Raw genomic sequence first — 57,671 nt, forward strand, 5'->3', positions numbered from 1 at the left:
CTCTTTCTAGATACTTTTCATTTTTTAATCAGTTCGATTGTTTTTACTTGACAAAGGGCTTTACATATCAGTCATTTGAATTAACTTTGATACATCGTCACTTTCGGCTTGCCGTACTCTAGTACAGCCTGCACCTCAGTTCCTTGTCTGAAAGCTAATTCATTCGACTATAATATCTAAAAATGCGAAAGTAGAAGGGTTCTATCTACATCTGACTCTCCTAGTCTGATTTTGATTTTCATTGAGTACTACTTGCTCGTCAATGTTCGCTTTATGAAAAAATTTGCTAGATAGGCTATAATATGTCTAGTAGTTAGGAGCAGAAAGGAGTGTCCATGTTAATATTTCCCCTAATCAATGATTTATCCAGAAAAATTATTCATGTAGATATGGATGCTTTTTTTGCTGCCATTGAGGTCAGGGATAATCCTACTTTGAAGGGCAAACCTGTTATCATTGGGGCTGACCCAAGACTATCTGGCGGTAGAGGAGTGGTGTCTACCTGTAATTATGAGGCGCGTGCCTTTGGGATTCACTCGGCTATGTCCTCAAAAGAGGCCTATGAGCGTTGTCCTCAGGCGATTTTCATTTCTGGCAATTATGAAAAATATCAGGAAGTTGGGCGACAGGTTCGAGAAATTTTCCATCGCTATACTGATTTGGTGGAGCCCATGTCTATTGATGAGGCTTACTTGGATGTAACAGAAAATAAGCTTGGAATTGGCTCAGCGGTCAAAATCGCTAAACTCATTCAATACGACATCTGGAATGAACTCCATTTGACAGCTTCCGCAGGTGTTTCCTACAATAAATTTTTGGCAAAAATTGCCTCTGATATGGAAAAACCGCACGGTTTGACCTTGATTCTACCTGAAGATGCTGTTGGTATTCTCGCCTCCCTGCCTGTTGAAAAATTTCACGGTGTGGGGAAGAAGACGGTGGAACGCCTCCATGAGATGGGAGTTTTTACAGGGAAGGATTTGTTGGATGTACCAGAGATGACCTTGATTGATAAATTTGGTCGTTTTGGCTTCGAACTTTATCGGAAAGCGAGGGGGATTTCTAATTCGCCCGTTAAAGTGGACCGTGTTCGTAAGTCAATTGGAAAGGAAAGAACCTATCGCAAACTTCTTTATCGGGAGGAGGATGTCCTGAAAGAGCTAATCAGTCTCTGCCAACGAGTAGCAGCTAGTTTAGAAAGAAATGAGAAAAAAGGACGAACCATTGTGTTGAAGGTTCGTTATGGTGACTTTTCAACCTTGACAAAGCGGCATAGTTTGGAAGAAGCGACCAATCAAGCTCAAGTAATAGAGAAAGAAATCCGTCAGCTTTTTGAAGAAGTTGGACGGGCTGAGAAAGGTGTTCGCTTGCTAGGAGTGACCGTTACCAATTTTATGGAAGGAGAAAGTAGAATTGCAAATTTCGAGTAGATTTACCATTGCTAGTCATATATTGGTCTTGCTAGCCTTGGAGGGAGAAAAGGAAAAACAGACCAGTACCAGCATTGCTGGCAGTGTCGGAGTCAATCCTGTCATTATCCGAAATATTTTAGCTCAGCTCAAAGAGGCAGGTCTGGTTCAGGTGGCGCGTGGTGTCGGAGGCGCTCGCTTGGCAAAGGCTCCAGACCAGATGACACTCTTACAGGTTTATCAGGCTGTGGAGTTGTTTGGAGAAAAAGGGCAACTCTTTGGCTTTCATGAGCAACCTAATCCAAACTGTCAGGTAGGTCGCAATATTCATCCTTTACTGGATCATCGTTTAGAGAGTGCTCAGTCGGCTCTGGAAAAAGAGTTGGGACAAACAACCATTGCTGATTTATTGGCAGAATTATAGGTATTCAATCATCCTTGTGATGATTTTTTTAAACTTTCGAGTTGTAATACTTGACATTACAACGAACGTGGTATAAACTAAGCATTGTAAACAAAAACATTACAAGAAAACAAGTGAGGTAAACAATATGAAAATCGCCATTATCGCAGCAAACGGTCAAGCAGGTCAAACTATTGCAAAGGAAGCAGTAGAACGTGGTCATCAGGTGACTGCTATTGTCCGTTCTGAAAACAAGAGCGTAGCCCAAGAAGTAATCCAGAAGGATGCTTTTGACCTTACCAAAGAAGATTTGGCAGGCTTTGATGTAGTAGTCAATGCTTTTGGTGCTTGGACACCAGAAACCTTGCCGGATCACGCTCGTCTTGCTGAGCATCTAGCGACCATCCTTGCTGGTAGTCCAACTCGTCTTTTAGTAGTTGGTGGTGCAGGCAGTCTCTATCTAGATGAGAGCCAAACAGCTATGCTCAAGGATGCACCAAATTTCCCAGCGGACTACCTACCAGTGGCAGAAGCTATGGGCGCAGGTCTTGACATCTACCGTCAGGCGACAGCGGTTAACTGGACCTATATCAGCCCAGCAGCCGATTTTGATGCAGAAGGACAAAAAGCAGGTGCCTACACTTTGGCTGGCGAGGTTTTCCAAGTCAATGCCCAAGGTGAAAGCTATATTAGTTATGTAGACTATGCAGTAGCCTTAGTAGATATTGCCGAAAAAGGTGGCTACCAGCAAGAACGCATTTCGGTTTTTGCATCATAAAATAGTAGAAAAGATAGTTCCCCTCGTGGAATTATCTTTTTTATTTTTTGTTTTATATAGTATAATAATATGTATAAAACAAAAAAGGAGTTCCCTATGATTCACTTGATTTGTCCCAATCCAGCCCTAGACCGCACGCTTCTTGTGGAAAAGATTGAAAAGAATATTCCCCTGAGACCGACGGAAGTGAGGGATTATCCTGGTGGAAAAAGTTTCAACGTAGCCTATGCACTTCGAGAAAATGGTGTGACAGACTACACGATTCATACCATTTTAGGTGGGCAGATTGGTCGCTATATTCAGGAGCTTAATGCTGATGGTGGAAATGCCCTGCGCGTGGTTGAAAATAGCCAGAATACTCGGACATGTAATATCTATGTTGAAACCAGTACAGGCGATGTCGTTCTTTTCTATGAAAAAGGCTTTGAACTGACAGAAGATTTGCTCAATCAATTCACTCAGCAGATTGAAAATAGCCTGCAAGCTGGTGACATCCTAGTCTTTTCAGGTAGTCTGATGAAGGGGATGCCGGATGATTATATTCAGCGGTTTATTGAAAAATACCCAGAGGTTCTGACCATAGTGGACACCAGTGGACCAGCTTTACGTGCGGCTTATCAAGCTAGGCCGGCCCTTATCAAAATCAATAATGAAGAGCTGAAAGATATTTATCCAGAGCTGGATGAAGAAAGTCCTGAAGCTATTTTAGGTATCCTGAAAGAAGTGACTCCTCATGAGAATATCATCATTACCATGGGAGGCAAGGGGAGTCTAGCTAAGATTGGTCAGCGCTTCTTCCGTATCCAATCTCCAAAGAAAGAAACGCGTAATCCGATTGCCGCAGGGGATTTCTACCTGGGCTTGCTAGTCAAGGGAATCAGTCAAGGTCAAGCCCCAGAAATCTTTTTGAAAGAAGCGGTAGCCTTTGCAACGGCCAATTGTTTGAATTATTTTCCAGAGGTTGAAGTAGAGCAGTTTGAAGCGATTGTAGATACAATATTACTAGAGGAACTGTAGTATTGTATCCCTTTACTCATCGTGCTATAATGGCAAGGAGAAACAAGGTGATATGGGGGATAGTAGTGGAACAGTTGACGGTTCTTTACCAAAATTTAAAACAGCGATATGGTGAATTTCACTGGTGGAATGATGAAAATCCCATAAAGGATTTGGTATCAATGATTCTTATTCAGCAAACAACGGAAGCAAATGCCAAGCGTGCTTTAGAACAGTTGGAGGGACGGTTAACAATTCATTCGCTTTTAGAGATGCCTGTGGAGGATTTACAAGAATGCATTCGCCCAGCAGGATTCTTCAAGCAAAAATCACTCTACATTCGGTCAGTGGTTGAGTGGGCCAATCAGTTCGATGGAGATTTTTCTCGCCTAGATCGTGTTGAGACAGCAGTACTCCGAAAAGAGCTGCTGAGCTTGAAGGGGGTTGGCAATGAAACTGCGGATGTTATTTTGCTCTATTTGTGTCGAAGAAGTGTTTTTGTGGCGGATCAATATGCTCTTCGGCTATTTAATCGGTTAGGACTTAGCCAGTCTCAGGATTATTTGAGTTTGAGACAGGAATTTACAGAGCAGATAAAAGATTGGTCAGTAAAAGATGCTCAGGAGCTTCATGCACTGATTGATGAACATGGCAAGCAGTTCAGATTAACAAAGGGGCAGCTTGATGAATCATGGTTGATGATATAGTCATACTCTTCGAAAATCAAAATCAGACGTTGTTGACTTGATTTGATGAACCTCAGTTCTATCTGCATCTGCGTCGCCTAGCTTGATTTTGATTTTCATTGAGTCTCAATTAGTGTATTTTTTATTACTACGAAGGGCGAGGAAGCCTCATTTCCTTATTTCCGAGTTTAAACACTCCACTGGACAGTTGAAGTAGTCTGCATATCGTTGCCTTGTACTAAAAGCAAACGAAACGACTATAAAAGAGTAAAACCAGCAAATCTACTGACTTGCTGGTTTTTATGCTTTAAAAAATTCTTCAATATCTGCCTGTTCTATGCCAATCATAGGGTCGATAGTTAGCAGGTTGTCTACAGTCAAAATGTATTCTGTGGGTTGGGGACTTGTTTTTTCTGGCTGGTCTTGATCAAGAAGGGAGAGTTGTTGGTTGTTTTCATTGACTACTTTAACCAGTTCTTTTCTGTCTGGCTGTGTAGGGGGCTGGGTTTGCGTGGTTGTAGCTGTTTTGCTTTCGGCTTTTTCAGATAAAGCATCCTTGCTATCCTGCTCTGCCATTTCCCCTTGGAAACGTGGGACCAGATAGGTTTTGCGGACGGTGCCGGCGTTTTTGACGGCGTAGTCGAAGGCGGAGATTTCGCCTAGGAGGATGAGCTTGCTCTTGGAGCGGGTGATGGCGGTGTAGACCAGATTGCGCTGGAGCATACGGTGGCTGGTGCGAGTGATAGGAAGGATAACGACCTGGAACTCGCTGCCTTGGGACTTGTGGATGGACATGGCATAGGCCAGTGTGATTTTGTACCATTCGTTTTGGGGATAAGTGACCTCGCTACCGTCGAAGTTGATGGTAATCTCGTCCTGCTTGGAGTCGGTGTACTTGGCAGGCAGGAGGTCGGTAATATAGCCCAAGTCGCCATTGAAGACATTGGCTTCGGCGTCGTTGACTAGATGAATGACTCGGTCGCCTTGGCGGAAGGCTTGCTCGTTGTGGAGGAATTCTAACTCTCCTTCTTCCAGTGGATTGAGCAGGGCCTGGGTCATGGTGTTGAGTTGGTCAATACCTGCAGCACCACGGTACATGGGAGCGAGGATTTGTACTTCGTTTGCAGGAATACCTGACTTGATAGCTGCACCGACAATACGCTCAATCAGAGCTGGAATTTGTTCGTTTTGCGCTTCAAAATAGGAGCGGTCAGCCTTTTTCTCACGGAAATCGCTCGGCAGGGCACCTTGGCGAATCTGGCTGGCTAGGGTAACAATGGTCGAATCATCGGATTGACGATAGATACGTTCTAGAGTGATGCTGGGTAGCTTGTCAATTTTCAGGAGGTCAGCAAGGACCTGACCGGGACTGACGGAAGGTAATTGCTCCGCATCGCCGACAATCAGAACTTGGGTCTGGGAGGAGATGTTCTGGAAGAGCTGGTTTGCCAACCAAGTATCTACCATAGAAAATTCATCCACGATGATAAAGTCGGCTTCGAGGTAATCATCTCGGTAGGATTCCTCCTGTCCTTCTACCAGACCGAGATGGCGGTGGATGGTAGCGGAAGGCAGACCTGTCAATTCATTCATCCGTCTGGCTGCTCGTCCGGTTGGAGCGGCAAGGAGGACAGGGCATTCTTCTCGATTGCGTGTCAGGTCAATCTTATGCAAGATGGCATAGACCGCGATAATACCGTTGATAACCGTTGTCTTTCCAGTCCCTGGTCCGCCTGTCAGAATGAAAAGCGGATTGGTAATGGCTTGGACAATGGCTTCTTTTTGAATGTCATCGTAGGTGAGAGAAGACATGCTTTCCAGCTCTGCTATGGCAGCCTCAACGTCTGTGCGTGGGAAGGGTTTGAAACCATTTTTTCCCATCAGGCGGGTCAGGTTTTTATGGATACCATGTTCGGCAAAGTAGAGGCTGTTATCAAAAATCTTTGTGCCTTCTTGCTGTACCTTGTCGTCTGCAATCAGTCCTGTCAACTCGTGGGCAACTGCGGCAGGATCCAGCTCAGTATGGCGGGATTTTTCCAGCAGTTCAAGGGTTGCTTCCAGCAAGTCTCTGGCCTCCACATAGGTATCGCCTGTTTCCATGGAGCGATGGATGAGGCTAAAGAGCATGCCTGCCCGAAAACGTTGGGGTGAATCACTGGCAATTCCCAGGTTTTCCGCAATCCTATCGGCAATGGTAAAGCCGAGCCCCTGGACATCTTCGACCAGTTGATAGGGATTTTCTTCAATAATCTGAAGTGTTTTTTCTTTATACTGGTCTTGGATTTGAAAGGCCAATTTATTGGGAATACCATACTCAGCTAGTTTTGCCAAGATCAGCTCGGTTCCATAATTGAGGCGGAGTTTTTCGACAAATGCCTGCATGTTCTTGCGGGATAGACCTGTGATTTGGGTTAGTTTTTCAGGTTCAGCTAAAATCTTATCAATGGTATCTTCGCCATAGAGTTCAACAATTTTTTCGGCCGTTTTGCGTCCAATTCCCTTGAAATGCTCGCTGGAGAAATACTTGACCAGACCAGCTGAGGTAGGCTTGCTGCGTTCGTAACGTGTGATTTGCAACTGCTGACCATACTTGGGATGGGTGACCAGATTGCCATAGAAACGATAGTCTTCTCCTTCAATGACATCGGCAATCGTTCCGGTCACAATAATTTCGTAGTCATCATAGTCTGCGTCTGTCTCCTCAATTTCAAGGAGAAGGATTTTATAAAAATTACTAGGATTTTCAAAAATAATCCGGTCAATGGTGCCGGTAAAATACACTTCGTTCATAGAGTTTATTTCCAATAATAATGAGAAGGGAGTGGGAAAGAACTCGCATAGACCAAAAAGAGTTCCCCTCACTTCCAAATTTGCAGGTTCGGGCTAAAATAGTCCACTGGACTATTTTACTCCCAACCCGCACAGCTCCAACAGTCAGAGTAGTGACTGTTGGAGGTTGGAAATGAAGCGAACCCGTTCGCATCAGCCATATAGGTCAGATTTTGAGTGTAAAACACGAATTGCTGAGATTTGCTTCGCAAATCTTATCTCCAACCTTTAACAGTCCACTGGACTGTTAAACCCAATCAACCACTGCGCTGGGATGTTGACACGAACTCTGAGAAGTGGTGCTGTGCTTTTTGCTCCAAACTTGTTTGTATTAATCAACAGTCCCAATACGGTTGAGAGGCCACATGCGAAAGACAACTTCTCCTTTGATGTTTTCACGGGAAAATGTTCCTACACTACGACTATCTAGTGAGACAAGGCGGTCATCTCCCATCAGGTAGTATTGTCCTTCTGGGACTGTCACGGTAAAGTCTACGTAACCATTGGCATCTTGTGTGAAAGCTTCAGCAGATTGGGCCACAGCTTGGAATTGTTTGTTGTAAGAATAGACTTCTTGAAGTTTATCTTTCTGGAATGCAGCTAGATATTCATCTAAGTAAGGCTCGTCCACTTTTTGGTCGTTAACATAGAGGACATCGTTTTCGTAGCGAATGGTGTCACCTGGCATACCAATCACACGTTTGACAATCAGTTTTTCCTTGCCGTCGCTGTCTGTCTCACTGGCTACAACAATATCAAAGCGGTCGATAGAGGTTGTTTTTAGCATGATGAGTTTTTCTTGGTGTTGAAGCGTTGGGTCCATGGAATGGCCATCGACAGAGACAGGATTCCAGATAAAGTAACGACTGGCAAAAAAAGCTGCCATAAATAGTAAAAAGATGCCCCATTCAGCTAAGAAGGCGACTAGTGGTGAGCGTTTTGTTTTTTGGATTGCTCCCATATTTTTTTCCTCATTTCAATAATTTTTGTGCTTTTTGCGTATTAGCAAAGTGAAGTTTTGCAGTCTCATTGAGACCAGCCATGCCATAGTCTTTTAAGATGCTTGCTGCGACTTGGTCGGACTTACTGCCAGCTCCTGAAGGCAGGCTTCTGCCTACCAATTGACCAAGCTGGACAAGATTTTCTAAAAACATAGCTCTAGCAATAATAGAAGATACTGCCACAGCCAGGTACTTGCCCTCAGCCTTTTCTTCCAGAGTGACGGAGTTGGCAAATTGGTTGGCTTCCTTTTTCAAGTATTTTTGATAATTTTGACTGGAAGTGAAGGCGTCAATGACAATCTTCTCAGGATGGACACCCTTTTGCAAGAGTAGGAAAATAGCCTGATTGTGTAGGGCGACCTTGACAGATACCGCATTGTAGCCTTGCTCGATGACTTCGTTGTATTTTTTCGGTGACAATAGCAGAGCTTGGTGGGGGATTTTCTCTTTTAAGAGAGGGGCGATTTGGCAGATTTTTTGGTCTGTCATTTTCTTGGAATCATCCACACCAAGCGACTTGAGAAAGGCGTGGTCTTCTGGGCGGACAAAACTAGCAACGACTGCCAAACCTCCAAAATAAGACCCGTTTCCAACCTCATCGGTACCAATCATGGGCAGGTTTTGACCAGGTACAGTCGTCTGTCCAGAGCTTTCTGGCTCATAGCCCCAGAGCCCTGCTTCCTGCTCTGCCATTTCCCCCTGAAAAACGACTTTTCCAGAAGTGTAGATGGACAGGCTGGCACCGGTCAGTTTGAAAAATGCTTCTATGTAAGGATTTTTGCTGGTCTGCCGATAGCGGTTATAGTGAGCCATCATGGCCTGTTTTTGCTGGGCAGATGCCTTTAGTACAACGGTATTCATGTTCTTATTGTAACACAAATGCTAGTTAGAGTGTGCAGAAAAGGGTGGAATTTACTATAATGGTAGAAGAAAGTGAGGTACACTATGGAAGTGCAAATGAAGTATAAATGGGCGACTCTGGGAACAGGTGTCATCGCCAATGAATTGGTTCAGGCCTTGCAGGCTATGGGAGGAAATCTTTATTCGGTGGCTAACCGTACCTATGACAAGGGTGTGGAATTTGCGCAAAAATATGGCATCGAGAAAGTTTATGAAGAGATTGATGAGGTCTTTGAGGATCCTGAAGTAGACATTATCTATATTTCTACACCTCACAATACCCATATCAATTATTTGAGAAAGGCCTTGAAGGCTGGAAAGCATGTCCTCTGTGAAAAGTCTATTACGCTTAATTCAGAAGAATTAGCAGAAGCCATTCAACTGGCAGAAGAAAATCAGGTTATCCTGGCAGAAGCCATGACCATTTTCCACATGCCAATCTATCGTCAGTTGAGCCAAGTGGTTGCCAGTGGCAAACTGGGTGCATTGAAGATGATTCAGATGAACTTTGGCAGCTACAAGGAATACGACATGACCAACCGCTTTTTCAATAAAAACTTGGCAGGCGGTGTCCTTTTGGATATTGGTGTCTACGCTCTGTCCTTTGTACGTTGGTTTATGACGGAAAAGCCAAATCAGGTCTTGTCCCAGGTCAAATTAGCTCCCACAGGTGTGGACGAGCAGGTAGGGATTTTGCTCAGCAATAATGCAGGAGAAATGGCGACCATTGCCCTGACCCTCCATGCCAAACAGCCAAAACGGGGAACGATTGCCTACGATAAAGGCTACATCGAGCTTTACGAGTATCCTCGTGGTCAGAAGGCAGTCATTACCTATACTGAAGACGGCAGTCAAGAGGTAATCGAAGCGGGCGAGACAGCCAAGGCCCTTTCTTACGAAGTGGCGGATATGGAAAAAGCTGTCGCAGGCATCGAAAACACTATGCACCTAGCATTTACCCAAGATGTCATGGAGATTATGACCCAACTCCGTAAAGAATGGGGCTTGGTTTATCCAGAAGAAATGTAGGGTTTTGACTAATCCGAAAATAGAAATGAGAGTGAGTTAGTAGCCAATTGTTGGATTACTGCCTTACTCTTATTTTTTACTTATACTCTTCGAAAATCCAGACGTTGTTGACTTGATTTGGTGAACGCTAGTTCTATCTGCATCTGCGTCTCCGAGTCTGTTTTTGATTTTCATTGAGTATTATCTAATAATATGACAGTCAGATGACATTTATATTGATTGTGTGACAGAAAAGTCCTAAGATTACATAGTGGAGACAGTTTATTTAAAAGAACGGTTGAAGGCTTGTTTTTCAGATTTAATTTAGGTAAGATAGAACCATCTCAAAAAATAAAGAAGGAATAAGATTATGAAACGTAAGAGAACAAATAAACCCCAACATATGCGTCGCAAGAGAAAAACACCCATCATGAAAAACAATAAGAAGATGTTATACACATCTTCATTGGCGCTTTCCCTCTTTAGTACAGGGATGATTTCGACAAATGTTTTAGCCCTCGAATGGGCTCCACGTACTGTTTCTGAAATTAGCCTAGAAATTGTACAAGAAGAAGGAAAGATGACCTATACTGTTCAGTATGGAGATACCTTATCTGCCATCGCCGTAGCTATGAATATTGATATGGATTTGCTGGCGAAAATAAATCAAATTGCAGATGTCAACTTGATTTTCCCTGATACGGTACTGACGACGACTGTTGACCAAAACAATCAAGTGACTCAGGTTGAGATTGAAGCTCCTGTTCAGGGAAACACAAATGAGACCGTTCAGGCAACTGTTGACCTAACAACCAATCAAGTAACGGTTGAGGATACGGTTGTTCCCTTGGATCAAATTTCATCAGTTACCGACTCAGCACCTGTAGAGGAAGTTGTAGAACAGCCTGTAGTAGAAGCGCCTGTAGAGGAAGTTGTAGAACAGCCTGTAGCAGAAGCACCTGTAGAGGAGGTTGTAGAGCAACCTGTAGTAGAGGCACCTGTAGAGGAAGTTGTAGAACAGCCTGTAGTAGAAGCGCCTGTAGAGGAAGTTGTAGAGCAGCCTGTAGTAGAAGCGCCTGTGGAGGAAGTTGTAGAGCAGCCTGCAGTAGAAGCACCTATAGAACAGCCTGTAGTTGAAACTCCACAAGTGACAGCCCTATCAACCACTACAACAAGTACAAGTGCTTATGATGTCGGTTTGCAACCTCAGGTAGCAGCCTTCCGCGCAGAAGTAGCTAATGCCTTCGGTATTACTTCCTTCTCAGGTTACCGTCCTGGTGATTCTGGCGACCATGGTAAGGGATTGGCAATTGACTTTATGGTACCACAAAGTTCAGCACTTGGGGATCAAGTGGCAGAATATGCTATTGCCAATATGGGTGCGAAAAATATTTCCTATATTATCTGGAAACAACGTTTTTATGCTCCATATGCAAGTATTTATGGACCTGCATATACTTGGAACTTGATGCCAGACCGTGGAAGTATTACTGAAAACCACTACGATCATGTGCATGTGTCATTTAATCCATAAAATAATTATAGCCAAACTCACGGTGAGCTTGGCTATTTTTGCGTGCTTATTAATTGGAAGGTGTGGGATACAAGTTTCTTATTTTATCTCCAGAACTTTTCGTAACCTTTCTTTTCCTCCATATTAAAGGCGATAATATGGAGGATCAGGTCCCAGTTGACCTCTTGGTCTTCCTTGATTTTGAAGAGGTAGGAAGTCGCCTCGTAGCCCGCCTCCTTGATGTCCTTGGCAAAGGTTTCCGTCGTAACCGTTTCAGGTGCAATGGAAATATGGGCCTTGGCAGCAGAGAATCCAATGATAAAAGTTCCGAGGGTTAGTACCACTTTTCAGAGTTCGTGTCAACATCTCAGCGCAGTGGTTGATTGGCAGATTTGTTCGTGTTTTACACTCCAAATCTGACCTAATCAACTGTGCGGGGGTGGGAAGACGAACTCTTTTTAACTAGTCGAGTTCTTTCCCACTCCCTGGTTCCACTTGATTTCTGTGGTTAGACTTGGAAATTCCTGCTGGATTTGGGCAAAGATTGCTTCGAGCTTGTCCTTCAAGACAGGATTCTTGACCTTGTTCAAAAATTCTTGGAGCATGAGTGATTCCTTTCTTTTTTACAGGATAACATAGAAGAGTAAAATGGTATAGAAACAATCAGCTTGCTTTTTTCCGATGAGCAATCATACTAAGAAGGATGACGATGAGATAGGCTAGACTTGCAATTGGAGAAACGTCAACTCCGTATTCACCTCCGAACAAGCTGGTTTGATTGTCGAAAAGAAGGATGGAGGTGAAGAGATTCCAAAGGGAGTGGACTAAAATACTGGATAGAATACTTCCTGTTTGCAAAGTAGCAAGCGAAAATAAACTTCCAACTAAGGTGCCAGCAATGAGTAATTGTAGGGCGGTGAGTGAGCTAACAGATCCGTTTAATAGGTGAACAAGTCCGAAAAATACGGACGGTCCCAGAATAGCGACTTTTCTCGAAAAAGATTGTTCTAGTAGATGCATCATGATACCACGGAAGCACATCTCTTCTACAATCGGAGCAGCGATAGCGCCCATAAAGATAGAGTTTACTAAATCGTCCGTCAAAGTCACTTTTCCACCTAGTAAATACAAAACGAGCAAGACAGTTAGTGGGAGAAAGATTGCAACGACTAACCAAAATTGACTTGGTTTAACGAGTGTTATCCGAAATTGTATTAGGCTCATTCCTAATCGACGAGATAGCCATTTGGCAAATAAATAATACAAGAAGATGTAGAGCCCTGCCATGAGTACAGTTGTAACAATATTGTCACCAAGTGCCAGTTGCGGAAGAAAGGCAATCAGGCCACTTGTCATCATAGCCCCAAACGCAAGTGTACACAATCCGATACGTGTTAGTTTAGTGAGTGGTTTCATTTATTTGTCCTCCAATTTTGTAGAAAGGTCAGATGCGAGAGCAAGGATTTTATCGCTGATAATAGGGGCATTCATGCTTTCAAAAAGTTTTTTTAAGAAGAGAATTTTTCGTAGAAAGTCATCGGGAGAGAGTTCCGTAATTCGTAGGCCAATAATGAGGTTGAAATAGACAACCAGAAGTTCGGCAATTTCTTCAGGAAAATCAGTTGGAATACTTCCGTCTGTTACACCTTGTCTCACAACTTCCTGAAATTTCGGAATAAGCAGTGTATAGGATAGTTCGTACTGTTGTGCTAAAATGCTAGGACTTTTCAGGGTAATTTGCGATGTCTGCAAGAAGGATAGTTTTTCAACATCAGAAAGTGAGGTGATGAGAGCGTATTGGATTTTCTCAATCGCATAATTTCCTGGCCACTCTTTTGATAATATATTCTCATCAGCATCTCCAATCAGAGCATCCAGAATGGCTCCTTTGGAGGGGAAGTGATGATACACAACTCCCTTGGTCAGGCCACCTAGTTGAGAAATAATATCAGTAAGACTGGTTTGGTCATAGCCTTTTTCTAAAAATAATGTTCTTGCAACATCGAGGATGAGCTGTCTGTTTTCGTCAGGGGATTTACTTTTTGCCATTCCGTTCTCCATTTACATACCGTCGGTATGTAAAGAGTATATCAAAAAATTCCCTACTTTACAATAGGGAATATACAGTGATTATTTAACCAAAATCGCCAATGCTTGATAGGGTTTCAAGGTAATTTTCTTACCGAGTTTGCTATCAGGATAGTTGCTGATGAGGACTTGGCCGTGGGCATAATCGTCTGCCAGATCTAGTTCAACCTCTTCTGCAAAGAAATTGTTGAGGACCAACAGTTTTTCGCCATTTAGCAAGCGTTCAAAGGCGTAGACTTTCTGGCTGTCCTTATAGGCTGCCTTGTAGTCCCCTTCTGAAATAAGAGGGAGTTCTTTCCGCAATCGGATCAGTTCTTGGTAGAAGGTAAAGATTGGGCCAGTTTTTTCCTGTTCAACGTTAATCGTTTGGTAGGATTTGCCAGCTTTCAGCCAAGGAGTTCCTGTTGAGAAGCCTGCATTGTCAGAAGCATCCCATTGCATCGGGGTGCGGGAATTGTCACGAGACTTGGCCTGGATAATCTTGAAGGCCTGCTCAGGTGCGTGACCTTGGTCCAAGAGCATCTGGTAGGCGTTGATAGATTCCACATCGACATAGTCGTCCATGCTGTTGTAGTCAGGGTCAATCATGCCGATTTCCTCGCCCATGTAGATGTAAGGCGTACCGCGTGACAGATGGATAGAGGCTGCTAGCATGGTCGCTCCTTCCTTGCGGAAATTCTCCACATCGACAAAGCGGTTGAGAGCACGAGGTTGGTCGTGGTTGTTGTAGAAAAGGGCGTTCCAGCCATTTCCAACGGACATCTCTTCGCCCCAAGTGTGGAAGAGGCGTTTGAGTTCCTCAAAGTCGAAGTCCATAATGGTCCACTTTTGCCCGTCCTTGTAGTCCACTTTCAAGTGGTGGAAGTTGAAGGCCATGGACAATTCTTCCCGCTCAGGAGCTGTGTAGAGGATACAGTTTTCAATGGTAGTGGCAGACATTTCCCCGACGGTCATGAAGCCTTTTTCGCTACCAAAAGTAGCATTGTTCATCATCTTGAGGTAATCGTGGGTGATTGGGCGGTCGGTGTAAGCAGGCTTGCCGTCATTGATTGGGCAGTCTTCGAGGACTTCGTCCTTACCAATCAGGTTGATAACGTCGAAGCGGAAGCCCTTGACACCCTTGTCTTTCCAGAAGTTGACCACCTTGAACAGTTCTTCGCGGACATGAGGGTTTCGCCAGTTGAGGTCAGCTTGGGTCACGTCGAAGAGGTGGAGGTAGTATTTCCCAGTATTGCCAAAAGGAGCCCAGGCATTGCCACCAAACTTAGACACCCAGTCAGTTGGCTGGTCACGTAGGATAAAGAAATCTTGGTAGTATTTGTCGCCAGCAAGGGCTTTTTGGAACCATTCGTGGTCTGTCGAGCAGTGGTTGAGAACCATGTCTAGCATGAATTCAATGCCCAGTTCTTTGCCGACAGCCACCATTTCTTCAAAGTCAGCCATGGTCCCAAAATCAGGATTGACGGCTGTATAGTCTGAAATGTCATAGCCATTGTCCCGCTGCGGACTTGGGTAGAAGGGATTGAGCCAAATCATATCAATGCCTAGCTCTTTTAGATATGGAAGTTTTTCAATAATTCCTCGTAAATCCCCTACACCATTTCCAGTTGTATCCTTGTAAGATTTTGGGTAGATTTGATAAACAACCTTTCGTTTGTCTATTGTCATTTTGCTCTCTCTTTCTTGATTTTTCCTTCTTGCATAAACAATGATAGGAGGAGGCTGGGCAAAAAGCTTAACCTCGCTTCTCAGGGTTCGTGTCAACATCTCAGCGCAGTGGTTGATTGGCAGATTTGTTCGTGTTTTACACTCCAAATCTGACCATTACGACTGATGCGAACAGAGTTCGCTTCATTTCCAACCTCCAACAGTCACTACTCTGACTGTTGGAGCTATGCGGGGGTGGGAGTGAAACAGTCTGGGGATAGACTGTTTCAGCTCAACAACTTAAAACGAAAAATTGTTGACGAACTCTTTTTTTGACCAGTCGAGTTCTTTCCCGCTCCCCCTCCTAGGACATTAATTCTTTGTAACTGTCAGAATAGCTTCGCCTTGCGAGATGGCACGAGGAAGATTTCCGATAACTTGAGTGTCAAAGTCAGTTTGGTTGGTCACGATAACTGGTGTTTCAGCGACGAGACCAGCAGCCTTAATGACATCAATGTCAAAGCTAATCAATTTATCACCAGCTTTTACCTTGTCACCTTGATTTACATGGGCTGTGAAACCTTTGCCTTCCAATCCAACAGTATCCATACCGATGTGCATAAGGAGTTCAACTCCGTTTGTAGCAGTGATACCAACAGCGTGGTTAGTAGGGAAGAGGACAGATACTTCACCATCGACTGGAGCACCCAAGATACCTTCGCTCGGGTCAATAAGGACACCTTGGCCCATGACACCTGATGCAAATACAGGGTCAGTAGCTTGTGACAATTCTTTTGCTTGACCAGTTAGTGGGCTAATCAATTTGATAGCAGCGCCAGTTTCAACAACTGCTTCAGTTGGAGCTACGACTTCTTCAACAGTTTCTTCTTTTTTTGAAAATGCACCTGTACGTTGGAAAACAGCTGTCAAAATCATTGGGACAACAATCGCAACTACCATTGCTAGCAAGAATGCCCCCCAGTATTCAGCCTTGATAGACAAGATACCTGGAAGACCACCGATACCGATAGAAGCAGCTTGGATGTTGAAGGTTACAGAAAGTAGGCCAGCGATACTTGAACCAATCATAGCCGCTACGAATGGGTAAACGTATTTCACGTTGACACCAAAGAGGGCTGGTTCAGTAACACCTAGGTAGGCAGAAATAGTTGCAGGAAGTGAAACTTGCGCTTCTTTTTCATTGTGACGGTTCATGAGGAAGTAGGCAAATACTGCTGAACCTTGAGCAATGTTAGAAAGAGCAATCATTGGCCAGAGACCTGTTCCACCAGCATCTGCAATCAATTGTGTATCGATGGCATTTGTCATGTGGTGAAGACCAGTGATAACGAACGGTGCATAAAGGGCACCGAATACCGCACCGAAGAGCCATTTCAATGGACCAGTCAAACCAGCTAATACAACTGTTGACAACCATTGCCCGATTGTCCAACCGATAGGACCAAGGACAGTGTGAGCCAAGATAATTGCTGGAAGAAGTGATAGGAATGGCACGAAAATCATTGAGACCACTTCTGGAACAACCTTACGCCAGAAGATTTCTAGGTAAGACAGTGCCAAACCGGCAAGGAGGGCAGGGATAACTTGTGCTTGATAACCGATACGGGCAATACTAAATGCACCGAAGTTCCAAGACCAGTCGCTGGCAATGGTTGCTGCATCTGTACCAGGTACAGCATAAGCGTTGAGCAACTGTGGAGAAACCAAACAGATACCAAGGACGATACCAAGGATTTGAGAAGTTCCCATTTTACGAGATACAGACCAAGTGATACCTACTGGCAAGAAGTGGAAGATGGCTTCACCTGGCAACCAGAGGAAGTGATTGACACCATTCCAGAAAGGAGAAACCTGAACGATGGTGTTCCATACAGGGTTACCATCAGCATCGAAGACCAACTGCCCATCTTTCATAGCTTGTCCAAGCCATTCCATCTGAACACCTTCCAAGACGTTGCGGAAACCGAGAATCAAACCGCCGACGATAAGTGCAGGAATGATCGGTGTGAAGATTTCCGCCAGCATGGTCATGACACGTTGGATGGCATTTTGGTTACTTTTAGCGGCTGACTTTGCAGCTTCTTTTGATACGCCTTCGATACCAGACACAGCTGTAAAGTCATTGTAGAAGATTGGTACATCGTTACCGATGATGACTTGGAATTGACCAGCGTTGGTAAATGTTCCTTTTACTGCTGGAATATCTTCGATGACTTTTACGTTTGCTTTTTTCTCATCTGCAAGAACAAAGCGCATGCGCGTTGCACAGTGTGTTACTGCATTGACATTCTCTTTTCCGCCAATAGCTTCTAGGAGCTGTTTGGCTTCTTTTTCAAATTTTCCCATATATTTTTCCTTCTAGACGGCTTATGGACTCCGTCACCCTATATTTTTTAGACATCTCGCTAAGTATGTCCATTTTTGAAATTTGTACGGACAAATTTCTTTTGTGTTATCATTGTATCCGATTTCAAAAAATAATGCAAGCGTTTTTGATTAGTTTTTTTAAATTTTGAAATGAATTTTGTTATAATGTTGATAGTTGTATGCTATTTGACAGATGAATTTGCGAGGAAATGATGAAAAAATACCAAGAAATTTATAATGACTTAAAAGAAAAAATACGGACAAATGTTTATCCGGCAGAAAGCTCCCTACCGACAGAACAACAGCTCCAGGAAATCTATGGTGTTAGTCGTGATACGGTTCGTAAGGCGTTGGCGATTTTGACTGAGGGAGGTTTGATTCAAAAAGTGCAAGGGCGTGGTTCAATGGTCCTTAAGCAAGAAATTCTCAATTTCCCAGTTTCAGGTTTAACTTCTTATCGGGAATTGACAAATGTTCTCCAGCTTTCTACCAAGACAGATGTTGTCAGCTTAGATATGATTACCGTTAATAGTAGCCTTTCGCATTTGACAGGCTTTGAGCCGTATAGCAAGGTGTGGAAAGTTGTCCGTACACGTTCGATTGACGGTAAGGTCTCCGTTGTGGATACAGATTATCTTGCTGTCGATGTCGTGCCAGAGTTGACAACTGCTATTGCTGAAAAATCCATCTACGAATACCTAGAAAATAAGTTAGGCCTTGATATTGCTTATGCACAAAAAGAGATTACGGTAGAGCCGACCAGTCGAGAAGAACGAGATTTGATGCAGATTCAGGATGATTATCTGGTGTTGATAAAATCCAGGGTCTACTTAGGAGATACGCGACAATTTCAATACACTGAAAGTAAGCACAAGATTGATAAATTCCGCTTTGTAGATTTTGCTCGTAGAAAGCATTCTTTATAGGAGAGATTAGCCAAATCAAGTTTTTTACGCTATAATAGATTGAAGAAGAGGTAAGATATGGCAAACTTAAATCGATATAAATTTACATTTGGTGATAAGCAACTAACGTTGACAACTGAGCATGACAATCTCTTTATGGAAGAGATTGAGCGTATTGCACAGGAAAAATACCAAGCCATCAAAGAAAAGATGCCGACGGCGGACCCTGAAACCCTCGCGCTTTTGTTGGCAATCAATGCTCTATCCGTTCAACTAACGCGCGAGATGGCATTTGAACAAAAGGAACAAGAACTTGCAAGCGTCAAAGAAAAGGTCTTGAAAAAGAATGTGACCTTGATTGACTTAGATGAGCTTGAGGACAAGGTATGATTTCATTAGCAATTATTCTCATTTTGGCATGGAGTTTCTACATTGGCTACAGCCGTGGTCTAGTTCTACAGGCGTTTTATAGCATAGGAAGTATTATTGCTCTGGTGGTTGCGACGGCTACTTATAAAAAATTGGCATCCTTCCTTTATCTCTGGGTGCCATTTGCCAATGCTACTCAGGGGAGCTCCAACTATTATTTTGATGAGAAATATCTCTTTGACCTAGATATGGTATTTTATGCGGGATTGGCCTTTCTTTTGATATACGTCTTGGTTTATGCTATTGTGCGTTTCATAGGAATATTTGTCCATCTATTAGAGGCTTTTAATCCTGATACAAAAACGACCAATCTCATAAGCGGCGCCTTGGCTGTCTTGGTGACTTTTATTTCTCTTCAGATTGTCATGGTCTTGCTATCAACTATTCCGTTAGCGATGATTCAAGATAAATTGCACAGTAGTTTTCTTGCCAACATCATGATTCAGTACACACCATTCACTAGTAGCTTTTTAAAATCTCTCTGGTTGAGTAATATAGCAGGGTAAGGGAGACCTTATCCTTTTTATCGTCATTTATAATACTCTTCGAAAATCAAAATCAGACGTTGTTGACTTGATTTGATGAGTGAAAAGATCCAGTGGATCTTTTCAGCCTGTTCCCTTGAAATATAAAAGGAACAGAGTTCGATCTGCATCAGAGCGAAACGAACTAGGTTCGCCTATTTCCAACCTCTAAAGGTTCCCCGAACCTTTGGAGCAAGTTTGATTTTGATTTTCATTGAGTATTAGTTGACTGTTATACCTTTAATGTTAGAGATTGGGAAAGACTATATTTTTATCTCTTATTGTTTTGATAATGAGATAAAGCTAAGGAAAAGACTAAGTAGGAACATATGAATAATAAAATTATTGAAACCCTTGAATTTCACAAGGTAAGACAAAAAATTGAGCCCTATCTCTTGACGGAACAGGGCTTTGAAGAATTACGACAGTTGGAGCCCATGGTGGAAGTCCACCGTATCCAACAGGCCTTCGACGAGTTGACAGACATAGCGCAGATTTTTGTGGAAAATCCCTATTTCAGTCTGGCTGCTACGAGTGACATTGGTCCAGCCATGCGTCGTTTGGAATTGGATACAGACCTCAATATCGCTGAATTATTAGCTGTTAAAAAGGTCTTGGAAGTTTCTAAATCTCTCTTGGATTTTTATGGAAATCTGGAAAATGTCAGTCTTAGCCAGCTGGATAAACTCTTTGAGAAGATTGAGCTTTTTCCACATTTACAGGGCTCCCTCCAGTCCATCAATGATGCTGGTTTTGTAGAGGATTTTGCCTCAGAAAAGCTGGCTCGTATTAGAAGAAAAATCCGTGAAGCTGAAGATCAAGTTCGTCAGGTCATGCAGGATATTTTGAAGACCAAGGGCGACATGCTGTCCGATAGTATTTTGGCAAGCCGTAATGGACGCAATGTCCTTCCTGTTAAAAATACCTATCGCAATAAGATTGCGGGTGTAGTCCATGATATCTCCGCCTCAGGTTCGACCGTTTATATTGAGCCGCGGGCAGTGGTGACCTTGAACGAAGAAATCAGTCACCTACGTGCCGAAGAACGCCATGAGCTCAACCGTATCTTGCAGGAATTGTCGGATATGCTCCGTCCGCATAGTGGCGTGATTCGTAACAATGCCTGGCTTATCGGTCATATTGATTTTGTTCGTGCTAAGCATCTCTTTGCGCGTGAACATCAAGCAGTTGTACCCAAACTATCTGAGAAGCAGGATATTGCCCTTCTCAACGTTCGGCATCCGCTCATTGCTAAGCCTGTACCAAATGACCTTTATTTCGGTAGTCAGTTGACGGCTATCGTGATAACAGGTCCCAACACAGGTGGTAAGACCATCATGCTTAAGACCTTGGGATTGACCCATCTGATGGCCCAGTCTGGTTTGCCTATTTTGGCTGATAAGGGCAGTCGGGTAGCTATCTTCAAAGAAATTTTTGCGGATATTGGTGATGAACAGTCGATTGAGCAGAGTTTATCAACCTTCTCCAGTCACATGACTCACACGGTGCAGATTTTAGCGGAGGCTGATCAAGATTCTCTCATTCTATTTGACGAGTTGGGAGCTGGGACCGATCCGCAGGAGGGTGCATCTTTGGCTATGGCCATCTTAGATGATCTTCGTCTGCGTGGGATCAAGACCATGGCAACTACCCACTACCCTGAGCTTAAAGCCTACGGGATAGAAACCTCTGGTATTGAAAATGCCAGCATGGAATTTGACACCAATAGCCTGCGTCCGACCTATAAGTTTATGCAGGGAGTCCCTGGTCGCTCCAATGCCTTTGAAATAGCAAGACGTCTTGGTCTCTCGGACATCATCATCCAGTCAGCCCAATCTTGGACCGATACAGACAGCGATGTCAATCGGATTATCGAGAAGTTGGAGAGCCAGACGGTTGAAAGTCGTCGTCGCTTAGACAAGATTCGCGAGGTGGAACAAGAAAACTTCAAGATGAACCGAGCCCTTCGCAAGCTCTATGACGAACTCAATCGTGAGAGGGAAAATGAGCTCAACAAGGCACGCTTGGAAGCCAAGGAAATTGTAGATATGGCATTGGCAGAAAGCGAGGATATTCTCAAAAATCTCCATGCTGCAGCTAGTCTTAAGCCCCACCAGATTATTGAAGCCAAGGCAGAGCTGAAAAAGTTGGCGCCTGAAGTGGTGGATTTGTCTAAAAACAAGGTTCTGAAGAAAGCTAAAATCCAGCGGGAAGCCAAGGTGGGCGATGACATTATCGTTACAGCTTATGGACAACGTGGCACCCTGACCAATCAGCTCAAGGACGGACGTTGGGAAGCACAGGTTGGTTTGATCAAGATGACCTTGACTAAGGAGGAATTTGAGCTAGTTAAGGTGGAGAAAGCAGAGCAGCCTAAGAAGCGTCAGGTTCACACGGTCAAACGTGCCAATGTACGAGGACCAAAAGCCCGCTTAGATCTCCGTGGTAAACGCTACGAAGAGGCTATGATGGAGCTGGATGAGTTTATCGACCAGGCCCTGCTCAACAACCTAGCCCAAGTCGATATTGTTCACGGTATCGGTACAGGGGTTATCCGAGAAGGCGTGACCAAGTACCTCCGTCGAAACAAGCAAGTCAAGGAGTTCGGCTATGCCCCACAAAATGCAGGTGGTTCAGGCTGTACTATTGTGACCTTTAAGTAAAAACACAAAGCACTTGCAGCTTGCAGGTGCTTTTGAAGATAGTTGCAAAACTCAAAAAAAATAGCAATATAAAGTTAGGAGGTCTATATGATTATCAGAAAATATCAAACCAGTGATGAAAAAGGATGGGTTTACTGTAAGGCACTCAGCTACCTCTTCTCTCCATTCTTTGATGATAGAGAAACAGAGAAACCCGAACTAATGACAGACGTTTATGACTACCGTGTGGAATGGGTGGCTGAAGTAGATGGACAAATTGTTGGTCTAATCGACATCGATATTTACACTGAGGAGTGCAGCCGGTCTTATATTTACGCACCAAGTAAGCGGACTGCCTATTTTACTAACCTAGCAGTCCACCCTGATTTTCAAGGGCAGGGCATTGCCCAGGCGCTTTTTGAAAAAGCAGAGCAGGAGTTGAGAGAGCAAGGTGTAGAGAAACTAGCCATCTTTACCAGAGAGGGAGATGTGGCCAATCATTTGTATCAAAAATGGGGTGGACAGTTAGTCTGTTCAGATTATCTAGTCATCGGTACACCCAAAGACACACCTTATGTCCGTTTTGGTGTCGACCTTCCCAATGCCAAATTGGCCTTTACAGATGAAACAGGTCAGCCAGCCCCCTACTATCTCCGAGAAGGTGTTTATGTAGTCAGTGAAGAAGCTGGCTTGGATCTCTTTGACATAGAAGACGCCTACCAAGAATTAACCTATGTAGTGGATTTGACAGAAAAAAGTTGAAGTTTTTCAACTTTTTTCTTTTGGCAATGAACCTGGCAAGTCAAAGGGCTTATTAGTCCCTTCTCGTATCCTTACGTTCTAGTTTCACTTGAACAATCTGCTTTTCAAATTAAGATTTCTAAAGTATGTTTATTCAATTTCTCTCTCCGTAGCACCTACTCCGTCACCTTGTCCCGTTGCTACAACTGGACTTGACAAGCAAAACAGTATCCCAGTTCCCCCTCGTCACCCTGCGGTCTAGTTTAGAATGACCAACATGCTTTCAAATCACAATTGTTTAAGCATGACTATCTCATTTCTCTTCCGTAGCAAAAATTCGCATTCTCTCTTCATTTGGTGTAGAATGATAGTACCAAAAACAGAAACGGAGAAAAATGATGGTTCAAGTTATTACAGATGCAAACTTTGAAGTTGAAACACAAGAAGGCGTAGTCCTTGTTGACTTTTGGGCACCTTGGTGTGGTCCATGCCGTATGCAGGCACCAATCTTGGAACAATTAGCAGGCGAAGTGGATGAAGATGAATTGCGCATCTACAAAATGGATGTGGATGAAAACCCAAACACAGCTCGTCAGTTTGGAATCATGTCTATCCCAACTCTTTTGTTTAAAAAAGACGGACAGGTTGTGAAACAAGTTGCTGGTGTCCACACTAAAGACCAAATCAAAGCAATCTTGGCAGAGATTGGTTAATTGAAAATGAAAGCAAGTGGTGGATTGACTACTTGTTTTTTTACAACTGTGAGTCATACAAAGATATAAGATTGTGAAGGATGGCACAAGATGTTATAATAACCTTATCGTTGTCATTTTAGAAAGGTTAGATATGTCAACTATTAGTTACAAACCATTAAATCTCTATCGTCAGTTTAAAACAGCAGCTCAAGAGTTTCCGAATGTTGCCATTTATTTTGACCAACCCTACGCATCCTTCCCTGAATTAGGATTGGAAAATACTTATCAAACAGTTTTTGAGGCTATTCAAAAAAGAGCTGCTCAATTTGCAGCAGCAGGTATTGGCTATGGGGACAAGGTGGTTCTGTATAAGAGCCCAGCTTTCGACACCTATTTGTTAGCAGTAGCGGTAACGGCATTGGGTGCTGTTCCTGTTATGATTTCCTACCATTTGCCATCTTCGAATTTAGATGTGTTTGCAGAGCGATTGGAAAAGTCTTTCATTGTCTACGACCAAGAAACGGAAGAACGTGTAGCAGGAATGACTCGAACTGACCTGGTCACAAAGGTATTTTTACCCCAAGTCCTAGTGCAAGAAGCAGTTGCTTTTGAAGAAAATCTCCTGCCAGAAAATGTCATTCAATACATGACCCATACTTCAGGAACGACAGGTGTTCCAAAATTAATCTGCCACACAGCACAGACCATGGGCTGGCGAGTAGCTTGGCAACAGACTATTTTTGACAAGATGACGGAGAGAGGCTTGTTGGCCTTCCATATCTCTCCTGTTCATTCACGCTATAATATCGGCGTGTCGTCGGCGATTGGGCTAGGATTCCCCCTCTACCCGCTTTCCTCTGCAAGAAAAGATGATGTTGAACGGGCGCTTGCTCTTCATCGTCCAAGTGCTCTGGAAACCCATCCGAATAACTTTGTTCAATGGGCAAGATTGGCCAAGGAAAAAACAGAGGTCTTTAGTAGCATTCGTTATTACCATTCAACCTTTGATGCTATCAATATTGGTACGCTTCGCGCCTTCTTGGAGGCTTCTAAAGAGAAAGATCCAGTCTTTATGCAGGTTTATGGTCAAAGTGAATGTGGTCCAATGATTTTACGTTACCATCGCTTGGAAAACCTAGGAACAGTTAGCGGACGTGATATGGGGATTGGTCTGGAAGGTTACACAGAAGCACGTATCACAGATGCCCAAGGGAATCCTCTCCCAGCTGGAGAAAACGGCCATATCCAGTTCCTGTCAAAAGGCCGTGCTGTGACTTACTACAAAGAAGATGCCCGCTTCCAAGATAATGTGTACGGTGCTTGGTGGGATAGTGGTGACTACGGCTGCATGACTCCAGAGGGCACGCTTCTTCTAAAAGACCGTCAGGTTGACCTCATTGAGCACATCGACAGCAACCTTGCCTTGGAAGATTTATTGCTGGATAAGTTGGACTTTTTATCAGAAGTCGTGATTATCCGCGATATCAATGGTGCACCACAGCCGATTATCGCTCTGGCAGAAGATGCTGAGATGAATTGGGAAGCTTGGTGGGCCATGGTTGCAGACCTACCACTATTGAAAGAGCCTATCTTGATGGCTTATGACGACATTCCACGAACAGCGACCATGAAGGTTCAACGCCTCAAAATGGAAGCAGAAATGAAAGAAAAAAATCTGTAAGGGTGACGAAACCACGCTTGCAGATAAGAAGGAGTTCACATGAAAGAAATCTACCTAGCAGGCGGTTGTTTCTGGGGGATGGAAGGCTACTTTTCCCAGATCGATGGTATTCTTGACACCAGCGTTGGCTATGCCAATGGACAGGTGGAGACGACCAATTATCAACTCCTCAAACAAACAGACCACGCAGAGACGCTCTATCTAGCCTATGATGAGACTCGTATCAATTTGCGGGAAATTCTCCTCTACTATTTCCGCGTCATTGATCCCTTCTCTGTCAATCAGCAGGGACCTGATAAAGGTCGCCAGTATCGGACTGGTATCTATTACACAGATGAGGCAGATTTGCCGACCATCGAGCAGGTCATGACGGAGCAGTCCCAGCTCTTTGGCGGACGCCCCCTAGCTGTTGAAGTGGAGCCACTCGCACATTACATCCCCGCCGAAGACTACCATCAGGATTATCTCAAGAAAAATCCCCAAGGGTACTGCCATATCGATCTTGGGCAGGCAAAAATCCCTCTGATTGATGTTGCAGACTACCAAAAGCCAGACCAGCAAGTCTTAAAAGACAGCTTGACCGACCTCCAGTACCAAGTCACTCAAGAAGCTGCGACGGAAAGACCCTTCGAAAATGAGTTTTGGAATAGTGACCAAGCTGGCATCTACGTCGATATTACGACTGGTGAGCCCCTCTTTCTCTCAACAGACAAATTCGACTCAGGCTGCGGCTGGCCCTCTTTTACCAAACCAATCAGCAAGGAAGTTGTGACTTATTTCCAAGACCTTTCTCACGGCATGAACCGCATCGAAGTTCGCAGTCGGGCCGGTCATGCTCATTTAGGTCATGTCTTTGATGACGGACCGCGTGACAAGGGTGGATTACGTTACTGTATCAACTCAGTAGCCCTTCGCTTCATACCGAGAGAGGAAATGGAAGAAGCAGGATATGGCCTGTTTTTGGATTTGCTTAAATAAATTTAGGAACGCAGAAAGTCTATTCGCAAAGAATAGGCTTTTTGTGTATTAAAATTGTATGTTTAAAAAGATGATTTTGATATAATGATTTATACATAGATAATATTATAGTTTAAGAAGTGGCTATTTTGCTGTCAATCAACCAGTTCACTGAGATATTAAAGCGAACTCTTAGCAGTGACATTGGAATTTTTTCCTAGCCTATTTCTTACATTTTAGAGAATAGGAAGACAGGTGATTGTGATGAAAGGGAAATTTGTACTTATATCGACGATCATTCTAGCCGTCTTTATGATTTGGTTGGGGGTTAGCCAAAAGGAGACTATGCTTGTTCATTATTTTCCTTCTGTGACCACTTTGTCGGTATCTGAGGACGTGACTTACTCAGATGTACGACAGAGATTAGAGGACTATTCTCAACAGACGGATAGTGTGATTGCCAGGCGGGTGATTGAGCCAAGTACATCAGGTGGACGTACCTTTTCCTATGACAATTTTAGTCAGTCTTCCCTACCAAGAGGACTAGAGGAATTTCGGGCATCAGAAAAGGTGGAGTCTGCACTCCTAACCAAATATTTTATTTTCCAGGGAAAAGCAACGGCAGAGGAACTTCGTTCTCTTCTTGTCTCGCTTGGCTTTGACGAGGTTCACATTCGAAAGCCTTCGACTATTGCTACTTTACTAGCATTTCTGACACAAGGTGGTCAATTTTTAGCCGTACTGGTCTTTCTTATTACCTATATGGCTTTGGTCGTGATTGCCAATGTAAGGCAGTTGCGTACAGCAGGTATCCGTTTGATTGCAGGGGATTCGCGCTGGCATCTGTTTTGGCTATCTCTACAGGAAAATGCGAAAGAGATAGCTCTAACTATCCCATTTGCGGTTCTTCCAGCAGTTGGACTGGCCGACCTCATTGGATTAGATGGCTATTCTGTCTACTATCTGGTCGCAGCTCTAGTGGGCTATCATTTCTTGCTTGGTTTGATTGCCCTTTTTTTCGCTGCTACATTTACCTTGGCCATTCGAACCTACCACTTTTTACCCTTGTTAAAAGGGAAGATGCCTCTACAAGGAATCCTGACCATTATGGTTATGGGGCAAATGCTGGCTCTACTAGTGGTGTCATTGGGCATGGCTCAAACCGTCTATTATTCAGGGATTTGGCAGGAATACCAAGCAGGTGCCCAGCAGTGGGAGAAAGAAGGGGATTACTATAGTTTGGCTTGGAACATTTCTGCGGATGGTCGCTCAGGACTAAATTCGCCTGAAAATTGGTATCCTTTACTAAAGCAAGCATTGGAGGAAGACGGCGCGCTCTTTGTCAAAAGTAATTTGAATGCCTATTTAATGGGCTCCCAACTGGAAGATGGAACAAGCCTGGACAGCTACCATCCAGCAGGAAACACCCTCTATGTTAGCCCTCATTATATCCAGATACAGGATGTAAACTTAGCAGAAGGAGAAGCATTGCCACCTCTACAAGAAGGAGAATTTCAGCTTCTCTTACCTGAAAAATTGCGCCCTGAAAGCGATACCTATCTCCATCTTTACCAAGACTATATCAATCGTATGGTAAGACCTGCCAATCAAGCAAGCTCAGCTACCATTAAGGGAAAAGTTGCCTATCTAAAAGATGGGCAGAAGCAGTTTATCTACAATCATCGTTCTGGTCAACATGTGCAATATTTGAAAGACCCTATTTTAGTTGTGCTGACACCGTCAAGTTTGGGAGAGGAATCTGCTGATTTTTGGTTGAATGAAGTAGATAGCAGTATGCTATTTAAAAACAGAGATAAACTTTTACGTGAATTGAAGGAAAGAAATCTGTTTCAGTTTGTTAATGAAGTGAAAAGTAGCTCCTCCCTCTTTACGGAACTTTTAGACCGTATTCGGATAGAGACCATTTCAACCTCTATGGGTGCTATTTTGGGTATCGTGACATCGATTGTTTTGTTTAATACCATGAATCTTCTATACTTCGAAGAGTTTAAACGTGAGATTTTTATCAAGGAAATTGCAGGGATGGATTTCTTGGGAATCCATAAGAAATACCTAACGTTCCAACTGCTTTCCCTCTTGTTGGCTCTTGGAGCAAGCATGGTAGTGACAGGTCACATGTTCATAAGTAGTATCAGTTTTGCCTTGTTTATGGTCAATGCCCTCTGCTTATTGAGGTGGCAGACAAGAAAAGAGGGAGCTTGGAATATCCGTATTTTGAAAGGAGCCTAGTATGTTTTCTATCCAATCAATTCAAAAGAAATTTGGGAAACGTAGCTTGTTTTCTGATGTAACGCTAGACTTGCAGGCTGGAAAGGTCTATGCCTTGATAGGTGCCAGTGGTAGCGGAAAAACGACCTTGCTGAATATCTTAGCCAAGTTAGAGACTTTTGATGCAGGTGATATTCTCTACAAGGGGAAGGATTTGAAAAAGTTGAAGCCCCATCTCTTTTTTAGGGAGGAATTAGGCTATCTCTTTCAGAATTTTGGTCTTTTAGAAAGTCAGACAATCAAAGAAAATCTGGATTTGGGACTGATTGGTCAGAAATTGTCCAAAGACGAAAGGAAATCGAGGCAGGAAGCGGCACTTGATGCAGTTGGTCTGTCTTATCTAGACCTGTCCCAGCCTATCTATGAACTCTCAGGAGGGGAAGCTCAACGGGTAGCACTTGCTAAAGTCATCCTGAAAAATCCTCCATTGATTTTAGCAGATGAGCCGACGGCTGCCTTAGATCCTAATAGCTCCCAAGAAATTATGGATATTTTGTTATCCTTGAAGAGCCCAGATCGGCTAATTGTGATTGCGACCCATAATCCTTTGATTTGGGAGCGAGCAGACCTTATCATAAAAATGGAAGACTTGTAAAAATTCATACTCTTTGAAAATCAAAATTATCCGTTGTCAAGAGCCTTGATGAGTGAAAAGCTTCGGTGGAGCTTTTCAGCCTGTTACCTTGAAACAAGACAGTAACAGAGTTCTATCTTCGGCTTCGTTTCCTAGGCTACTTTTGATTTTCATTGAGTATCAGAAAATATTCTTGATTTTTTCGTGAAATTAGATTAAAATAAAATTAGATAAAACTGAATAACCGGTTGATAGTGGGCAGAAAGGCGACTGACTGTCCAAAGGACGGAACTCTGGAGAGACCATTTTGGCACCGAAGGGGCAAGGTAGCTCTACTTGGAAAAGTAGAGTTGCTGAAACTCTCAGGTAAAAGGACAGAGCGTTGAAAAATAGGATTTTTCTGTATTTTTCGCGTTGATTCTAGAGGTTGATGAATTCAGCCTCTTTTGTTTTTTCCGGCAGCTTTATCGGATTAAGAATCATACTTAGGAGGAAGCTATGTTAGAATTGATGCAGAACATCAATAATTTTGTTTGGGGTCCACCCCTTTTGTTACTGTTAGTCGGAACGGGTGTCTATTTCACCCTTCGTTTGGGAGTGTTTCAAATCAGCAAGTTGCCGACGGCCTTTCGTTTGATTTTTTCCAGCGACCAGTCTGGTCAAGGGGACGTGTCCAGTTTTGCGGCTCTTTGTACAGCTTTGGCAGCGACGGTTGGGACGGGAAATATCGTTGGGGTGGCAACTGCTATTACGACAGGTGGACCAGGTGCTCTTTTCTGGATGTGGGTAGCGGCCTTCTTCGGGATGGCAACCAAGTATGCAGAAGGATTTTTGGCCATTAAATACCGTACCAAGGATGCCAATGGGCAAGCAGCGGGAGGTCCGATGCACTATATCACCTTGGGGATGGGACAAAAGTGGAAACCTCTGGCAATTTTCTTTGCAATTTCAGGTGTTCTAGTGGCTCTCTTGGGTATGGGAACCTTCTCTCAGGTTAACTCCAGTGCCTCTTCCATGTCTTCTAGTTTTGGTCTGGCTCCCCAGTTGGTCAGCATCGTAACTGCCATTTCCATTGCTTTCTTTATCTTTGGGGGAATTGAGAAAATTTCAGAAGTTTCAACCAAAATAGTTCCTTTTATGGCCATCCTTTATATTTTGGCCAGTTTGACTGTTTTGGCTCTGCATTTGGATCAGCTCTTACCAACCCTTGCTTTGGTTCTCAAATCAGCCTTTACTCCGGCTGCGGCTGCGGGTGGCTTTGCAGGTGCGACGGTACAACAGGCCATTCAACGGGGGATTGCGCGTGGGGTCTTTTCAAATGAATCAGGTTTGGGATCGGCTCCGATTGCTGCTGCAGCTGCCAAGTCAGACAACCCTGTTGAGCAAGGGTTGATTTCGATGACTGGTACCTTTATTGATACCCTTATCATCTGTACATTAACTGGACTAACGATTTTGGTAACAGGACAGTGGTCAGTTGCTGGATTGGAAGGTGCTCCGTTGACCCAGGCAGCATTTGCGACAGTTTTTGGTCAATCAGGTGCTTTGGCTTTGACCATTAGTCTGGTTCTCTTTGCCTATACGACCATTCTTGGTTGGTCTTATTATGGGGAACGTTGTATCGAATTCCTCTTTGGTACCAAGTCTATCTTGCCTTACCGTCTAGTCTTTGTAGCTATGGTTGCATTAGGTGGTTTCCTCAAGCTAGACTTGATTTGGACTATCGCAGATATTGTGAATGGCCTTATGGCCCTTCCAAACTTAATTGCCTTACTGGCTCTATCTCCAATCATTATTAAGGAAACACGCCAGTATTTTGCAAAGAAGAAATAAGATAAAAGTCAGCCACTTGGCTGTCTTTTTGTTCTTTTAGGATGTTTTCTGCTATAATTATCTCATGAATGATTTTATTACCAAGTATTTGTCTCAATTTAATATTGAGGCCATTGTGACAGCAGGCCTAAATAAGGTTTTATCGCTTGTTTTACTCTTTGTTGCATTTTACATTATCAAGAAGATAGCCAAAGCTTCTGTGAAAAAGGTTTTAGTTCCCTCCCTAAAGGTATCCACTCAGGAAATTGGTCGTCAGAAGACCATCAGTCGTCTGGTGGAGAGTATCCTGAATTATTTGCTCTACTTTATTCTCATTTATTGTATCTTGAGCATTTTAGGTTTACCGGTATCCAGTCTTCTTGCAGGAGCCGGGATTGCGGGTGTAGCTGTTGGGCTGGGGGCACAAGGTTTTCTCTCAGACTTGGTCAATGGATTCTTTATCTTAATTGAACGACAGTTTGACGTCGGAGATGTGGTTAAGTTAACCAACGGGCCCATTACCATTTCAGGAACCATCGTTAGCATGGGAATCCGAACAACACAAGTACGTGATGCAGATGGGACATTGCATTTTATTCCCAATCGCAACATTCTAGTGGTGTCCAATCAGTCAAGAGGGGACATGCGTGCTCAAATCGATATTCCGCTCAAATTTAATACCGATTTGGAACAGGTTAGTCAGGTTATTGAGGAAGTCAACCGTCGAGAAGTTAGCAACTTTGATCAGATTACAGGAGTGACAGTTCTTGGACCGCAAAATACGACCAATGGTCAGTTTGTTTTTCGGGTCAATCTCTTTGTAGCGCACGGGCAGCAAAGTAGTATTTATCACCAGTTCCTTGGTTTTTATCAAGATGCCCTGCGTCAAGCAGGAATAGATTTACCTTCAAGTGGGCCAACTGTTTTAAAATAAGGAGTTTATGATGCAAACAAAAGATTTTGTCGTTGAAAATGGGCAGATGTATTATAAGAAGAAACCCTTGCACAAACAGCCTCTCTTTTGGACAACCATTGCTGGTGCTGTTCTCTCCTTCATCCTAGGAGTGACCTGTTTGATTTTAATGACTGGTTTAAGCTTGTCAAGTACAAGTGATTCTTTGGGTTCAGAGGGTTATTTCGATGATACGAAGACCTACATAGAATATCAGGTGGGAGATAGTGTTGATTTTTCTGATGGTCTTCATGTGACAGTAACGTCTATGGGCAAAGACGATAGCGTAGAACTAGTAGATAGCTACTATAGCACAGCTTATGTTGTTGAAGTGGAAGTTGAAAATTCGACCGCAGAAGAACTCTATTTTGATGAATACTATTTTAGTTTGGTTGATCCTGTTAGTCAGATTCCCTTTTCCCTGGATTTACGGACCTACGATGTGAATCTAGTTGAAAAGTTGAAGCCAGGAGAGAAAGTACAAGTAAAACTTATCTACGGTATAGATAATGAAACAAACTTTGGTTTTACCTACGAAGATGCCATGTGGACGGAATTAGTCGCAGAAGGTATCTAATTGCTGTAGAAAAAGTTTTAAATACTGCACAATTTACGGGTTTACAACGCCCCTTGGTTCAGATTGTTCGGCTTGGTAATTGTGCTATATCCGATTTATCTGTTATTTTTACATTTTAAAAAGGAGAACATGTTTATCCACTGTTCTCCTCTTCTTTTAATGAAAAATACCCCCAAAATTGGCACGTCAATTTTGGGGACATTTTTATTATAGTTTAGTAAACTAAAAGTAAGCTTATACCAAACCTTGGGCAATCATGCTATCCGCAATTTGTTCAAAGGCTGCGATGTTAGCGCCTGCAAGGTAGTCTGTACCAAGGTCGTATTTTTCAGCAGTTTCTTTGGCTGTGTTGAAGATATTTGCCATGATGTCTTTAAGACGGCCGTCTACTTCTTCACGAGTCCATGAAAGACGAAGGCTGTTTTGGCTCATTTCAAGGGCAGATACGGCTACACCACCAGCGTTGGCAGCTTTTGCAAGACCGTAAAGAACGCCGTTTTCTTTATAAACTTTGATAGCATCAAGGTCAGATGGCATGTTGGCACCTTCAGCCACACAGTAAACGCCATTTTTCACAAGGACAGCAGCTTGCTCGCCGTTGATTTCGTTTTGAGTCGCACATGGAAGGGCAATATCAGCCTTGCCGTCGTAGTTCCATACAGAACCTTCGAAGTACTTAGCAGTTGCTTTTTCTGCAGCGTATTCTGTCAAACGAGCGCGGCGTTTTTCTTTGATGTCCACCAAGAGGTCGAAGTCAATACCAGTTTCATCGATGATATAACCATTTGAGTCTGAAACAGAAATAACTTTTGCACCAAGTTCAGTCGCTTTTTGAACAGCATATTGGGCAACGTTACCAGAACCAGAGATAAGGACAGTTTGGTCTTTGAAGGATTTACCGTTTGCTGCCAACATGTTATCAGTGAAGTAAACCAAACCGTAACCAGTTGCTTCTGGGCGGATTAATGAACCACCGAAGCCAAGAGGTTTACCAGTCAAGACACCTGCATCAAACTGGCGGAGGCGTTTGTATTGACCGTACATGTAGCCAATCTCACGACCACCGACACCGATGTCACCAGCAGGGACGTCAAGTGAAGGTCCGATGTGTTTTTGCAATTCAGTCATGAAGCTTTGGCAGAAGCGCATGATTTCAGCATCAGTTTTTCCTTTTGGATCAAAGTCTGAACCACCTTTACCACCGCCGATTGGAAGACCAGTCAAGACGTTTTTGAAGATTTGCTCAAAACCGAGGAACTTCAAGATGGATTGGTTTACAGTTGGGTGGAAGCGAAGACCGCCTTTGTAAGGACCTACAGCTGAGTTGAACTGAACACGGTAGCCACGGTTGACTTGGACATTTCCATCTTTATCTGTCCATGGAACACGGAAGCTGATGATACGCTCAGGCTCAACGATACGGGCCAAGATGTTTTCTTCGATGTATTCTGGGTGTGCTTCAAAAACAGGCTCAAGTGTAGAGAAGAGCTCTTCTACAGCTTGGAGGAATTCTGTTTCATGTGGGTTGCGGGCTTTGACTGCTTCAAAAGAAGCTTGGATGTAAGCTTTGGCATTTGACATGGGATCACCTGATTTCTTTTTTATTTATTAAATTGTCAGACAATTTAATTTATCTGATAATTATTATAGCACCATGATTTTTAAATGTAAAGAAGAAAATGTAAGAATTTTAAAAAAATTAATAAATTTTTATTAAAAAATCCGAACGTTAGTAGTAAATGAAGAAAATCCGTTTGTTTCTTATGATATAATCAAGAAAGAATGACCTATATGGAGGATAATATGGTTTCAACAGCAACGACACTAGGTGGTTTTACCTTTGAAAATTGTTTGATGAATGCGGCAGGGGTTTGGTGCATGACCAAGGAAGAATTGGATGCGGTTAAGAACTCGAAGGCGGGTACTTTTGTAACAAAAACAGCAACCTTGGACTACCGCGCGGGTAATCCAGAACCACGTTATCAGAATGTTCCGCTTGGTTCTATCAATTCGATGGGCTTGCCAAATCAGGGATTGGCTTACTATTTGGATTATCTACTAGAGTTGCAGGAAACGGAGCCAGAACGCACATTTGTTTTATCTTTAGTTGGAATGTCGCCTGATGAGACTCATGAAATTTTGAGAACTGTAGAAGCCAGTGATTTTAAGGGGTTGACAGAGTTAAATCTTTCTTGTCCCAATGTCCCTGGAAAGCCGCAGATTGCCTATGATTTTGAAACGACAGAAACCATCTTGCAGGAGGTCTTCACTTACTTTACCAAACCACTCGGTATTAAGTTACCACCTTATTTCGATATTGTGCATTTTGACCAAGCAGCAGCGATTTTCAACCAGTTTCCTTTAAAGTTTGTCAACTGTGTCAATTCGATTGGAAATGGTCTATATATTGAAGACGAGCAGGTGGTCATTAAGCCTAAAAATGGTTTTGGAGGTATAGGCGGTGAATATATCAAACCGACAGCTTTGGCAAATGTCCATGCCTTCTACCAACGCTTGAAACCGGAGATTCAGATTGTTGGGACTGGTGGCATTTTGACCGGTCGTGATGCCTTCGAACACATTCTCTGTGGAGCCAGCATGGTTCAAGTTGGAACAACCCTGCAAAAGGAAGGTGTGGCAGCCTTTGAACGCATTACGGCTGAATTGCAGGCCATCATGGCTGAAAAAGGCTACGAGATCATTGAAGATTTTCGTGGCAAGCTACAGCACTTAGATGACTGAGATTATCTGTTGAAGACATAAAAAGAAGCTAACATTGTACTGTTCTCCCAGATAGTCTTTTAGAGAGTCGCGAGGGGATAATGTTAGCTCTTTTTAAATGGTCTGTGAAGATCGGTCTGATAATCGTTTGAGGAATGGAATACATAGTCAGAAACATATATTTGTGAGATGGAATTCTGATTTTATTTAGATTTTTTAGCAAAAATGTCGTATACTAATATTAGAACCTCTATTTATAAGTGATGTACTTTTATGGAAGAAATAGTTTTTTGAGGGACTACTGACTGTATTTTGAACAAAGGTTCTTAAGTAGGGAGTATGAGGGTAAAGGTATGGAGAAAAGGGCGAACTATATTCGCAGAAAACGATATGCGTCCTATCGGACAAAGCTGCATTTGTTTTTTATTTGTGGCTTAGCGACTATTATCTTGGCGATTATTATTGTAAGCGAGCACCTAGTTCCTAGGCTGAATCAGGCCTCAGAATCAATGCACTCAGATAATTCTGTTCGCATCATGGCTCATGGGGATTTGCTCTATCACTTGCCTATTCTTCGAGGAGCAGAACAGCCAGATGGAAGTTACGATTTTTCTGAGAATTTTACCTACGTAAAGCCCTGGATAGAACAGGCTGATTTCGCTATCGCAGACTTTGAAGGGACCATTTCCCCAGATGTCGAATTAGCAGGTTACCCACTTTTTAATGCGCCTGCCATTGTCGCCAACAATATCCATGATGCAGGCTACGATTTGGTGGACTTAGCCCACAATCATATTTTGGACTCACATCTATCAGGGCTAATTTCCACTGTCAATACATTTAGAGATGCAGGTGTGGATACAGTCGGTGTCTACGCCGAAGGCAATCGGGCAACTGCACCACTCTACATTCGAGAAGTCAATGGTATCCGTATAGCTGTCCTAGCCTATGCTTACGGTTTCAACGGGATGGAGGCTTTGCTGAGTCAGGAGGAATATGATGCCTATTTATCGGATTTTGATAAAGAAAAGATGCGGGCAGAGATTGAGCGAGCTGAGAAAGAGGCAGATATTACCATCGTCATGCCTCAGACGGGTGTGGAATACCAGTTGGAGCCTACGGAGGAACAGACCAGTTTGTACCATCAAATGATTGATTGGGGAGCAGACATCGTTCTTGGTGGGCATCCGCATGTAGTCGAGCCCGCAGAGATTATTGAAAAAGATAATCAGAGAAAATTGATTATCTATTCGATGGGGAATTTCCTGTCCAATCAGCGTATTGAAAGCATGGATGATACACCAAATGCCCAGTGGACCGAGCGGGGAGTCTTGATGGATATAAGGATTCAAAAAGAGAATGGGCAAACAAGTATTCAAACTGCTCAAGCCCATCCAACCTGGGTGAATCGTATCTCTCAGGGAACGTATTCACTGGATGGTTATGAGCGTTTTAGCTATCAGACCTATGTATTGGAAGACTGGGTCGCTGGTGGTCGATACTATGGACAATTGGATCTAGATACACAGGCGCGTGTGGACGCAGCCTATCAAGAAATGAAAGACTTTGTCAATTTGGTATGGTGAGGAGAGAGAGAAGATGACAATTCGATTAATTGCAACAGATATGGATGGGACTTTTTTAGATGGTCAGGGGAGTTTTGATAGGGAACGATTTTCACGGGTCTTGGATCAACTAGATCAGAAAAAGATTCCTTTTGTTATCGCTAGTGGTAATGGAATAGGTAGATTACTTCAGTTATTCCAAGAATTTGAAGACAGATTAATCTTTGTAGCGGATAATGGAGCCCATGTGTATCAAAATGGCAAGACAGTAATTCGTCGGGCTATTCAGCAAGTGGAAGTCGAAGCAATACTGCATTTTTTCAAAGGCCGTTGGGCGGATGTATGTCTGATGTTGTCGAACGATGGAAATATTTATATGCAGGCTGGGGCAGGTATGCCGTTTGCAGGGACTGATTTGCCAATAGAATCAGCTCAGATGGTTGCCTTCCAAAATCGTGTGACATATTTAGATGACCTCAGTGCCTATCCTAATTTTGAACCTATTTATAAGGTTGGTCTCTGGGTTCCTGAAGCACGTGTGGAGTCGATAACGGAAGAGTTTAACCAGGTTTTTCAAGCTCAGCTGGTTGCAGTGACTAGTGGCTATGGCTCCATCGATATCTTGCCACAAGGGATTCATAAGGCCTGGGGCCTGGAGCAGGTCTTACAGGACTTGGGAATACAGGCAGAGCAGGTCATGGCTTTTGGAGATTCGGACAATGATTTGGAACTCTTAGCCTATGCTGGGCATTCCTATGCCATGGAAAATGCGACAGACAAGGTCAAGGCAGTAGCCAAGTACCGAGCTCCCAGCCATCTGGAGGCAGGGGTCATGCAGGTCTTGGAAAATTGGTTGTCGGAAACCAAGGGAGAGTAAAAAATCCTTGAGTATTTTTATATATCCTCATGCTCTAGTATAAAAAACAAGGTCTCTCAAGCACTGAGAGCCTTGTTTTAATTTCCAACGCTGGTGAACTTGGTCATACCATAGCGGAAGAGTTTGTAATTGATGGTAAATAAGACCAGGACAACCAGTGGTAAAGCCAGTCCCCACATAGACAGGTCTAAGAAGTAGAGGGCTGGGAAATAGGCTGTAAAAGCATAAGGGAAAACAAAAATCAGCAGGATTTGAATGATTTTTGGATAGATATTAAGTGGGTATTGAGCCATCTGATTGAGGGCGAAAATTCCCATAGTCAAAGGAAATGATTCCACAATCCAAAATGCTAGAGCGGTTGGACCGAGTTGAATGGCTGCATAGAGTAGGCCGATACAAATGGCAATAAAGATGAGTAGGGCTAGTTTTCCAAGACTCCATTCCATACCCAGTTCCTTGGAAGCCTGAACAAGTGCAAGGGAACCGATAATGGTTGTTCCGATTCCTTGTGGCTGGATTCGTTCGCAAATTAGTTGAAAAAGAGGATTGACAGGCATGAGGAGGAGGCGTTCAAATTCGCCTTGTCGGATGTAGCGACTGCCAAACATCCAGAGATTGTCAAAGAATATCAAGTGAATGGAGCGTCCGACGGTCGCTATTCCATAGATGAAAAGCATTTGACCGTAGTTAAAACCAGCGATTTCCCTGATATTTCCAAAAAGAATATTGAGGAAAATCAAGTAGACAATTTGTTCAATCAACGAGGAGAAAAGCCCGATGAAGAAGTCCACCCGAAAGGACATCTGGGCCATCATGTAGACCTTGATGTTATATAGATAGAGGCTGATATATTTCTTCATGTTAACCTCCAAAAATGACAATACGGCGCTTGGCCTGAGACCAAAGAGTAGCGATGAAGAGAGCGAGGAATGGTATCCAGAGAACTTGCAACCCCAAAGCCCTTAGATCGCTTTCCTGTCCTAATAAAATGGAAACAGGAACGTTAACCGCATAATTATAGGGAAGGAGTTTTAAAAAGTTTTCCACAGACTGTGGATAAAAACTGAGTGGCAAGAGTGCTCCAGAAGCCAGATTGAAAAGCCCCATCCGTAGGAGCATAACTCCCCAGGCATTGACCGTAAAAAATGCTAAGAAGCCAAAAGCCATATCCAGCAATTGAACGATAAACATCCCTAGAATCGAACTGACCAGAAAGAGCAAAATGGTCTGGCCATCAGGCAGGTAGAAATCTTGATGAACAAGTAGAATACCGATAAATACGATGGCAAATTTTATCAGTTCCAAGAGCTTGTTTCCAAGGTCCTTGAAAAAGAGGGCTAGGATAAAGGAATAGGGTCTGAGAAATTCTCCAGCAATACTTCCTTTCAAAATGCTATAAGACAAATCTTCACCAAGTGAAAAAGAATTTAAACTGGCTAATAAATTAGCAAAGATGATATATGTAGTAAAGGTTTGAAGGGTAAAGCCATTGACTTCTGATTGAGTGAAGAAAATGGTTTTCCAGACATAGAGAGCTACTAAAATCTTCACTGCCAGTGAAACGAAGGTCGCTAGAAAGAAAGCCTTGTACTGCATGGCATTCATCATGGTCAGGCGGGTCATGTAGAGATATTTACGCATGGATACCCTCCTCATAAATTTGGCGGACCATGGTTTCAATTTCCAATTCCTTCATGGTGACATCTTCAATCGAATAATGATTAAAGATTTGCTCAATCACCTGAGCACTGGTCCAAAACTTGCTTTGGTAGTGGATTTCAAAGTGAAAGTCATCTATTCGTTCAAATTCCCAGCCTTCCAATTGCAAATCCTTTTCAATCGGTTTTTCTGTGGAAAAGAGAATGGTCTTGACTGTAGAAAAGCGTTCTTTGAGGAGGGTCAGAGAACCATCGTAGACCTTCTTACCCTTATCAATGATAAAAATCCGCTCGCAGAGGCTTTCGATGTCCTTCATATCATGGGAAGTAATCAAAAAGGTGGTCTGGTATTGCTGATTCATATAGCGGATGAAGGAGCGAATGGTCTCCTTGACGCTGGCGTCCAAACCAATGGTTGGCTCGTCCAAAAAGACAACGGCAGGCTGGTGGATAAAGATAGCCGCAAATTCACAGCGAACACGTTGACCGAGTGACAGATTACGGATTGGTTGCTTCATAATATCAGCCAAGTCCAATAGATCAATCAAGACAGCTAATCGCTCTTTGAATACCTTATCTGGAACATCATAAATTTTGGCATGAAGGATAAAAGATTCCTGGACAGGCAAGTTCCAATCCAAATGGGATTTTTGTCCAAAGAGTACTCCGATTTGCTTATTGACAGCCTTGCGATTTTCTTGCGGATTGAGTCCGTTGATTCGGACTGAGCCCTGGTCTGGATAGAGGACTCCCGTCAGCATTTTGATGGTGGTCGACTTACCGGAACCATTGGAGCCGATATAGCCGATGATTTCGCCTTTTCCTACCTGTAAGGAAATGTCTTGGACGGCAGGAATTTTCTTTTTCTTGGGTTTGAAAAAGGCCTTTATCGAACCTTTGAGACCGACTTCCTTATCTATGATGGAATAGGTTTTTGATAGATGTTCTGCTTGAATCATTTCATCATCTCCTTTAAGAAAACGTTTGCACGATAAGGCTATTATACCATATTTCTTAAGGGGGTGAAGGTAGAAAATAATGATTACGGTAACATTTTGATTAGAAAATCGGTCATATATTGAGGAGATTCTTGCTTTCCATTTTTTATCCAAACCTGCATGATACCGAAGAAGGCATGCGAAAAATAGATGCTGCTGTATTCTTTTTCAAGTGGTGATAAATCTTCTTTCCCCAAACGCTCAGCCAAATCGTTTGCGATCAATAATCTAACTTTATTGATAAGAAAATTTTGGATTTCTTGAGTTCCGTTATGAGTCAGTAGGGCAGAAAGCAATTTTTCACGATAGAGTAATTCGAAAATTTCTAAAAATGATGATTGGCGATTGCCATCATAATGGTCAAATATAGCCTCTAATTTGTAAAATAAGCCTTGTTGGTAGGAGTCAATCAATTCATATTTATCCTTATAATGGGTATAAAAACTAGAGCGACTGATACCAGCAGTCTGTGCTAGGTGGGTGGTTGTAATTTCGTTAAATCCTTGAGTTTCTAAGCAAGTCACCATTGCTTCTAAAATGGCTTGACGAGTTCGTTCTTTCCGATTATCTGTTCCCATTTTTTGCTCCTTTTATACATTTTTAGACACATTGTCTAAAAAACGATTCTTATTACTTGATTTTGAAAATGATACTTGTATAATGTATTTTATCAGTTTTTGGACAGGATGTCTAAAGGAGGTTCTTATGTCGGAAAAAGTAAAGAATTTTTTCAAAAAACCAATGACCTTGATCACCATTCTCGGTGTTGCCTGTGTCCCAGCCTTATATAACATTAGTTTCCTAACCTCTATGTGGGACCCTTACGGCCGACTAGACCAGTTGCCTGTAGCAGTTGTCAATCAAGACCAGTCGGCGAGTTTTCAAGATAAAACCCTCACCATTGGTGATGATATGGTGGATAATATGAAAGAGAGCAAGAGCCTGGATTTCCACTTTGTATCAGAAAAAGATGCGGAAAAAGGTTTGGAAGAAGGGGACTATTATATGGTCATTACCCTACCAGAAGATTTATCGGAAAAAGCATCCAGTCTCTTGACGGATCAGCCTGAACCACTAACAATTTCTTACCAAACCTCTAAAGGTCACAGCTTTGTCGCTTCTAAGATGGGCGAATCAGCTATGGAAAAATTGAAAGCGTCTGTTTCAGAGACGATTACTGAAACATATACTTCAGCTGTTTTTGATAGCATGGGAGAGATTCAATCTGGTATGGTTGAGGCAGCAGATGGAAGTCAACAATTGACAGATGGAGCTAGTCAATTAGAAACCGGAAGTCAGACTCTATCATCAGGCTTATCTACCTTATCTTCATCAGGCCAATCACTGGTGACAGGAGCAAATCAATTGGCCACCGGTCTTGTATCTTATACAGATGGAGTCAATCAGGCCGCTTCAGGTAGTCAAACACTTTCCAGCGGCTTAACGACCTACACAAATGGGGTAGCGAGTCTTGCTTCAGGTGCGGAGCAATTAAATGCCAATTCCTCTCAGCTCATCGCTGGGGTGGGACAATTGCAATCAGGAGCAAGCCAGGTTGAACAACTGGTAACGGGAGCCAATCAATTGCAATCAGGCTTGGAGCAACTGGCTAGTTCAACTAGTTTGTCTGCTGAACAGTCTAGTCAGATACAGACCTTATTAACAGGGCTTCCTCAGTTGCAAGCGGCCATCAATCAATTAAATGGTAGCCTATCAAGTATCGGAGGACTTGCAGTAGATACCTCTACTCTATCTAGCCTCTTGACAGAGATGGGGGCTCAAGCTCAAGGATTGTTGACAGCAGCACAAGCTGATAAAACAGCCAGCATTGAAGCCTTGCAAGCAACGGCTACCTATCAAAATTTGACAGCTGATCAGCAAGCTGAATTGGTTGGAGCCCTCCAAAATTCACCTTCGACAACAGCGACAGCAGCCCAAACGATTTTGGGTCAATTGTCTCAACTGAGTCAAGCCTTATCTAGCCTACAAAGTCTTTCTGGTCTTGGAACGCAATTAGGTCAATTGCAATCAGCTGTCGGTCAGATCAACACGGCTGCCAATCAAGCATTGCCAGGGGCCACAATAGCCATTGAAAACCTATCAAGTGGCTTGAGTCAGGTCAACACCGCCTTGAACCAGCAAGTTCTACCAGGAACTCAAACCTTGACGAGTGGTGTGAGCCAACTTCAAACGCAACTGTCAAGTGGAGCTAGTCAACTCATGTCAGGGGTGACAGCCTATACCGCAGGTGTTGCTCAATTAGCTGAGGGTGGAGCTCAGTTGGTTGCTAACAACAGTAGCATCCAATCAGGAGGTGGCCAGTTAACATCAGGATTGGCAACCTTGGCATCCAATTCCAGTCAACTTGTCAGCGGTTCAGGACAACTGGCTTCTGGTAGTCAGCAATTAATTGCTGGTGCGGATCAATTAGCTAGTGGCGGTCAAACCTTGACAAGCGGTATCTCCAGTCTTCGTACAGGCAGTGAAACCCTAACAAATTCACTCAGCTCAGCCAGTCAACAACTATCAGTCATCTCTGTAGAAGACAAAAATGCACAAGCAGTTTCTCAACCAGTCACCTTGGAACACAGTGATCAAGATGATGTGAAAACCAACGGTGTCGGAATGGCTCCTTACATGGTATCTGTCGCACTGATGGTTGCAGCCTTATCAGCGAATGTTATTTTTGTCAAACACATTGATAATCGTTCCTACAAAAATCGTTGGGATTGGGCTAAAGGGAAATTGTTACTGAATGGTACGATAGCCAGCCTAGCGGCAGTGATTCTGTACGGTGTTCTTCGCTTGATTGGAATCGATCCAGCTCATCCTATGGCAACCTTGGGATTAATCCTCTTAGCTTCATGGACCTTTATGGCCCTCGTTACAGCCTTGGTGGGTTGGAACAATCGTTTCGGCTCCTTCGCAAGTTTAATTATCTTGTTACTGCAACTGGGTTCAAGCGCAGGTACCTATCCAATCGAACTTAGCCCACGCTTTTTCCAAGTCATTCAGCCTTATCTTCCAATGACCTATTCTGTTTCAGGCCTTCGTCAAACCATTTCAATGGTTGGAAATAGTAGTCATCAAGTTTGGATGCTGAGCCTCTTCTTAGTAGGCTTCATGGGATTAGGTCTCTTGATTTATAATCAAAAAGATGAATAATAATAAAACCAACTGCTCCATGTGAACAGTTGGTTTTTGGTTGATGTAGTTATTTTGGTGTTGGTGTTCGTAGATTAATGGTTGCGTTAGTTGAAGTAATGGTCAGGCTATTATTGCTCTCTTTTTTCTCCAAAGTTAAGGTTTGTTTATCCTCCTCTTTTTTGATCGATAATGTTTGATACTTATCTTTAGTGAAAATACCGACGTTTTCAGCTTGTTCGTTGAAGTAACTCATATCACCAATAGCTTGCTTTAGTTCTTCGAGGGTTTCATAGTGGTAGCCTAAGTGTTCCGCAAGTGTTTTGATGTCCAGCTGTGTACTGATATTCAGATTGATGTCTTGTAAGCTCTTATCTGTTAGGTTTATATTTGTAACAGATAGGCTGTATTCGGAAGGAGTGAGGACGTTTTTTCCTAGGAGAGTCAATTGATCTGCATTCAGTTCTTGGTAATTTTTAATTGTAACATTTTCCAAACTGGTTTCATACAGGCGGATGCTACTTTCCTGTAGGTTGATGTGCATATCTTTTAGAGTGGATTGTGTCGCTTGGAAGTAGCCTGCTTCAATCTGACCGCTGTCAATAGTCACCTTGTCAAGAGTGACACCACCAGACAGATTTGCCTCTTTGATATGGATATTCTCAATCGTGAAACCGCCAAAATCATAGAAGTGGAGATTGTGTCCCTCTAATTTATCCAGTGTCTTCCCTTTAGGCACTTCAATGGTGACGGAGAAGACATTGATACGACGTTGGGCCAACCTTTCTCCAAGATACTGCATAATTCCTTCGATAGCAAAAGATTCTTGTTGTGAAGAAAGGGTCAAAGTTCCCTCTTTTTCTGCTAGTTTTAAGGGGGATTGCATATTGTTGTCGGAGTTGGCATAGGTCACATGGTAGTTGCTATCGCTAGACTCCTTGATATAGACGCTGTGGGGGATAAAGTCAATTTTAATGGTATTCAAATCTGTGAAGGTCTTATGGACTTCCGTCGGAGCAGCAACCTCTTCCAAGCGGGTTACACCCCCAGTGAAAAATCCAATGCCAGCCAGAATTAAGCCTGCAATCAGGCTGACAAAGCCGATAATAATGGCGATGGTTAGTTTCTTTTTCATGCTCGTTTACCTCGTTTCAAGATCCATTTGAAGCAAGCCTTGACCAGTCGCCAAGACCAGTAGGCAAAAAATCCAGTCAAGATGTAGATGAGAATAGCTCCGCCAATCAAAGACAAACCTGAGCCAAACCCCATGAGGAAGATATTGAAACCTTCTGACATAAGGCTAAAGGCTTCCCAAATCAGATAGCCACCGCTGGTGAGAAGTCCGACACCCAGAACAAAGGCACCGACAATGAGGGCCAAGATGAGCGCCACCAATCCCAATAGACTAGCTAGGAGAATAAGCAAAAGTGGAATGGCGATAGGCAGGGAAATGACAGCTAGGATAGCCAACCAGAGCGTTCGTTTTGTTTGGCTAAAATTACGGAAGTAGCGACCGAGGAAAAAGGCGCCGAGGATAAGAGTTGCAAACAGAGGAATGACTCCGATAAACTCTCCCATGATAAAGAGTAGGAAGAAAGAGAAGAGACCTGTCATACTTAAGGCTCCCAGACCAACCCAGAGTTTCCAGTTGAGTTGAATAGGTTCTTGTTGATCCTTCTCTTCTTGGATTTGCTTGTTGAGCATGTTGTTGATGAGTTCGCTGGCAGCTTCTTTTGGTGAACCAAGTTCTTCTATAATTTCTGTTTCACGCTCTGGTCCAGCCTCGTCAAAATACTCATTAAAGAAGCTGATGGCTTCAAAGTATTCTTTGTGGGGCAGTTTTTTGAGATATTTTTCTAACTGCTCCATGTATTCAGTTCTTGTCATGGCGGACGCTCCCTTCTATGATGCCGTTTATCGTGTTTGTATAGGTATCCCAGTCATCTTTGAGTCGGACCAATTCTTCGTGACCTAACTGAGTTAGGCTATAATACTTGCGCATACGACCTTGGTATTCTTGGGAGTAGGTGGTCAAAAAGTCATTTTGCTCCAATCGCTTTAGGATGGGATAGAGAGCTGACTCCTTGATGTTGGCAATGAGTTTGATGGTCTGACAGATTTCATAACCATAAGAATCATCGGATTCCAAAATAGCCATGATGAGAAATTCTGTCAGCACTGCGGGGACTGGAAAATGCATAGGACGCTCCTTTCCTTTGTTGTTAGTTAGGTTCGGTTTTGATATATAGCGTTCAGTTCTATATATCGAAATTTGTTATATGTTAAATATACACCTACAAAAATAAATTGTCAAGTGATTATGTGCAAAATAAATAAAATAGCTTAAGACAAATTTTTAATGTGTAAACGTTTTATAGCCTTGAAAAATATTTTCAGAGTAGTAAACTTAATAACAGTACTAACATTAAGGGATTTTCTGGACTAAAAGAGAATGACCTCAGATGGATTAGTAGTATTTAAGGTGGTGTAAAGATGAAACTATATGTTCAGTTTATGATTATTCTAGTATTTTCATTTTTAGGGGAAGCTATTTCGACTATTTTTCATCTTCCTATCCCGGGAAGTATCATTGGCTTAATCCTCCTATTTTTAGCCCTAGAGTTCAAATTAATTCGTCTTCGCCACATTCATACGGTTGGAAATTTTTTGCTGGCTAATATGACCATTCTTTTTTTGCCTGCAGCGGTGGGCATTATGGAGAGATTTGATGCAATTAAAGATTATTTACTTCCTATTATCATCGTCATTTTAGGCGCCATTTTTTTAAATATCTTAGTAATTGGTTTTGTTGTTCAATTTGTGAAGCGAAAGTTTGAAGGTGACTACATTGATACGGAGGGAATGCATGACTGAACTTTTTTCAAATCCTATTTTTGGTATTATGTTATCAATTGCAGCATATTTAATTGGAATGCTGATTTATCGGAGATTTCCTCATCCAATCACAACCCCACTGTTGGTAGCTACAGGATTGATTATTGTCTTTTTAAAAATGACAGGTATTTCCTATAAGGAATATTATGCAGGAGGGTCCTATCTAAATATGCTTATTGTGCCTTCAACAGTAGCTCTGGGTATCCCTTTGTATCGTTCTTTCCATCTAATGAAACATCACATTCGAAGTATTCTTTTGGGAATTTTTCTTGCCTGTATTGTCAATACTGTCTTTACTGCCCTGATTGCCAAATGGTTTGGGATGGATTTTTTTCTAGCAATCTCTCTTTTTCCAAAATCAGTCACCACTGCTATGGCTGTTGGTATTACTGATAAAATGCAAGGAATAGCAACTGTTACTCTTGTAGTCGTTGTTGCAACAGGAATTCTGACAAGTGTTCTTGGTCCGGTCTTTTTAAAGCTACTAAAAATTGAAGATCCGGTAGCTGTTGGTCTTGCTTTGGGAGGAACAGGACATGCCATTGGAACGGGTACAGCGATAAAATATGGGCATACGCAAGGGGCGATGGCTGGCTTAGCTATTGGGATTACAGGCATCATGTATGTGGTGATTAGTCCTATAGTTGCGCAGATTATCTTACAATAAAAAAACTACGATTGGAATTCCAACCGTAGTTTTTTTTAGTCTACATAAAGTTTGGATTGATGATTCAACCAACTATAAAGAAGTCCGATAAAGAGACCGCCACCCACGTAGTTTCCTAATCCAGAAAAGAAGAAATTGCTTAATACACTTAATAGAGTCATTCCCTCAACTGGTCCACCATTTGCAAAAAAGGCCAGGGAGAAGAGTGAAAAGTTCGCAATGACGTGCTCATATCCCAAGAAAGCAAAGATAAAGATGATGAAAATAACGGAAATGAGACGCCCAGCGTCATCTTTGATGCGTAAGAAGGTAAATACGCCGATATTCACGACAATATTAGCAAAAATCCCTTCAATAAATTGAGTCAAAGGTGTCTTTGAAAGCTTGGCCACCGTTGCTTCAAATAGGTAGCTGTGAGCATCAACGTGCTGATAAGGCAGTGTCAATGAAACCAAGTAACAAACAAGGACAGCACCGACAAAATTGAAAAGGATACAGGTTGCCAACATCTTGAGGGCTGTTTTCGTAGGAATCGTTTTTCGATGGCTGGCTACTGTCATATACATCATGTTGGATGTTCCAAGTTCGGCATTCATATATAAAATCATGAGTAGCCCCCAACCAAACATCAACCCATAGCTAAATTTCCCGAGTCCTTCTGCGACATGGTTGAGTTTGTCTGCTGTATAGAGAGAAATGACAATCCCCAATCCTAAATAAAGACTGGCTAGTATCGATCGTACAGCGTAGGCAGAAAAACTGTGTTCAAACAAATCTGCTTTTTTCTGGATACTCTTTTCAAGTGTATACATTAATGTCTCTTGGTTAGCTCCCATCCTAATCTCCTTACTGAATTTACTACTTTTTTGAGTAAACGTTTTCTTTTTGTCGAATGGCTTTACTTTGTTTATTATACTTGATAAAATGGTTGTTGTCCAAAAAAATTTAACTTTTGAAAGGAAATATAAGAAAAATATGGATGTTACATGGACAGTGAAATATATCACTGAATTTTTAGCGACTGCACTCCTTATTATCATTGGTAATGGTACAGTTGCAAACGTTGATTTAAAAGGCACAAAAGGAAACAACTCTGGTTGGATTCTCATTGCGATTGGCTATGGTTTGGCAGTTATGATGCCAGCATTGATGTTTGGTAACGTTTCTGGTAACCATATCAACCCAGCCTTCACACTTGGTTTGGCTGTTTCAGGTCTCTTCCCATGGGCTCACGTTGCTCAATACATTGTTGCCCAATTGTTAGGTGCAATGTTTGGTCAGTTAGTGGTTGTAGCAGTTTATAAACCTTACTTCTTGAAAACTGAAAATTCTAACCATATTCTTGGTTCATTCTCAACTATCAGTGCACTTGATAACGGAACGAAAGAAAGTCGTAAAGCTGCAACTATTAATGGCTTCTTAAATGAGTTCGCTGGTTCATTTGTATTGTTCTTCGGAGCACTTGCTTTGACTAAGAATTTCTTTGGTGCAGAGCTTGTTGGTAAAATCATTGAACAAGGCTATGACAAGACAGTCGCTGAAACAATGGTTGCTCCATATACTTCAGGTTCAATTGCAGTTGCTCACTTAGGCATTGGTTTCCTAGTTATGGCCTTGGTAGCCTGTGTCGGTGGTCCAACTGGTCCAGCTCTTAACCCTGCTCGTGACCTTGGTCCGCGTCTTCTTCACCACTTCCTGCCAAAAACAGTACTTGGTGAATCAAAATCTGATTCAAAATGGTGGTATGCTTGGGTGCCAGTGGTTGCTCCAATTATCGCATCAATTGCCGCCGTTGCACTATTCAAATTCTTGTATCTTTAATAGTGAACCCGATTCGTCGGGTTTTTCTTTTTTGTTTTATGGATATTGAGGTGATTCGGTTGTCTGCTCTGCTATTTTCCTAAAAGTTATGTTACAGTAAAGCTAGAAAAAATCGGAAAAGAGGCTAGAATATGTCAGATGTTTTTGCTTTTGGTTATGGGCGTGAGCGTGCAGAAATGCAATTTAAACGGCTCAACCGTCATGGGATCATCGCAGGTGCGACAGGTACAGGAAAGACGGTGACCTTGAAGGTCTTGGCGGAGCAGTTGAGTGACGCGGGTATTCCTATTCTTATACTGTCTGTACCTCGGTTCCGGGTATGAAAGCAAATTCGTTCGGCTATATCTAGACAAAGTTCTTGCCAGATGCCACAAAATTCGTTAAAATAAGCGTAAATCACTAGTTAGTAAGGAGTTGCCATGACTGATCAATTGCAGGCATTATTGAAAGACTATCAGCCCCAGCCATTGGGTGAAAAACGTTCTTATGCAGTCTTCTTGCCCTTAGTCTGGTCAGACAATCAGTGGCAGGTCTTATATGAGATTCGGAGCGAGTCCATTTCTCAACCAGGAGAAGTTTCCTTTCCAGGTGGCGGAATTGATGAAGGCGAGACAGCAGAAGAAGCTGCCATTCGTGAGGTTATCGAAGAACTTGACATTCAACAGGAACAAATTGAGTTGCTGGGAGAAATCGATTATCTCGTTTTCGGTCGCTCAACGATTCGCTGTTTTGTCGGTCGACTTCACATGGATTGGCAGACCCTTCAACCCAATGATGAAGTAGCTCGATTCTTTACAGTTCCACTAGAAACCTTGCAAAAAACGGCCCCTGTCTATTATCAACTGGATTCACAGATTGTCCCAGATTGTGACTTTCCCTTTGAACGTTTGAGAGGTGGGGTTGACTATCCTTTCAGTCATCACAAACGCTCCGTTCCATTTTATGAAAATCTACCAGAAAATATCTGGGGAATGACCGCCCAATTTACCCATCGTTTTACGGAAATCATAAATCAAAAAACTTCGCCCAGATGAGCGAAGTTAAAGTCAAGCCAATAACAAGACCTGCAATTTTTCCGTTGCCCTTTTTGTTCATAAAAATCTTAGAGGAGATTATGTATTAGCCAATGTGGAAAATAGAAGTATAAAAAATGTTGATGAATCTAAAAAAATTCAGTTTAAAGATAATGAGATTTTATTTAATAAGCAAAGATATAAAGTAAATAATGTAACAATGCAAATTTTAGATAGTAATGCTGATGTAGTTGGAGAATACACCAAACAAGGAGTTCTTGTATTTAAAAATGATTCCCAAAATGAAAGTCATTATATTCTGAAGTCTTCTCGTTTATACAAAAATACAACTAAAAAATAATATTGAACAAATGTTCAAAATTCCAACATATTCTTGTTTATTTTTGATATAATGTAAAAAAACAACAAAGGATTAAACATGAATAAACGAGAACGACTAGAAGAAATTACACGATTGGTAAACAAAAAAGGCACAGTTCGAATTTCTGAGATAGTAGAATTGCTAAATGTTACTGATATGACTGTTCGACGTGATTTTATTGAATTGGAAGAGCAGGGCATTTTAACCAAAATCCACGGCGGTGCTAGAAGTAATAAGGCTTTTCAATATCGGGAATATTCCCATTCTGAGAAACACATTCAGAATAAGGAAGCCAAGCAAGAGATAGCAGAAAAGGCTGCCCAACTGATAGAAGATGGAGACACGGTGTTCTTAGGTCCAGGAACAACAGTGGCCTTTCTGGCTGAGGCCATTAAAAATCCTCGTCTCACTGTCATCACAAATTGTATGCCTGTTTTTACCATCCTATCTCAAAAAAAGACCGAGGAGTTTCAAGTCTTTCTCTTGGGGGGCGAATATCGTCAAGTGACAGAATCTTTTGTAGGAGAAATTACCAATACTAGTTTAGAAAAAATGCGATTCAGCAAAATTTTCTTTTCAGGTAACGGACTTAAGGGAACTGATGTCATGACCTCTACCCTAGCTGAAGCCTATACGCAAAATATTGCCATTAAACATTCTTTAGAAAAATATCTACTGCTAGATGCCTCGAAAATTGGAAAAGATGATTTTACTTCTTTTTGTGATTTGAATGATGTAACTGCTCTAGTGACCGATATGACTGCAAAGGATGAAAATTACCAATTATTAAGTAAGCACATCGAAATTATCACTACAAAATCATAAAGTTATCAAAACCAACAGCCTAATGTTGGTTTTTTGTTTGCATACGAAAAAAATAAACAAAAATAAAACAAAATATGTTGACTTTATGTTTGTTTGGTTGTATAATTTAAACATAAAAAGCGAAAACGCTTTTCTAAGTTTTGCAAAACAAAGATTTTCTGCCAAATATGGCTACAACTTTCTATTTTTGTTAGGAGATAGGTTATGACAATCATTATCGGTGCTGATCCAGCGGGCTCAAAACTAAAAGACGTTATTAAAGATTATTTGCTAGAAAAATCATATGACTTTAAAGATGTCAGTGATGGAAGTGATTTTGTTGATACAACTTTGGCAGTAGTTGCAGAAGTTAATCAAGAGGAAGGAAATCTTGGCATTGTGATTGATGCTTATGGTGTTGGTCCATTTATGACCGCAACTAAAGTCAAAGGCATGATCGCTGCAGAAGTTTCAGACGAACGTTCTGCCTATATGACAAGAGGACACAACAATTCGCGTATTATTACAATCGGTAGTGAGATTGTAGGAGAAGGCATTGCTAAAAATATCGTTAAAGGATTTGTTGAAGGTGAGTATGATGGCGGCCGTCACCAAATTCGTGTTGATATGCTAAATAAAATGTGCTAATTGTTGTAAACAAAGGAGAATAAGAGATGAAAATTGCAATCGGTTGTGACCACATTGTAACCTATGAAAAAATCGCTGTGGTAGATTATTTGAAAAATCAAGGATATGAAGTGTTGGACTTTGGGACTTATGACAATGTTCGTACTCATTACCCAATCTTTGGTAAAAAAGTTGGTGAAGCTGTTGTAAGCGGACAAGCAGATTTGGGAATTTGTATTTGTGGAACAGGTGTTGGAATCAACAATGCTGTAAACAAGGTACCTGGCGTTCGATCAGCCCTGGTTCGTGATATGACCTCTGCACTCTATGCAAAAGAAGAGTTAAACGCCAACGTCATTGGTTTTGGAGGAAAGATTATAGGTGAGTTGCTCATGTGCGACATCATTGAAGCCTTCATTAAAGCAGAATATAAACCAACTGAAGAAAATAAACGTTTAATCGAAAAGATTGCTGCAGTTGAAACGCTCAATCAAGAGCAAGAAAATCCAGAGTTCTTTACTGAATTTCTTGAAAAGTGGGATCGTGGAGAATACCACGACTAGGAGGCTCACATGATTTTGACGATCACTTTAAATCCGTCGGTTGATATTGCCTATCACTTGGATACCTTTCATTTGGATACGGTCAATCGAGTAGAAAAAGTTCAAAAAACAGCTGGAGGCAAGGGGCTCAATGTCACACGAGTTTTGAAACAAATTGGTGAAGATATAGTGGCTACTGGTTTTATTGGTGGTGAGATTGGAAGTTATATAAAGAAACAACTCACTCGAAATGATATTAAAAATTCCTTTGTGGAAATTGGGAGCGAAACACGTAACTGTATTGCGGTTCTTCATGATGGCAAACAGACGGAGATTTTAGAACAAGGCCCAACTATTCAAGAACATGAAGCCTTGAATTTTATTGAACACCTTGAAATCATCCTGAACAATGTAGATGTAGTTGTTATTTCAGGAAGTTTGCCTAAGGGACTTGCTAGCAATTATTATGTTGAGATTGTAGAACTTTGTAAAAAACGCGGTGTAGCTGTTGTTTTGGATTGTTCTGGTGAGGCGCTGAAAAACGTTTTAGAAAGCCAGCAGAAGCCGACAGTTATTAAGCCGAATACAGAGGAGTTATCACAACTGATTGGTAAAGAAGTTACTGATGATATTCAAGAGTTGAAATCAGTTTTGTCTGGTCAACTTTTCCAAGGAATTGATTGGATAGTCGTCTCATTAGGAGCACAGGGGGCTTTTGCCAAGCACAATGACAAGTTCTATCGTGTCAGAATTCCAAAAATCAAAGTCGTCAATCCAGTAGGATCAGGAGATTCAACTGTTGCAGGTATTGCAGCAGGTTTGGTCCATGCTTTACCCGAAGCAGAATTATTAAAAAATGCTAATGTTTTAGGCATGTTAAATGCCCAAGAAGAACAGACGGGTTATGTCAATTTAGAAAATGCAGAATCGTTGTATTCTCAAATCGAAGTCGAAGAGGTATAATATGGTAGTAACAGCAGACAAAAGAAAATACATGGAAAAAGTAAGCAATAAAGCAGGTATTATTTCAGCTTTAGCTTTTGACCAACGTGGAGCCCTGAAAAAAATGATGGCAAAACATCAGACAGAAGAACCTACTGTGGAGCAGATGGAAGAACTAAAGAAACTAGTTTCAGAGGAATTAACACAGTTTTCTTCCTCAATTCTGTTAGATCCTGAATTTGGTTTGCCAGCATCACGCGCTCGTGACGAACAGTGCGGTTTGCTTTTGGCTTATGAAAAAACTGGCTATGACACTAGTTCAACCAGTCGTTTGCCAGATTGCCTGGTAGAATGGTCTGTAAAACGACTAAAAGAAGAAGGGGCAGATGCTATCAAGTTCTTACTCTACTATGACGTTGATGGTGATTCATATGTCAACCTTCAAAAACATGCCTATATTGAACGCTTGGGTTCAGAATGTCAGGCTGAAGGTTTACCATTCTTCTTGGAAATTTTGAGCTACGATGAAACGATTGAAGACAATGCCAGTGTGGAATTTGCAAAAGTCAAACCTCGAAAAGTAAATGAGGCTATGAAAGTATTTTCGGATGAACGCTTTGGAGTGGATGTTCTCAAGGTAGAGGTACCTGTGAACATGAATTTTGTAGAAGGCTTTGGAACAGGGGAAGTCATCTATACGAAAGAAGAAGCAGCTGAATTTTTCCGTCAACAAGAAGCATCAACTCATTTACCATACATTTATCTAAGTGCAGGTGTTTCTGCTAAGCTTTTCCAAGATACACTAGTGTTTGCACATGAAGCAGGTGCTAAATTTAACGGTGTTCTCTGTGGTCGTGCGACGTGGGCGGGTGTTGTGCCAGTCTATATTGAACATGGTGAAGAAGCTGCGCGTGAATGGTTACGTAGTGTTGGTCGTGAAAATATTGAAGGACTTGATTCCGTCTTGTCTCAAACAGCTACTTCTTGGTTAGAAAAATAATTCCTAGAAAAATAATTGAAAAAATAACCATTTTTCTTAAAGAAAGGGTTTACATTTTCTGAGAATATGCTATAATAATCTCATCAGCAAGAATAGAGTGGATTGTAACTAATTCGATTAGGCAAGACTACAAATGGATTTGAGAGTAGGATATTCTCGGTTTGTTTGTAGTCTTTTTTTTGCTTAAAAATATAGGAGGGATTTATGTTTAGGATTATACAGTCACTAAATAATAACGCTGCTCTGGTGAAAAATGAACATGGGGAACAGGCAGTCGTGATGGGATTAGGTATAACCTTTCAAAAGAAGAAAGGGGATTTAATTGTTAAGGATAAGATAGAAAATATCTTTTCGCTAAAAAATGATGAGGCTAAAGAAAATTTTCTAACTTTATTAAAAGATATTCCCTTAGATTTTATTTCTGCAACCTACACGGTTATCAATCATCTAGTAGCAACCTATCATTACCCTCTACAAGAATATCTCTATGTGACACTGACAGATCATATCTATTGTGCCTATCAGGCGGTTTTAAAGAATACCTATCAAGAAAGTAGGCTACCCAATATCTCAGCCGAATATCCCTTGGAATATAAAATGGCGCGTGAAGCCTTAGCTATGTTTCGTGAAAAGTTGCTAAAAGATTTTCCGAATGATGAGATTGGTAGAATTGCACTTCACTTAATTAATGCAAAGGGTGAAACCATTCATCCCACAAGTGAAGAACAGGACATCAGCAAAAAAATTATAGCAGAGGTTGAACAAATCTTAACGGAGAATGGGATTAAACGCACAAAAGAAAATAGCAATTTTTATGATCGCTTTATGATTCATCTGTCCTATTTTCTGAATTACTTAGATAGATCTCATCAGTCAAATGAATCGATTGCTAGTTTGGAACAGTACATCAAGCTCCAGAATCCAAGAGCTTACCTGATTGGAAGTCAGATTTTTGAGATGATCACATCATTGGTTGATGAACCTGTAAATGACAGTGAAAGGTTCTATATTGTACTACATATTCAACGGTTATTGTAAATCAATTCAATTTTAAAAGGAGGTTCATATTATGAACAGAGAAGAAATTACGTTATTAGGTTTTGAGATTGTTGCATTCGCTGGTGATGCTCGATCTCGTTTGATGGAGGCACTGGCTGCTGCTCAAAAAGGCGACTATGCAAAAGCAGAAGAACTAGTTGAAGTTGCCAATGCTTGTATTGTTGAAGCCCATCATGCTCAGACTAGCTTGTTGCAAAAAGAAGCGGCTGGTGAGGATTTAGCCTTTAGTGTGACGCTCATGCATGGTCAAGACCATCTCATGACGACATTGTTATTGAAAGATATGATGAGTCATATGATTGAATTGTACAAACGAGGTGATAAGTAATGAATAAATTGATTGAATTTATTGAGAAAGGGAAGCCTTTCTTTGAAAAGATTTCGAGAAACCCTTATTTAAGGGCTATCCGTGATGGTTTTATCGCTGCCATGCCGGTTATCTTGTTCTCAACTCTCTTTCTAATGGTAGCATTTGTACCTAATATCTTTGGATTTACTTGGTCTGATGAAGCAGTTGCGGCTATCATGAAACCTTACGGTTATACAATGGGTATTGTAGCTGTATTAGTTGCAGGAACGACCGCAAAATCTTTGACAGATGCGTTTAACCGTCAATTGCCAAAAACCAATCAAATCAACTTCATTTCAACCATGATTGCTTCAATTTCAGGCTTCTTATTACTAGCCTCTGATGGTATTGAAGGTGGATTTGCCAATGGTTACATGGGAACTAAGGGACTTTTGACAGCCTTTCTAGCAGCCTTCATTACGGTTAATATTTATAAGGTCTGTGTGAAAAACAATGTTACCATTCGTATGCCAGACGAAGTTCCACCGAACGTATCCCAGGCATTTAAAGATGTGATTCCATATGCATTGTCTATCTTTGTCTTGTATGGAATTGATCTTGTGACACGTCAATTCCTTGGAACAAACGTTGCTGAGGCGATCCTGAAATTATTTGAGCCTCTATTTACAGCCGCAGATGGTTATGTTGGTATTACAATTATCTTTGGTGCCTATGCCTTGTTCTGGTTTGTAGGGATTCATGGTCCATCTATTGTGGAACCAGCAATTGCAGCCATTACTTATGCCAATATTGAAACCAACTTCCAGCTTCTACAGGCGGGTCAACATGCGGACAAAATCCTGACTTCAGGTACTCAAATGTTTATCGTAACAATGGGTGGTACAGGTGCTACCTTGGTTGTGCCATTCATGTTTATGTGGTTGACTAAGTCTAAACGAAATAAAGCAATTGGACGTGCTTCAGTTGTTCCAACTTTCTTTGGTGTAAACGAACCAATCTTGTTCGGTGCACCACTTGTACTCAACCCAGTATTCTTTGTTCCATTCATCTTAGCTCCAATTGCTAACGTATGGATTTTCAAATTCTTTGTTGATACGTTAAAAATGAACAGTTTCAGCGTCAACTTAGCATGGACAACTCCAGGACCGTTGGGGATTGTCATGGGAACAAACTTTGCTCCACTTGCCTTTGCACTAGCAATCTTGTTGGTATTTGTCGATGTACTTATCTATTATCCATTCTTGAAAGTTTACGATGAGCAGATTCTCGCTGAAGAACAATCAGGGAAAGTTGAAAATAGCTTGAAAGAGAAAGTTGCGGCTAACTTCAATACTACCAAAGCGGATGCTATTCTTGAAAAAGCTGCAGTCGAAACCGAAATTTCTGAACAAACAAATGTTTTGGTACTCTGTGCAGGGGGTGGTACAAGTGGATTGCTTGCCAACGCTCTAACGAAAGCTGCAAAAGAATATGGTGTTCCAGTTACAGCTACAGCAGGAAGCTATGGGGCACACCGTGAGATTTTGCCAGAGTATCAATTAGTCATTCTAGCACCACAAGTGGCATCAAACTACGATGATATGAAACAAGAAACCGATGCATTGGGTATTAAACTTGCCAAAACTGAAGGGGCTCAATACATTAAACTTACACGTGATGGTCAAGGTGCTCTTGACTTTGTCAAACAACAGTTTTAGAACCTATATTCACAGTTCAGCACTTCCATCTAAGGCTAGTTTTTCAGCTACTCATCGTTAGTTTTTTTCAAAATACAGTCAGTATTCCCTCAAAAAACCGCCTTGATTAGCGAAAAACTATCTCTTATATACAAGCACTTCACTTGTGAATACAGGTTCTTAATCAAAAGGGGAGGGAGTTATCATCTCCAACTCCTACCCCTTTATTTATTTTTGATAGAAGAAGGTAGGCATATGGTTAAAACATTACCGAAAGATTTTATATTTGGTGGAGCAACTGCTGCATATCAAGCAGAGGGTGCTACACAGACGGATGGAAAAGGTCGTGTTGCGTGGGACAAGTATCTAGAAGATAATTACTGGTACACTGCGGAACCAGCTTCTGATTTTTATAATCGTTATCCAGTTGATTTAGAACTAAGTGAACAATTTGGGGTAAACGGCATTCGTATTTCAATTGCGTGGTCTCGTATTTTCCCAACAGGCTTTGGAGAAGTAAATCCAAAGGGAGTAGAGTATTACCAT

56 protein-coding genes, 1 pseudogene and 1 riboswitch (1 of these 58 running past the window's edge) are annotated in these 57,671 nt (G+C 42.1%); of the genes and pseudogenes, 39 read left to right on the forward strand and 18 right to left on the reverse strand.

The features are described 5' to 3' along the window. Positions 1–335: 335 nt before the first annotated feature. The 5 genes from dinB to P7J49_RS06915 all read left to right on the forward strand — a co-directional run bounded on the left by dinB (position 336) and on the right by P7J49_RS06915 (position 4,293). Positions 336–1,430, forward strand: a complete 1,095-nt coding sequence (gene dinB / locus P7J49_RS06895) for a DNA polymerase IV (protein ID WP_408570159.1) — start codon at positions 336–338, stop codon at positions 1,428–1,430. Continuing rightward, complete coding sequence (locus tag P7J49_RS06900) at positions 1,414–1,833, forward strand: Rrf2 family transcriptional regulator (protein WP_408570161.1); 420 nt, start codon at positions 1,414–1,416, stop codon at positions 1,831–1,833. The genes dinB and P7J49_RS06900 overlap by 17 nt, the downstream gene beginning before the upstream one ends. A gap of 127 nt (positions 1,834–1,960) precedes the next feature. Then, positions 1,961–2,590, forward strand: coding sequence for an NAD(P)-dependent oxidoreductase (locus P7J49_RS06905; RefSeq protein WP_408570163.1), 630 nt, complete (start codon positions 1,961–1,963; stop codon positions 2,588–2,590). A gap of 96 nt (positions 2,591–2,686) precedes the next feature. Next, positions 2,687–3,607, forward strand: coding sequence for a 1-phosphofructokinase family hexose kinase (locus tag P7J49_RS06910; protein WP_408570165.1), 921 nt, complete (start codon positions 2,687–2,689; stop codon positions 3,605–3,607). Between the two features lie 47 nt (positions 3,608–3,654). Then, positions 3,655–4,293: an endonuclease III domain-containing protein gene (locus P7J49_RS06915; RefSeq protein ID WP_408570167.1), complete on the forward strand. Its 639-nt coding sequence runs from the start codon at positions 3,655–3,657 to the stop codon at positions 4,291–4,293. A gap of 279 nt (positions 4,294–4,572) precedes the next feature. On the opposite strand, the gene P7J49_RS06920 is transcribed toward P7J49_RS06915, so the two are convergent. From P7J49_RS06920 to rnhC, 3 genes are all read right to left on the reverse strand, one after another. Continuing rightward, complete coding sequence (locus tag P7J49_RS06920) at positions 4,573–7,062, reverse strand: ATP-dependent RecD-like DNA helicase (RefSeq protein ID WP_408570169.1); 2,490 nt, start codon at positions 7,060–7,062, stop codon at positions 4,573–4,575. A gap of 370 nt (positions 7,063–7,432) precedes the next feature. Continuing rightward, on the reverse strand, positions 7,433–8,062 hold the full coding sequence (gene lepB, locus P7J49_RS06925; RefSeq protein ID WP_002935959.1) for a signal peptidase I: 630 nt from the start codon (positions 8,060–8,062) through the stop codon (positions 7,433–7,435). Positions 8,063–8,072: 10 nt separating this feature from the next. Then, positions 8,073–8,963 (reverse strand): ribonuclease HIII, encoded by an 891-nt coding sequence (gene rnhC, locus P7J49_RS06930; protein ID WP_408570171.1) that lies wholly within the window; start codon positions 8,961–8,963, stop codon positions 8,073–8,075. Between the two features lie 84 nt (positions 8,964–9,047). Here rnhC and P7J49_RS06935 point away from each other — a divergent pair, with 84 nt between their 5' ends. After that, positions 9,048–10,031 (forward strand): Gfo/Idh/MocA family protein, encoded by a 984-nt coding sequence (locus P7J49_RS06935; RefSeq protein WP_408570173.1) that lies wholly within the window; start codon positions 9,048–9,050, stop codon positions 10,029–10,031. A gap of 349 nt (positions 10,032–10,380) precedes the next feature. Next, positions 10,381–11,544, forward strand: a complete 1,164-nt coding sequence (locus P7J49_RS06940) for a LysM peptidoglycan-binding domain-containing protein (RefSeq protein ID WP_408570175.1) — start codon at positions 10,381–10,383, stop codon at positions 11,542–11,544. Positions 11,545–11,627: 83 nt separating this feature from the next. Here P7J49_RS06940 and P7J49_RS06945 read toward each other — a convergent pair whose 3' ends face one another. From P7J49_RS06945 to treP, 6 genes are all read right to left on the reverse strand, one after another. Then, positions 11,628–11,867, reverse strand: a complete 240-nt coding sequence (locus P7J49_RS06945; protein WP_408570177.1) for a hypothetical protein — start codon at positions 11,865–11,867, stop codon at positions 11,628–11,630. Positions 11,868–11,981: 114 nt separating this feature from the next. Then, on the reverse strand, positions 11,982–12,128 hold the full coding sequence (locus P7J49_RS06950; protein WP_408570179.1) for a hypothetical protein: 147 nt from the start codon (positions 12,126–12,128) through the stop codon (positions 11,982–11,984). 58 nt (positions 12,129–12,186) lie between these two features. Continuing rightward, positions 12,187–12,939: a lysostaphin resistance A-like protein gene (locus tag P7J49_RS06955; protein ID WP_408570180.1), complete on the reverse strand. Its 753-nt coding sequence runs from the start codon at positions 12,937–12,939 to the stop codon at positions 12,187–12,189. Next, positions 12,940–13,572 carry a TetR/AcrR family transcriptional regulator gene (locus P7J49_RS06960; RefSeq protein ID WP_408570182.1) on the reverse strand — a complete coding sequence of 211 codons (633 nt, stop codon included), beginning with the start codon at positions 13,570–13,572 and terminating at the stop codon, positions 12,940–12,942. Positions 13,573–13,653: 81 nt separating this feature from the next. Next, complete coding sequence (gene treC, locus P7J49_RS06965; protein ID WP_408570184.1) at positions 13,654–15,279, reverse strand: alpha,alpha-phosphotrehalase; 1,626 nt, start codon at positions 15,277–15,279, stop codon at positions 13,654–13,656. Positions 15,280–15,630: 351 nt separating this feature from the next. After that, positions 15,631–17,625, reverse strand: a complete 1,995-nt coding sequence (gene treP, locus P7J49_RS06970; RefSeq protein WP_408570186.1) for a PTS system trehalose-specific EIIBC component — start codon at positions 17,623–17,625, stop codon at positions 15,631–15,633. 233 nt (positions 17,626–17,858) lie between these two features. Here treP and treR point away from each other — a divergent pair, with 233 nt between their 5' ends. The 13 genes from treR (at position 17,859) to P7J49_RS07035 (ending at position 32,424) form a co-directional block, all read left to right on the forward strand. After that, a complete protein-coding gene (gene treR, locus P7J49_RS06975) occupies positions 17,859–18,572 on the forward strand; it encodes a trehalose operon repressor (RefSeq protein ID WP_222375456.1) in 714 nt (237 codons plus the stop codon). Positions 18,573–18,629: 57 nt separating this feature from the next. Beyond that, entirely contained in the window at positions 18,630–18,941 is a 312-nt protein-coding gene (locus P7J49_RS06980) for a hypothetical protein (protein WP_408570188.1), read from the forward strand. Next, positions 18,938–19,486, forward strand: coding sequence for a CvpA family protein (locus P7J49_RS06985; protein ID WP_029177092.1), 549 nt, complete (start codon positions 18,938–18,940; stop codon positions 19,484–19,486). The genes P7J49_RS06980 and P7J49_RS06985 overlap by 4 nt, the downstream gene beginning before the upstream one ends. Positions 19,487–19,833: 347 nt before the next feature. Continuing rightward, positions 19,834–22,167 carry an endonuclease MutS2 gene (locus tag P7J49_RS06990; protein ID WP_408570190.1) on the forward strand — a complete coding sequence of 778 codons (2,334 nt, stop codon included), beginning with the start codon at positions 19,834–19,836 and terminating at the stop codon, positions 22,165–22,167. A gap of 87 nt (positions 22,168–22,254) precedes the next feature. Then, positions 22,255–22,908, forward strand: coding sequence for a GNAT family N-acetyltransferase (locus P7J49_RS06995; protein WP_408546224.1), 654 nt, complete (start codon positions 22,255–22,257; stop codon positions 22,906–22,908). Positions 22,909–23,285: 377 nt separating this feature from the next. Continuing rightward, positions 23,286–23,600, forward strand: coding sequence for a thioredoxin (trxA, locus tag P7J49_RS07000; protein WP_002941035.1), 315 nt, complete (start codon positions 23,286–23,288; stop codon positions 23,598–23,600). Positions 23,601–23,733: 133 nt separating this feature from the next. Then, positions 23,734–25,263, forward strand: a complete 1,530-nt coding sequence (locus P7J49_RS07005) for an AMP-binding protein (RefSeq protein ID WP_408570193.1) — start codon at positions 23,734–23,736, stop codon at positions 25,261–25,263. Between the two features lie 39 nt (positions 25,264–25,302). Next, on the forward strand, positions 25,303–26,241 hold the full coding sequence (msrB, locus tag P7J49_RS07010; RefSeq protein ID WP_408570195.1) for a peptide-methionine (R)-S-oxide reductase MsrB: 939 nt from the start codon (positions 25,303–25,305) through the stop codon (positions 26,239–26,241). Between the two features lie 243 nt (positions 26,242–26,484). Further along, positions 26,485–28,470: a DUF1430 domain-containing protein gene (locus tag P7J49_RS07015; RefSeq protein ID WP_408570196.1), complete on the forward strand. Its 1,986-nt coding sequence runs from the start codon at positions 26,485–26,487 to the stop codon at positions 28,468–28,470. A 1-nt stretch (position 28,471) separates the two neighbouring features. Then, positions 28,472–29,104, forward strand: coding sequence for an ABC transporter ATP-binding protein (locus P7J49_RS07020; protein ID WP_408570198.1), 633 nt, complete (start codon positions 28,472–28,474; stop codon positions 29,102–29,104). A gap of 262 nt (positions 29,105–29,366) precedes the next feature. After that, positions 29,367–29,471: riboswitch (glycine riboswitch) on the forward strand. Positions 29,472–29,581: 110 nt separating this feature from the next. Continuing rightward, positions 29,582–30,916, forward strand: coding sequence for an alanine/glycine:cation symporter family protein (locus P7J49_RS07025; RefSeq protein ID WP_408570200.1), 1,335 nt, complete (start codon positions 29,582–29,584; stop codon positions 30,914–30,916). Between the two features lie 64 nt (positions 30,917–30,980). Next, on the forward strand, positions 30,981–31,829 hold the full coding sequence (locus P7J49_RS07030; protein WP_408570202.1) for a mechanosensitive ion channel family protein: 849 nt from the start codon (positions 30,981–30,983) through the stop codon (positions 31,827–31,829). 10 nt (positions 31,830–31,839) lie between these two features. After that, the gene (locus tag P7J49_RS07035; protein WP_408570204.1) at positions 31,840–32,424 is read left to right on the forward strand and encodes a DUF4352 domain-containing protein; all 585 of its coding nucleotides are present in this window, start codon (positions 31,840–31,842) and stop codon (positions 32,422–32,424) included. Between the two features lie 234 nt (positions 32,425–32,658). On the opposite strand, the gene gdhA is transcribed toward P7J49_RS07035, so the two are convergent. After that, positions 32,659–34,005 (reverse strand): NADP-specific glutamate dehydrogenase, encoded by a 1,347-nt coding sequence (gdhA, locus tag P7J49_RS07040; protein ID WP_044688215.1) that lies wholly within the window; start codon positions 34,003–34,005, stop codon positions 32,659–32,661. Between the two features lie 222 nt (positions 34,006–34,227). On the opposite strand from gdhA, the gene P7J49_RS07045 reads away from it, so the two are divergent. From P7J49_RS07045 to P7J49_RS07055, 3 genes are all read left to right on the forward strand, one after another. Continuing rightward, positions 34,228–35,166 carry a dihydroorotate oxidase gene (locus P7J49_RS07045; protein ID WP_408570206.1) on the forward strand — a complete coding sequence of 313 codons (939 nt, stop codon included), beginning with the start codon at positions 34,228–34,230 and terminating at the stop codon, positions 35,164–35,166. A gap of 332 nt (positions 35,167–35,498) precedes the next feature. Continuing rightward, entirely contained in the window at positions 35,499–36,731 is a 1,233-nt protein-coding gene (locus P7J49_RS07050) for a CapA family protein (protein WP_408570208.1), read from the forward strand. Positions 36,732–36,744: 13 nt separating this feature from the next. Next, positions 36,745–37,587 carry a Cof-type HAD-IIB family hydrolase gene (locus tag P7J49_RS07055; protein WP_408570210.1) on the forward strand — a complete coding sequence of 281 codons (843 nt, stop codon included), beginning with the start codon at positions 36,745–36,747 and terminating at the stop codon, positions 37,585–37,587. A gap of 77 nt (positions 37,588–37,664) precedes the next feature. On the opposite strand, the gene P7J49_RS07060 is transcribed toward P7J49_RS07055, so the two are convergent. The 4 genes from P7J49_RS07060 to P7J49_RS07075 all read right to left on the reverse strand — a co-directional run bounded on the left by P7J49_RS07060 (position 37,665) and on the right by P7J49_RS07075 (position 40,821). Further along, positions 37,665–38,447 carry an ABC transporter permease gene (locus P7J49_RS07060; RefSeq protein WP_099833213.1) on the reverse strand — a complete coding sequence of 261 codons (783 nt, stop codon included), beginning with the start codon at positions 38,445–38,447 and terminating at the stop codon, positions 37,665–37,667. A gap of 1 nt (position 38,448) precedes the next feature. Continuing rightward, the gene (locus P7J49_RS07065; RefSeq protein ID WP_408570212.1) at positions 38,449–39,228 is read right to left on the reverse strand and encodes an ABC transporter permease; all 780 of its coding nucleotides are present in this window, start codon (positions 39,226–39,228) and stop codon (positions 38,449–38,451) included. Beyond that, positions 39,221–40,204, reverse strand: a complete 984-nt coding sequence (locus P7J49_RS07070; RefSeq protein ID WP_408570214.1) for an ATP-binding cassette domain-containing protein — start codon at positions 40,202–40,204, stop codon at positions 39,221–39,223. The genes P7J49_RS07065 and P7J49_RS07070 overlap by 8 nt, the downstream gene beginning before the upstream one ends. Positions 40,205–40,287: 83 nt before the next feature. Then, positions 40,288–40,821 carry a TetR/AcrR family transcriptional regulator gene (locus P7J49_RS07075; RefSeq protein WP_408570216.1) on the reverse strand — a complete coding sequence of 178 codons (534 nt, stop codon included), beginning with the start codon at positions 40,819–40,821 and terminating at the stop codon, positions 40,288–40,290. 127 nt (positions 40,822–40,948) lie between these two features. On the opposite strand from P7J49_RS07075, the gene P7J49_RS07080 reads away from it, so the two are divergent. Then, on the forward strand, positions 40,949–43,408 hold the full coding sequence (locus P7J49_RS07080) for a YhgE/Pip family protein (protein ID WP_408570218.1): 2,460 nt from the start codon (positions 40,949–40,951) through the stop codon (positions 43,406–43,408). Between the two features lie 49 nt (positions 43,409–43,457). On the opposite strand, the gene P7J49_RS07085 is transcribed toward P7J49_RS07080, so the two are convergent. The 3 genes from P7J49_RS07085 to P7J49_RS07095 are packed head-to-tail and all read right to left on the reverse strand — an operon-like array spanning position 43,458 to position 45,587. Further along, a complete protein-coding gene (locus P7J49_RS07085) occupies positions 43,458–44,522 on the reverse strand; it encodes a DUF4097 family beta strand repeat-containing protein (protein ID WP_408570220.1) in 1,065 nt (354 codons plus the stop codon). Then, positions 44,519–45,274 carry a DUF1700 domain-containing protein gene (locus P7J49_RS07090; protein WP_012775489.1) on the reverse strand — a complete coding sequence of 252 codons (756 nt, stop codon included), beginning with the start codon at positions 45,272–45,274 and terminating at the stop codon, positions 44,519–44,521. The genes P7J49_RS07085 and P7J49_RS07090 overlap by 4 nt, the downstream gene beginning before the upstream one ends. Further along, positions 45,261–45,587 carry a PadR family transcriptional regulator gene (locus P7J49_RS07095; protein ID WP_002937550.1) on the reverse strand — a complete coding sequence of 109 codons (327 nt, stop codon included), beginning with the start codon at positions 45,585–45,587 and terminating at the stop codon, positions 45,261–45,263. The genes P7J49_RS07090 and P7J49_RS07095 overlap by 14 nt, the downstream gene beginning before the upstream one ends. Positions 45,588–45,880: 293 nt before the next feature. On the opposite strand from P7J49_RS07095, the gene P7J49_RS07100 reads away from it, so the two are divergent. Both P7J49_RS07100 and P7J49_RS07105 read left to right on the forward strand, forming a co-directional pair. Then, positions 45,881–46,261: a CidA/LrgA family protein gene (locus P7J49_RS07100; protein ID WP_114866167.1), complete on the forward strand. Its 381-nt coding sequence runs from the start codon at positions 45,881–45,883 to the stop codon at positions 46,259–46,261. After that, the gene (locus tag P7J49_RS07105) at positions 46,254–46,949 is read left to right on the forward strand and encodes an LrgB family protein (RefSeq protein ID WP_398581794.1); all 696 of its coding nucleotides are present in this window, start codon (positions 46,254–46,256) and stop codon (positions 46,947–46,949) included. Before P7J49_RS07100 ends, P7J49_RS07105 begins: the two co-directional genes overlap by 8 nt. Positions 46,950–46,984: 35 nt before the next feature. Here P7J49_RS07105 and P7J49_RS07110 read toward each other — a convergent pair whose 3' ends face one another. Next, positions 46,985–47,785 (reverse strand): formate/nitrite transporter family protein, encoded by an 801-nt coding sequence (locus P7J49_RS07110; RefSeq protein WP_024377397.1) that lies wholly within the window; start codon positions 47,783–47,785, stop codon positions 46,985–46,987. Between the two features lie 139 nt (positions 47,786–47,924). Between P7J49_RS07110 and gla the strand changes: the two genes are divergently transcribed. The 13 genes and pseudogenes from gla to lacG form a co-directional block, all read left to right on the forward strand. Next, complete coding sequence (gene gla, locus P7J49_RS07115; protein WP_105150123.1) at positions 47,925–48,770, forward strand: aquaglyceroporin Gla; 846 nt, start codon at positions 47,925–47,927, stop codon at positions 48,768–48,770. A 131-nt stretch (positions 48,771–48,901) separates the two neighbouring features. Further along, positions 48,902–49,075, forward strand: a pseudogene (locus P7J49_RS07120) (helicase HerA-like domain-containing protein); the annotation flags it as partial. Between the two features lie 114 nt (positions 49,076–49,189). Further along, entirely contained in the window at positions 49,190–49,804 is a 615-nt protein-coding gene (locus P7J49_RS07125; RefSeq protein WP_408570223.1) for an NUDIX hydrolase, read from the forward strand. Between the two features lie 94 nt (positions 49,805–49,898). Beyond that, positions 49,899–50,144, forward strand: coding sequence for a hypothetical protein (locus P7J49_RS07130; protein ID WP_024378037.1), 246 nt, complete (start codon positions 49,899–49,901; stop codon positions 50,142–50,144). A gap of 78 nt (positions 50,145–50,222) precedes the next feature. Next, the gene (locus tag P7J49_RS07135; RefSeq protein WP_408570225.1) at positions 50,223–50,990 is read left to right on the forward strand and encodes a DeoR/GlpR family DNA-binding transcription regulator; all 768 of its coding nucleotides are present in this window, start codon (positions 50,223–50,225) and stop codon (positions 50,988–50,990) included. A gap of 204 nt (positions 50,991–51,194) precedes the next feature. Continuing rightward, positions 51,195–51,617 carry a galactose-6-phosphate isomerase subunit LacA gene (lacA, locus tag P7J49_RS07140; protein ID WP_002941127.1) on the forward strand — a complete coding sequence of 141 codons (423 nt, stop codon included), beginning with the start codon at positions 51,195–51,197 and terminating at the stop codon, positions 51,615–51,617. 26 nt (positions 51,618–51,643) lie between these two features. Beyond that, entirely contained in the window at positions 51,644–52,159 is a 516-nt protein-coding gene (gene lacB / locus P7J49_RS07145; RefSeq protein ID WP_408570226.1) for a galactose-6-phosphate isomerase subunit LacB, read from the forward strand. Positions 52,160–52,168: 9 nt separating this feature from the next. Further along, positions 52,169–53,101: a tagatose-6-phosphate kinase gene (locus tag P7J49_RS07150; protein WP_408570228.1), complete on the forward strand. Its 933-nt coding sequence runs from the start codon at positions 52,169–52,171 to the stop codon at positions 53,099–53,101. Position 53,102: 1 nt separating this feature from the next. Continuing rightward, positions 53,103–54,080 (forward strand): tagatose-bisphosphate aldolase, encoded by a 978-nt coding sequence (gene lacD, locus P7J49_RS07155; RefSeq protein ID WP_408570230.1) that lies wholly within the window; start codon positions 53,103–53,105, stop codon positions 54,078–54,080. A gap of 204 nt (positions 54,081–54,284) precedes the next feature. Then, complete coding sequence (locus P7J49_RS07160; protein WP_408570231.1) at positions 54,285–55,118, forward strand: PRD domain-containing protein; 834 nt, start codon at positions 54,285–54,287, stop codon at positions 55,116–55,118. A 31-nt stretch (positions 55,119–55,149) separates the two neighbouring features. Then, positions 55,150–55,467, forward strand: coding sequence for a PTS lactose/cellobiose transporter subunit IIA (locus tag P7J49_RS07165; protein ID WP_408570233.1), 318 nt, complete (start codon positions 55,150–55,152; stop codon positions 55,465–55,467). Continuing rightward, positions 55,467–57,146: a lactose-specific PTS transporter subunit EIIC gene (locus P7J49_RS07170; protein ID WP_408570234.1), complete on the forward strand. Its 1,680-nt coding sequence runs from the start codon at positions 55,467–55,469 to the stop codon at positions 57,144–57,146. Before P7J49_RS07165 ends, P7J49_RS07170 begins: the two co-directional genes overlap by 1 nt. A 234-nt stretch (positions 57,147–57,380) precedes the next feature. Then, a protein-coding gene (gene lacG / locus P7J49_RS07175) for a 6-phospho-beta-galactosidase (protein WP_408570236.1) crosses the window boundary here: on the forward strand, positions 57,381–57,671 show its 5' end (the start). It continues 1,116 nt past the right edge of the window; 291 of the gene's 1,407 nt are visible here — the first part of the coding sequence; it begins with the start codon at positions 57,381–57,383; the stop codon falls past the right edge of the window.

Source organism: Streptococcus suis (assembly GCF_046032515.1).
Taxonomy (GTDB): Bacteria; Bacillota; Bacilli; order Lactobacillales; family Streptococcaceae; genus Streptococcus; species Streptococcus suis_AL.

Coding starts and splice junctions, on each gene's coding strand:
- P7J49_RS07105 (WP_398581794.1), top strand. CDS start 46,254: ATGACTGAACTTTTTTCAAATCCTATTTTTGGTATTATGTTATCAATT.
- P7J49_RS07050 (WP_408570208.1), top strand. CDS start 35,499: ATGGAGAAAAGGGCGAACTATATTCGCAGAAAACGATATGCGTCCTAT.
- P7J49_RS07160 (WP_408570231.1), top strand. CDS start 54,285: ATGTTTAGGATTATACAGTCACTAAATAATAACGCTGCTCTGGTGAAA.
- P7J49_RS07005 (WP_408570193.1), top strand. CDS start 23,734: ATGTCAACTATTAGTTACAAACCATTAAATCTCTATCGTCAGTTTAAA.
- P7J49_RS07065 (WP_408570212.1), bottom strand. CDS start 39,228: ATGCGTAAATATCTCTACATGACCCGCCTGACCATGATGAATGCCATG.
- gla (WP_105150123.1), top strand. CDS start 47,925: ATGGATGTTACATGGACAGTGAAATATATCACTGAATTTTTAGCGACT.
- P7J49_RS07075 (WP_408570216.1), bottom strand. CDS start 40,821: ATGGGAACAGATAATCGGAAAGAACGAACTCGTCAAGCCATTTTAGAA.
- P7J49_RS06920 (WP_408570169.1), bottom strand. CDS start 7,062: ATGAACGAAGTGTATTTTACCGGCACCATTGACCGGATTATTTTTGAA.
- P7J49_RS07090 (WP_012775489.1), bottom strand. CDS start 45,274: ATGACAAGAACTGAATACATGGAGCAGTTAGAAAAATATCTCAAAAAA.
- lacA (WP_002941127.1), top strand. CDS start 51,195: ATGACAATCATTATCGGTGCTGATCCAGCGGGCTCAAAACTAAAAGAC.
- msrB (WP_408570195.1), top strand. CDS start 25,303: ATGAAAGAAATCTACCTAGCAGGCGGTTGTTTCTGGGGGATGGAAGGC.
- P7J49_RS06935 (WP_408570173.1), top strand. CDS start 9,048: ATGGAAGTGCAAATGAAGTATAAATGGGCGACTCTGGGAACAGGTGTC.
- P7J49_RS07025 (WP_408570200.1), top strand. CDS start 29,582: ATGTTAGAATTGATGCAGAACATCAATAATTTTGTTTGGGGTCCACCC.
- lacD (WP_408570230.1), top strand. CDS start 53,103: ATGGTAGTAACAGCAGACAAAAGAAAATACATGGAAAAAGTAAGCAAT.
- P7J49_RS07035 (WP_408570204.1), top strand. CDS start 31,840: ATGCAAACAAAAGATTTTGTCGTTGAAAATGGGCAGATGTATTATAAG.
- P7J49_RS07165 (WP_408570233.1), top strand. CDS start 55,150: ATGAACAGAGAAGAAATTACGTTATTAGGTTTTGAGATTGTTGCATTC.
- P7J49_RS07020 (WP_408570198.1), top strand. CDS start 28,472: ATGTTTTCTATCCAATCAATTCAAAAGAAATTTGGGAAACGTAGCTTG.
- treP (WP_408570186.1), bottom strand. CDS start 17,625: ATGGGAAAATTTGAAAAAGAAGCCAAACAGCTCCTAGAAGCTATTGGC.
- P7J49_RS06940 (WP_408570175.1), top strand. CDS start 10,381: ATGAAACGTAAGAGAACAAATAAACCCCAACATATGCGTCGCAAGAGA.
- P7J49_RS07150 (WP_408570228.1), top strand. CDS start 52,169: ATGATTTTGACGATCACTTTAAATCCGTCGGTTGATATTGCCTATCAC.
- P7J49_RS07080 (WP_408570218.1), top strand. CDS start 40,949: ATGTCGGAAAAAGTAAAGAATTTTTTCAAAAAACCAATGACCTTGATC.
- trxA (WP_002941035.1), top strand. CDS start 23,286: ATGGTTCAAGTTATTACAGATGCAAACTTTGAAGTTGAAACACAAGAA.
- P7J49_RS07100 (WP_114866167.1), top strand. CDS start 45,881: ATGAAACTATATGTTCAGTTTATGATTATTCTAGTATTTTCATTTTTA.
- P7J49_RS07085 (WP_408570220.1), bottom strand. CDS start 44,522: ATGAAAAAGAAACTAACCATCGCCATTATTATCGGCTTTGTCAGCCTG.
- P7J49_RS07135 (WP_408570225.1), top strand. CDS start 50,223: ATGAATAAACGAGAACGACTAGAAGAAATTACACGATTGGTAAACAAA.
- P7J49_RS06910 (WP_408570165.1), top strand. CDS start 2,687: ATGATTCACTTGATTTGTCCCAATCCAGCCCTAGACCGCACGCTTCTT.
- P7J49_RS06950 (WP_408570179.1), bottom strand. CDS start 12,128: ATGCTCCAAGAATTTTTGAACAAGGTCAAGAATCCTGTCTTGAAGGAC.
- P7J49_RS07070 (WP_408570214.1), bottom strand. CDS start 40,204: ATGATTCAAGCAGAACATCTATCAAAAACCTATTCCATCATAGATAAG.
- P7J49_RS07055 (WP_408570210.1), top strand. CDS start 36,745: ATGACAATTCGATTAATTGCAACAGATATGGATGGGACTTTTTTAGAT.
- lacB (WP_408570226.1), top strand. CDS start 51,644: ATGAAAATTGCAATCGGTTGTGACCACATTGTAACCTATGAAAAAATC.
- P7J49_RS06960 (WP_408570182.1), bottom strand. CDS start 13,572: ATGGCAAAAAGTAAATCCCCTGACGAAAACAGACAGCTCATCCTCGAT.
- treR (WP_222375456.1), top strand. CDS start 17,859: ATGAAAAAATACCAAGAAATTTATAATGACTTAAAAGAAAAAATACGG.
- P7J49_RS07110 (WP_024377397.1), bottom strand. CDS start 47,785: ATGGGAGCTAACCAAGAGACATTAATGTATACACTTGAAAAGAGTATC.
- P7J49_RS07170 (WP_408570234.1), top strand. CDS start 55,467: ATGAATAAATTGATTGAATTTATTGAGAAAGGGAAGCCTTTCTTTGAA.
- rnhC (WP_408570171.1), bottom strand. CDS start 8,963: ATGAATACCGTTGTACTAAAGGCATCTGCCCAGCAAAAACAGGCCATG.
- lepB (WP_002935959.1), bottom strand. CDS start 8,062: ATGGGAGCAATCCAAAAAACAAAACGCTCACCACTAGTCGCCTTCTTA.
- P7J49_RS06980 (WP_408570188.1), top strand. CDS start 18,630: ATGGCAAACTTAAATCGATATAAATTTACATTTGGTGATAAGCAACTA.
- P7J49_RS06995 (WP_408546224.1), top strand. CDS start 22,255: ATGATTATCAGAAAATATCAAACCAGTGATGAAAAAGGATGGGTTTAC.
- P7J49_RS07095 (WP_002937550.1), bottom strand. CDS start 45,587: ATGCATTTTCCAGTCCCCGCAGTGCTGACAGAATTTCTCATCATGGCT.
- gdhA (WP_044688215.1), bottom strand. CDS start 34,005: ATGTCAAATGCCAAAGCTTACATCCAAGCTTCTTTTGAAGCAGTCAAA.
- P7J49_RS06990 (WP_408570190.1), top strand. CDS start 19,834: ATGAATAATAAAATTATTGAAACCCTTGAATTTCACAAGGTAAGACAA.
- P7J49_RS07030 (WP_408570202.1), top strand. CDS start 30,981: ATGAATGATTTTATTACCAAGTATTTGTCTCAATTTAATATTGAGGCC.
- P7J49_RS07045 (WP_408570206.1), top strand. CDS start 34,228: ATGGTTTCAACAGCAACGACACTAGGTGGTTTTACCTTTGAAAATTGT.
- P7J49_RS06955 (WP_408570180.1), bottom strand. CDS start 12,939: ATGAAACCACTCACTAAACTAACACGTATCGGATTGTGTACACTTGCG.
- P7J49_RS06985 (WP_029177092.1), top strand. CDS start 18,938: ATGATTTCATTAGCAATTATTCTCATTTTGGCATGGAGTTTCTACATT.
- P7J49_RS07125 (WP_408570223.1), top strand. CDS start 49,190: ATGACTGATCAATTGCAGGCATTATTGAAAGACTATCAGCCCCAGCCA.
- P7J49_RS07060 (WP_099833213.1), bottom strand. CDS start 38,447: ATGAAGAAATATATCAGCCTCTATCTATATAACATCAAGGTCTACATG.
- P7J49_RS06905 (WP_408570163.1), top strand. CDS start 1,961: ATGAAAATCGCCATTATCGCAGCAAACGGTCAAGCAGGTCAAACTATT.
- treC (WP_408570184.1), bottom strand. CDS start 15,279: ATGACAATAGACAAACGAAAGGTTGTTTATCAAATCTACCCAAAATCT.
- dinB (WP_408570159.1), top strand. CDS start 336: ATGTTAATATTTCCCCTAATCAATGATTTATCCAGAAAAATTATTCAT.
- P7J49_RS07015 (WP_408570196.1), top strand. CDS start 26,485: ATGAAAGGGAAATTTGTACTTATATCGACGATCATTCTAGCCGTCTTT.